Below are 57,069 nucleotides of genomic sequence, written 5' to 3' on the forward strand. Positions count from 1 at the left end.
CTGGCCCGCCCCGGCCGAAGCCGCGCTCGCAGGTGTCAGCAGCGATACCTTGCGCAAGGCATCGGTCAGCGTGTCCCCGGTCAGCACGGTCAGCGTGACCGGCGCCGTGTCCTCGCCGAACGCCATGTTGGCGCCAATGGGCAGGAACTGGGCGAGCATCGCCGAAGCGCGGCTGCCCTGGGCAGCATTGAGCTTGCCCTCGACAGTGAGCCCGATCGAGCCGCTGTTGGCCAGTTCGCGAACCAGGGGCGACCAACCCTCGGAAGGCTGAACGCCCGGCGTCAGCGTGGTGGTGGGCAACAACTGGGCCTGGGCATCCGGACCCGCCCGGCAGATGCTCTCGTTGGGAGAGGTGTCCACCAGCTCGATCAGGATGCGGTTGGCGAGGGCCTGCTGGGCCGCCGGCAGGTCGATCGGCAGCTCGATGCTCTTGGCCTTGCCGTCGATGCGACGGCTGTCGACCAGGTTGTTGTTGAGCGAGATGCGCAACACCCAGTCACGGTTGTCGGCCAACTCGCTCATCTTGATCGCCAGGTTGAGGCGGGCAGGCATCAGGCCACCCGGAAGATCGGCGAGCTTGTAGTCGATGGTCCAGCGCTTGGAGCCGCGGAAGTTCTTGACGATAGTCTCGCTGCCGAGCGTTGCTGCATCCACGGGCCAGTAGCTGGCGATCGCGGGAGCCTGACGTTCGGCCGCGCGCAGTGCGACGAGCCGTTCGACGCCCGCCTGGCCGGCAAGCTGGAAGCTGCTCTCGCCCAACCGCGCGATCGGGGTGGTGCCGGCATTGGCGACGAGCACGCGCGTACCGGCCCGCTCGGCGCCTTCAAGTTCCACCAGCGAGGCGATGCCCGAGCGGTGCAACTGCTGGTCGGCCCAGAGAGCCGCCGCCAGGTCGGCGCCCGAGAGGCCCGGCACCAGGTTCATGGGGCCGGTCGCGGCGATGAGGGCAGTCTCGGGATCCTCGACCTTGTCGTAGGTGACGAGCGTCATGGCGCTCGAGGGCAGGAGCGTTACGGCGCTGCCGGAATTGGCGGCATCTGTGGGGCAAATCTGGCCCGAATTGGTGTTGCCGCGCCCCGAAAGGGTCAACTCGACGTCTTCGCCCAGGAGGTCCGAGGCGTCGAGCGGCACCTTGACGGTCTGGGTGGCCTTGCCGCTGTTGAGCACGACCTGCGTGCGGTCCCTGCCGTTGACGGCGATCGTCATGCGGCCGTCGCCGTGCTCGGCGAGCTCGGTTTCGAAAGCCAGGTCGAGGCTGCCGCTGGTGAAGCTTACGCCCGGCGGAACGGCGAAGCGGATCTGCGTCTCGTCGGGAAAGCCGGCGAGGCCCATCCAGCTTCCCTGCAGCGGGCGCAGGACCTTGAGCTGGGTCGCCGCCACATCGGTGCTGCCGGTGACCGTGTTATCGACGCCGGTCTCGGACGCCCCCGTCATCCGGGAAAACGAGGACCGCACCTGATCGGCCATCCCGGCGATATTGGCGCCGACATCGTCGCCGCGGGAATAGACCATGGCGGTGCCGACGACGGCGAAGGCCAGAACCGCAACCAGGGCTAGCCGCAGAACGTCACGCATCACGCAGCATCCTTGCGGCTCTTGAGGGTGCCCGGGCGGGTGTTCCTGGTCCAGAGGGCCGTGGCCGGAATGGCGCGCACGTCATAGCGATCCTTGTAGCGGTCGGCGATCTCGAGCGTTTCGGCCAGAAGCGCGTCGCGCAGGAGAATCGGCTCGAGGCCAAGCGAACGGAAGGTCTGGTTGGAGACGCGCAGGGTATTCTCGGCCGCTTCCTTGCGCGGGTTGTCTACGAAGGCCACTTCGGCGCCTGTGGTTTCGGCCACGAGTTCAGCGAGATCGGAAACCCGGTGCGTCTCGGCCACCTGGTTGAGGATGTGCACGCGCTCGCCACGTGCGGGCGGGTTGGCCACGGCCAGCGACACGCAGCGCACGGTATCCTGGATGTTGATGAAGGCCCGGGTCTGGCCGCCGGTGCCATGGACGGTCAGGGGATGCCCGACCACGGCCTGCATCAGGAAGCGGTTGAGCACGGTGCCGTAGTCGCCGTCATAGTCGAAGCGATTGATGAGGGCCGGATCGAGCCGGGTTTCCTCGGTCTGTGTGCCCCAGACGATACCCTGGTGCAGATCCGTGATGCGCAGGCCGTCGTTGCGCGCGTAGAACTGGAACAGCAACTGGTCGAGCGACTTGGTCAGGTGATAAACGCTACCCGGCTGAGTGGGGTAGAGGATCGAGCGCGGATATCGCGTCCCGTTCGGCCCGGCGACCGAAACGTCGAGATAGCCCTCGGGCAGTTCGAGCCCATCCCCATCATAGCCGTAGACGCCCATGGTCCCGAGGTGGACAAGGTGGGCGTCGAGGTCGAGCTCGACCAGGGCAGCCAGCAGATTGTGGGTGCCGTTGATGTTGTTGTCGACCGTGTAGCGCTTGTGGGCGGCGTCGCGCATGGAATAGGGCGCCGCGCGCTGTTCGGCGAAGTGCACGACGGTTTGCGGGGCGAAGTCGGCCAGGTAGGCGCGCAGGCCGTCATAGTCGTGGGCGATGTCGATATTGGCGAAGGACAGCGTCCTGCCCGACACGCGCTTCCAGGCGGCGATGCGCCCGGGCATGTCGGCGATCGGGGTCAGGCTTTCGACGCCCAGCTCGGCGTCGATGCGCCGGCGCGAAAGATTGTCGATGATCGCGACCTGATGGCCTTCGGCCGAAAGCTTGAGCGCCGTCGGCCAACCGCAAAAACCATCACCACCCAGAACAACAATACGTGCCATGAAAGTCTCCAAACGCACCCGCGCCGCCGGAAACATCCGGCCGCGTTACTGGCTTCACTCGCGCTGACGAGAAGCGGGCTTGGCTCCGTCCGAACCGGACGAAACGACGCCGTATATGCACGTGGTCGGCGGTTCGACCAAGTGCGGTTAGGAATTTGGTAACATCTGGGATTAAATTCCGCCGGCCTGCCTTGAGACAGGCGGGCTGCGCGATATCATTTCAGATATTGCCCGCCTCGTAGAACAATGTGGCGTAGAATTGGCGGTCGGAAGGACAAGTGTCCTGGAATGCGACGATTTCAGGAACGGTTTCGCGCTCAACTCGCTGTGACTTTTTGTCCGAGAGGCATAGCCCGATATGCGTGAGCATAAGGCGCTATGCGTGCCGGCGGTCGTCGTCAGGTTTCGGCTCGGTTGACGACAGCTCGAACCGGAGGGGCAGGGGGCAGCAAGTCGCGGATGTCCACGAACGGAAAGGCCGGCTCGAAGCGGAAGGCTTCGGCGTAAACCGTGGCGTTCGCCTGGTTGGCCTGCTGGCCGCGAAAGCCGTTGAGCTGGCGGCACGCCTCGACGAAACGCTCCGGCGATTGCGAGTCGTGGCAGCGGATCGCGGCGAGCTTGGTCTCGAAATGCGCCGAGACGTCGATGTAGTAAGTTGGCTCGAACGCAACGCCGCGCAGATTGTCAGCATGCAGGACGGGCACGGAGAACGAGGACGCAAGCCGTGCCGCTTCGCTGAGCGCACGATGGTCGCCGTGGTAGTCGTTGGGCGCATGGGTGATGACGAGTTCCGGACGCTCGCGGGCGAACAGCGCCTTGAGCGCCATCACCAATTCGCGGTCGGGCACCAGCTCTCCGTCCGGAAAATCGAGGAATTGCGGCGTGACACCGATCAGCGCGGCGGCATCGCTCGCTTCCTGCTTGCGCAGGCGGCTCAGGGCACCCGGATCGCCCTTACCGCCCTTGCTGCCGTCAGTGGCGATGGCAAATGCCAATTCGTCCCCGCGCGCTGCATAGGCGCACAGGGTGCCGAACATGTAGATTTCGATGTCGTCAGGATGCGCGCCAAGCGCCAATACCTTCATCGCCGCCCTTGTTCCACGAACTCGATGACCATTGCCGCGGTCCAGGTGAAACGTCCACCCCCGCACGGCTCGCCCGTCAAGGGATCGTAGTATTCCGCAAAGCCGGAGCGGGCAATCAGTTCAAGACTCGATTCGACGATCCGCGCGGCGATCTCGGTCTCTCCGGCGGCTTTCAGGCCATCGGCGATCATGTAGTTCATCACCAGCCAGGCCGGACCGCGCCAGTAACGCTTGGCTTCGAACCGGGTGTCCGCCGGGTCGTGGGAGGGCACGATGTATTTCACGAGCCCGGCCTGCCGCTCAATGGTGCGCGCTATTCCGCGCGCCTGCTCGGCGGGGATGGCCGCGAACACCGCCAGCAGCCCGCCGATCGAAGCGCTGTCGATGAGCATTCCGGTGGTGCGGTCCTGGCACACATACTGGCTATGAGCAGCGCTCCAAAGGCTCCCGAGCGCCGCAAGCCCCTTTGCAGCGCGCGCCCGGTTGGCGGCAGCGATCGCTGGCTCCCCCAGGGCATCGGCGAGATCGGCCAGATCGGTACAGGACCGGATCAGGATAGCGTTGAACCCGGGATCGACGACCTGGAAGGGAGAGGCGTCATGGAGACGAGAATTATCCCACCCCAGCGCACGGAAATGCTCAACGAGCCACAGATAGCGGTCGTACTGCGCCTTGGTCGGGCGGTGGGCAGGATCGGCGTGCTGGGTATCGCGCCGGGTATAGGGCGCGACGCCCTCTGTCGGCACGCGCTCGAAGGCTTCATCCCAATCGATGGAATTGTCGCGTCCGGACTCCCATGGGTGGAGAATGGCCACCAGGCCTTCGCTCCTTGGGTCGCGGTTGGCATAGAACCATTCGTGCCACGCATCGACCTTGGCCAGGAGCCCACGGGCGCGCTCGGCCGCCGCTGCCTTGTCCTTCGCCCGATCATAGAGGCGGCGGATCGCAAAGCCGGCGACAGGCGGCTGGGTAATGCCCGATGTCGCGGTCGGCCGGTTCGTCCCCCAGACGTCCGGCCCGGGGAAATAGCCGTCCGAATAGACGTGGAAAACGATGTGCGGGACCATGCCGTCAGGCCATTGATGGGCGAAGAGCGTCTCGATCTCCGTCCAAGCCCGCCCCTCGTCGTAATGGCTCTGCCCAAGCGCGGTAAGGCACGAGTCCCAGTTCCACTGGAACGGGTAGAGGCCCTTGGTGGGCACGGTATAGGTGCCCCGATCGTTCTCCTTGAGAACTTCGAGGGCGTGGTCGTAGACCTTGGCGGGATCAAGGGAAGTCATGGCGTGCTCTGCAGGGGTCAGGGGGAAGAAAGGGGCCGGGGCTAGACGGCAAGTTCGGATTGCGGGTCGAACCAGCGGATGCGGTCAGGCTTGGGGACCAGGCTGAGTTCGTCCCCCGGCGCGACGCGCATGTCGGAATCGAGCACGGCCCTGAAGAGACCGCCGCCGACTTCGCAGGTGACAAGCGTATGTGCGCCGAGCGGCTCTACCACTCGCGCCACGGCCTTGAGACCGCCTTCGGCCACGTTCACGTCCTCCGGACGAATGGCGAATTCGAGCTTGTCCTGCTGGACAGCCGGCCCATCGAGCGTAAGGTCCGCGGCCTGCCAGCGTCCGTCGCCAAGGCGGCGCGCGGTGATGAAGTTCATCGGGGGATTGCCTATGAAGCTTCCCACGAAGCGCGCGGCCGGATTGCGGTAAACCTCGACCGGGCTCGCAGCCTGCACGATCCGCCCGCCGTTCATCACCGAAATGCGGTCGGCAAGGCTCATGGCCTCGACCTGGTCGTGGGTCACGTAGATGGTGGTGGTCTTGCTCTCGGCCAGAACGCCCTTGAGTTCGGCGCGCATTTCGAGCCGGAGCAGGGCATCGAGGTTGGAGAGCGGCTCATCCATGAGAATGACGTCCGGCTCCATCGCCAGGGCGCGTGCCACCGCCACGCGCTGCCGCTGCCCGCCCGAGAGCTGGCCCGAATAGCGCTTGAGTAACTGCTCGATATGCATGAGTTCGGCGGTGCGCTTGACGCGCTTATCGACCTCCGCCTGCGGCAGCTTCTTCATGCGCAGGCCGAAGGCGATGTTCTCGTAGACCGTCAGGTGCGGGAACACCGCATAGTTCTGGAAGACCATGGAGATGCCCCGCTCGCGTGGCGGCAGATGGTCGACACGGCGACCGCCGATCCACACCTCGCCCTGGCTCGGCGTCTCGAGCCCGGCAATGATGCGCAGCAGCGTGGTCTTGCCGCAGCCGGAAGCTCCCAGCAGGACCATGAATTCCTGGTCGGTGATGGTGAGGTCGATGGCGTGGAGCGCCTTGAAGCTTCCAAAACTCTTGGCGACGTTCTTGATGACGATTTCGGCCATTGGCAGGTCTCCTTAGCGGTTCGCGATGCCCCACATCGCAAACAGGTATTTGCGAACGGCGAAGATGAAGAGCAGCGCCGGCACGACGAGGGCGGCGCCGCCGGCGAATTTGAGGTGCAGGGGCGAGACGTTGAGGCTCTGGAGCAGGAATGCCGTCAGCGTGCGGTTCTGCACAGTGAGCACGGAGGCGGCGAAGACCTCGTTCCAGGAGATGGTGAAGGCGAAGATAGCCGAAGCCGCGATGCCCGGAAGCACCAGCGGCAGCACAACCCGCTGAAACGCCTGCGCCCGGTTGCAGCCAAGGGTCCAGGCGGCTTCCTCCAACTCCACGGGGATGCCCGAAAAGATGGAGAAGGTGATGAGCACCGCAAAGGGGATGGCGAGCGTCGTATGCACGAGCGCAAGCCCGATGGGCGTGTCGTCCAGTCCGACCTGGATGAACATGACCGCGATGGGCAGGGCCAGCAACGGCAGCGGGAATGCGCGCGTCATGAGTACGAGCAGGCGAAAGGCGCTCTTGCCGGGGAAATCGAAGCGCGACAGCGCATAACCTGCCGGCGCGCCGATGCCGATGGCGAAGACCATGGTAAGGACGGCCACCAGCACCGAGTTCCAAAGGGCCTTGGCGACGCCCGAAAAGCCGATGAAGAACTGCAGCGAGCCGAAATCGAACCCTGGCAACCCGGTCTTGGGGAAGCCTGTCACCTGGGCTGGCGAGGACAGTGCGTTGACGAGAAGCAGGTAGATCGGCACGAGCACCCAGGCACACATAAGGACCGTGCCCGCCACGAAGACGAAGCGGCCGGCGCGGCTGACTTCGGCGACCGCCTGGGGCTGGTCGTTGCTGGCGACGTCGGTCATATCGTTGCTCCTTTCGGCACCCGGAGCACCCTGAGGTAAACCAGCGTCGCTGCGATCGAGATCGCCAGGATGACGAGGGCGTAGGCCGCTGCCACGTTCGGGTCGCGCAGGTTGAACTGCCAGTTGTAGGTTTCACCCACCAGGACCGGCAGCGTGGTCCCGCCCAGGGCGACCACCACTGCGAAGACCTCAAAGGCCGCTATCGTCCTCAGGATGAGGGCGGTCTGCAGGCTTGGCCGCAGCATTGGCAGGGTCACTTTTCGGAAGCGCTGCCAGGGGCTTGCGCCGAAAACCTCAGCCGCTTCGTAATATTCCTTGGGAATGAGGCCCATGCCCGAAACGAGGATGACCATGACGATGGCGGTCGCCCGCCAGACCTCGGCGAGGACCACGGCGATGAAGATCACCCAGATGTTCTGATAGCCAAGGAAGAGGATGGGTTTGTCCACGATCCCCAGGCTCACGAGCAGCGAGTTGAGGAAGCCCGATTGCTCGAAAATGGCCAGCCAGATGATGCCCGCCGCCAGGTCGGACAGCCCGAGCGGAATAGTGAAGATGTAGAGGATGGTGTTGCGGCCGGTCTTGAGGCGCATCACCACCGAGGCCATGGCAAGCGCCATCACCAACTGGATCGGCACCACGATCGCGGCGAGGAGGATGGTGTTCCAGAACGTGGCGGGAAACTTCCAATGCCCGACCATGGTCTGGAAGTGTTCGAGCGTGAACGATTGCCCGTCCGAGAAAGCCAGGACGGCGATCTGGACGAACGGATAGAGGAAGAACACCAGCAGGAACAACGTCGCCGGCAATAGCAGCAGGTAAGGCAAGGCCCGTTGCGGCATGGATCATCCTTGCTTGGCTGTGGAGCAGAGGAGCGTCCGGCCCCCGCGATGGAGGCCGGACGCCAGCTGTGGCTTATTCGACCGGGCAGGGCCCTTCGGACGCCGCATCGGGCGTCCAGCAGGGCGCCTTGGCGTCGACCATGATCTTGCGCAGGACTTCCGCCTGCTGGTCGAGAACCTGGCGCACGTCCTGGTTGCCCAGCACGATGCGTTCGAACGTGTCGGTATAGGCCTGGTTGAACTGGCCGCCGAGGTCACCCAGGCCGACCGGCAGAAGCGCCGGCAGGGCATCCGGAGCGCTGGTCATGGTCGCGACGGCCGGCCCGAGGGCGCGGGCCGAGGCGGGCAGATCGGCAGGCAGCGGCGCGTCCGTGGTCGGGAAGAAATTGGTGGCAAGCAAGGTCGCAACCTGCGTCTCAGGCTGCATCATGTACTTGACCAGTTCCTTGGACTTGGCCGGATCGGGCGCCCATTTCGGGATGGCGAGGCCGGCAAGCACCGGCATGAACGCCCGACCCTTGGGACCGGCAGGCGCCGGGAAGGCGACGAAGTCGTCGGGCTTCTGGTTGAAGGCCTCACCCAGTCGGGCGATGTGGTCGAACGCCACCCAGACGTCGCCGGTCAGCAACGGCTCCTGCATGAAATCATAGTTCGTGGAGGCCGGGTTGGTGTACTGCCAGAGCTCCTTGAACTTGTTCCAGGCCGTTTCAGCTTCGGGCGAGCGGAATTTGGTCACTTCCGAAGCGGTAAAGGCCGGCAGCAGGAAGCCCTGGAAGAACCGGTGCTTGAGGCCTTTGGGGCCGGCCGGGAAGCCGAACTTGGGCGAGCCGGTCTGCTCGGCCATGTTCTTGGCCCAGGCGATGAGCTGGTCATAGGTGAGCGCGTTGATATCGGCGCCCTCCGGCAGATACTGCAGAGCCTGCTTGTTGGCGGCCATCACGTAGTTGGCCTGCATCCAGGGCAGGTATTTCTGCTCGCTGGTGCCGAGCTTGCCCAGTTCCATGAAGGCCGGGCTCGGCTTGACCGCGCCGAGATCGATGTCGGAGAGATCCATCCAGTCGTCCGGATAGGTCGAGAGCTCGCCATGGAGCGCGCCGACGACGCCGATTGCGCCCGACCCGGCCTTGGCCTCGGCCTCGATGCGGGTGATGAACGGGCCCGGGTCCTGCGCCTGGAAGTCGACGCCGTCAAAGCCCTTAAGGACCTGCTCGCGCATCTTCTGGGTTTCCTCGACCGGGACCGCCTGGTTCGACCAGAACAGCACCTGTGCGTTGGCGGAGCCAACCAGCGCTGTCATGGCGAGCAGGGCGCCCGCCAGGGTTTTCTTCGTATTCCTCATCACTTACCTCCCTTGATGAACGTCATTTGCGAAAGTCGTCCGGCACCGGCCCGTGGCTGGATCGTGAGATGAGCGTGGGCCGGATGAGTTTGGTCAGCGGCTCTGGCGGCCGCCTTTCAATGACCTGCACCAGCATTCCCGCGATCTCGCGGGCAGCGTTTCTGGTTCCCGTCTCGAAGGTCGTCAGCCCCGGCGGCGCATAGGCCGACGCGGCAATATTGTCGAAGCCGATGACCGACAGGTCGCGCGGGATGGAGATGCCGGCTCGCGCCGCCTCCTCCATCACGGTCAGCGCCAGTTCATCGAAGAGACCGATAATGGCGCTCGGGCGCTTTTCGGCATGGAGCAGCCTGTTGACCGCGGCAACCGTCGCGCCTCGATCGAAGCGGGGCGCGCTCACGATGTCGAGCGTCACGGACGGGTCGCCACGACGCACCATGGCCTCGCGCAGTCCGCGCTCCCGCAGGTGGCGGAAGGTCATGGCGTCCGAAATGCTGACCAGGCCGAAATGGCGGTGACCCAGGTCGTAGAGCAGGTCGAAAGCTTCCGAGAAGGCACTGATGCTGTCGGCATCGAGCCAGTTGAACTTCTTGCTTTCATCGAGAAGCCGGCCGTGGGCGACGAACGGAAAGTCGCGCGACATCAGGTAGTCGATGCGCTCGTCGGCCTCCCCGATACGGGGCACCACGATGCCGTCCGCGCGCCCGGATTCGACCACGTGCTTGAGGACGGCGAGTTCCGACTGCCCCTGTTGCACCGTGGCGATGAAGAGATCGACCCCGTGGGGGACCAGGCCCTCGCCGAGCCCGGTGACGAATTCACCGACATAGGAGTCCACGAAGTTCGGGCCGCGGACCGGCAGGATGAACCCGACGAAGCCGCTGCGTCCGGAGACGAGCTGACGCGCGGCCATGTTGGGCACATAGCCATACTTGCGCGCCGCCTCCACGACCCGCTGCCGGGTCTTGAGGGCGATGGCCTCGTGACCGGCCAATGCGCGCGAAACTGTGGTGATGGAGACGTCGAGCTCAGCGGCGAGCTCCCGCAACGTCTTCCCCTTTGTCGACATCGTTCCTCCCAAAACGATTCCATTTTGAACGTTTGCAATGAATTCGAGTTCCTTTGCAAACGTTTTAAATTCTTAGGACGTTTTTTCCTGTGCGTCAAATGCGAGGTCCGTGGGGGAAGGGAGCGGACGTGAGGACGGAGGGGCGGGTTGCGTCGCGCTCGGGCTCGTCCAATCGTCGGCGCCAAGAATTTCCTGCCTGGTCCGGATCGGGGAAAATCGCCGGAAATGTGGTAAGTTCGTGGCGAGCAAATTTATTTTTGCTTACGCGACGGCAGCGACAGTTCTTGCGGAGGCGCTATCAGTCAAATTGCGAGCGTCTCGCAGATGTAAAGACATTAATGTGACAACCCATATAGAAGGTAAATTGCATCAGTTTTGTTTAGTTGTGCGAAGTATACTCAGATTTGACATGCCTGGATTAGGTTTTTAGGGTTTACGCAGAACGAAATCCAGGAGATCGCCTTATGATATTGAAGTCCGGTGGCGTAGCCGCCGCGATTGCCGTCGCCATTGTCGCTGCTTCCAGCCACGCCACGCTCGCTCAGGACGCCGCGGGTTCGACCTGCGGGACCGATCGCACCATCGACATCGCCGAGATGACCTGGCCCTCCGCGGCCGCGCTTGCACACATCCATGCGCGCATCCTCGAGGCGGGTTATGGCTGCAAGGTCGAGGTGGTCACGGGCGATACTGTTCCTACGTCCACCTCCATGCTCACCCGTGGCACGCCTGCCGTGGCCCCCGAGCTCTGGACCAGTGCGATCCAGGAACAGTGGGAAGCCGGCCTCAAGGACGGCGAAGTCGTCGAGCTGGCCGACGCCATTACGGACGGCACTGTCGAAGGTTGGTTCATCCCCCGCTACACGCAGGAAGCGCATCCGGAGCTGACGTCCGCCGAAGCGGTGATCGCTCATCCGGAAGTGTTTCCGGACCCGGAGGACAGCAGCAAGGGTCGTCTTTACTCGTGTCCTCCGGGTTGGGCGTGCGAGCTTTCGACCTCTGCGCTCTACGAAGCCTTCGACATGCAGGACAAGTGGAACCTGTTCTCGCCCGGTTCGGGCGGTGCGCTCGATGCCTCGATCGCCCGCGCCTTCACCCGTAGCGAGCCTATCCTGTTCTACTACTGGGGCCCGACCGCGATCCTGGGCAAGTACGACGCTGTGCAGCTCGATCTGGGTGAAGCCAAGCCCGAGGTCTACGCCTGCAACACCGATCCGGACTGCGCCGACCCGGCAGGCGTGACCGCCTATCCGTCCTCTCCGGCCGTCGTCGGCGCCGCCGCCTGGATCAAGGAAGAAGCGCCCAACGTCGCCGACTACTTCTCCAAGGTCGGGCTTTCCAACGCCCAGATCAGCAAGCTGCTGGTCTATGGCGACGAGAACAAGGCGGACGCTGCCGCCACGGCAGAGAACTTCCTCAAGACCGAGCAGGACGTCTGGACCAAGTGGGTTCCGGCCGATGTCGCCGACAAGGTCAAGGCGACCCTGGGCTGATTGCGCCCACATGACTGATCGATTGGAGCGGCCGGAATTTCCGGCCGCTCTTTGTGCCAATTCAGGGGTGCGGGGGCGCTTTGGGCGCACTCGCACTGTCTCGGTCGGTTCCGACCGATCGATGAAAGCGAAGAACCTTTGTTTCCTCAGATAGTTGATACGCGCCCGCTGCGGCGGGCCGTGGACGACGGTCTCAACTGGGTCGTGCGCGAGTGGGGCGATGGCTTTGAAGCCGCCGCCTATCCGCTGCTGGCCCTCCTCAAGGCCATCGAAGACCTGCTCATCGCCACGCCGTGGTGGCTCATCATCGTGATCCTGGTGGGTATCGCCTGGCTTGCCTCGCGCCGCTGGCAACTGCCCGCGCTCGTGCTCGGTGCGCTGCTCTTCCTTGGCGTAATGGACCTCTGGAAGGACGCCATGGCGACCATGGCGCTCATGCTCGCAGCGACGCTCACCGCCATCGTGCTTTCTATCCCGACGGGCGTCTGGATGTCGCGCTCGGCCCGCGTCCGCCAGACCATCACCCCGCTGCTCGACCTCATGCAGACGCTGCCAAGCTTCGTCTACCTCATTCCCTCGGTGATGATTTTCGGCCCCGGCAAGATCCCGGCTCTCATCGCCACCATCGTCTATGCCGCGCCTCCGCTCGTGCGCCTCACCGACCTGGGCCTGCGCTCGGTCGATCCGGCGGTAATGGAAGCCAGCCGCGCCTTCGGCACCAATCCCCGCCAGCGCCTGCTCGGCGTCCAGATTCCGTTGGCGCTCCCCACCATCCTCGCCGGCATCAACCAGACCACGATGATGGCGCTTTCCATGGTCGTGATCGCCTCCATGATCGGAGCGGGCGGCCTCGGTTACCAGGTGCTCCAGGGCATTGGGCGGCTCGAGGTGAGTCGCGGCCTTTTCGCCGGCCTAGGCATCGTGGCTCTCGCCATCATCTTTGACCGCACGACCCAGGCGTTCGGCCGGCGCCTGCAGGGACGCATCGGCCTGGTGGAGACGCGCACATGACCGATACGAGCGAAAATGCCATCACCATCCGGGGCGTGACCAAGATCTTTGGCGACGACCCGCAAACTGCCCTCGCCATGCTGCGCGACGGCAAGAGCAAGGCCGAGGTACAGGCCGAGACCGGCCAGGTAGTAGGGCTCGACGCGGTGTCGCTCGACATCGCCCGGGGGCAGATCTTCGTGGTCATGGGGCTTTCGGGTTCGGGGAAGTCCACGCTGATCCGCCATGTCAACCGGCTGATCGAGCCGACTGCCGGCGACATCTTCGTGGGCGGCGAGAACGTGCTGGCCATGAGCGCCGAGGAACTTCGCGCGTTCCGCCGCAAGAGCGTGGCAATGGTGTTCCAGAAGTTCGGCCTCCTGCCGCACCGCAGCGTCATCGACAATGTCGCCTATGGGCTCGAAGTGCGCGGCGTCGGCCGTCGCGAACGGCGCGAGGCGGCGGCCAAGTGGATCGAGACTGTGGGATTGGCCGGCTACGAGGACGCGCGTCCGCGCCAGCTCTCGGGCGGGCAGCAGCAGCGCGTCGGCCTGGCTCGCGCCCTGGCGCTCGACACCGACATCGTCCTGATGGACGAGGCATTCTCCGCCCTTGACCCGTTGATCCGCTCGGGGATGCAGGACCAGTTGCTCGAGCTCCAGAAGACGCTCAACAAGACGATCCTGTTCATAACGCACGACTTCGACGAGGCGCTCAAGATCGGCAACCGCATCGCGGTGCTCAAGGACGGTTCCGTCCAGCAGGTGGGCAAGCCCGAGGACATCGTGCTGCGTCCGGCCAACGAGCACATCGAGGAGTTCGTCCGCGACGTCAACAAGGCCCGCGCCATCCACGTCCGCTCGATCATGGAGACGGGCGAAACCGAGCTATGCGAACAGGCGGTCTCGATGGACGCCCGCTGCGAGGACGTGCTGCCCTTGTTCGCCGACCACAAATGGGTCGGCGTGCTCGACCAGAGCGGCCAGCAGATCGGCCGCGTCACCGCGCGCCAGGTCATCGGCGCACTGGCTCGCCACGGGTAGGGTGGTTGCTAATTCCTACGTGTCTTCCTCGGCGGAAGCCGCGGTCCGGTTCCACCGGTCCCAGATCGGAACGGATTTCTGGACCCCGGCCTCCGCCGGGGAAGAGGGATTCGGGGTAATTTTGGGGCGCCAGAACCGGTGAGCGGGCCAACAGGTCTCCCTCCTCACACAAGAGGAGGGAGGCGACGGGGCTGCCCTGCGAGCTACATCTTGTAGCCGGGCTTCTTGTAGAGCGTCGATTCCTTGGCGAGGATGTCGGGGCGGTAGACCTCGTCGCGCCAGGCTTCGGCACTCACTTCGTCGAAGCCCACAGAGACCGATTCCTGGCCGTAGCCCAGAATGCTGGTGACGTTGTCGGTAATGGCGTCGGCGAGGCGCTGCTCTTGCTGTTCGCTCTTGCCGGGCCAGAGTTTGACTATGACGTGGGGCACGCTTCCGCTCCTTGAGCTTGTCCTGCCGGCGCGCACCGAGCACGACCATTGCTGGCGAGCAGCTTGGCGGGGGCCTCGCCGATACCGGAAGAGGCGCCGGTGATGATGACGACTTTATCTTTGATCAATTCAGTATTCCTTTGTTCGGTTAGCGGGCGCCGTATTGCTCGTCGCTAACGTGCTCCATCCAGTCGACGGCCTTGCCGTCCTTGCTTTCCTGGATGGCGATATGGCTCATCGCGGCTTCGGCCGAGGCGCCGTGCCAGTGCTTTTCGCCGGGCGGAAACCAGACGACGTCACCGGGATGGATTTCCTCGATACTGCCGCCCCAGGTCTGGACGTAGCCGCGACCGGTCGTGACGATGAGAGTCTGGCCCAATGGATGGGTGTGCCAGGCGGTACGGGCGCCGGGCTCAAAACTGACGAGGGCGCCCTGAACGCGCTCCTTGTCGAACGGATTGAACAGCGGGTCGATGCGCACCGTGCCGGTGAACCAGTCGGCGGGACCCTTGCCGGAGGGTGTGGCCCCTGCGCGGACGATTTCCATGACGTTTTCCTTCCACAAAGGTTGAGGCCGAACCGGCCTTCATTGCGATGTGGCGGAAGGTAAGCGCGCGCGGATAACAGGACTAGGTGCCGAACGGTCCATGAACTTGTGAGGAAAATTCATGAATGCCGGCAGCGCCATCTGGGACGCGGGATCGTGCCCGCGCGGCGGTCAGTGCGTACCCAGGAACATCGCGTAGGCCGGATTGGCGGTCTCGTCCCAATGGGCGTAGCCCAGATCGTCGAGGAAGGCATCGAACGCGACTCGCTCGTCGGGCGGCACCTGGATGCCGGCGAGCACGCGGCCGAAATCGGACCCGTGGTTGCGGTAGTGGAAAAGGGAGATATTCCAGTCCGAGCGCAGGCCCTCGAGGAACCGGAGCAGGGCTCCGGGCCGCTCGGGAAACTCGAAGCGGTAGAGCATTTCGCCGGAAAGGCCCTCGACGCGCCCGCCGACCATGTAGCGCACATGGAGCTTGGCCAACTCGTTGTCGGTCATGTCCACGACCGCATGGCCGCTTTCGCGCAGGAGTGTGATGATCTCCTGCTTTTCGGCTTCCCCGCGCTTGAGACGCACGCCCACAAATATCTGCGCACTGGCGCCGGGCGCGATGCGGTAGTTGAACTCGGTGATGGCCCGATCACCCAGGAGACGGATGAAACCGCGGTAAGCGCCGGGCTTTTCGGGAATGGTAACCCCCAACAGCGCTTCGGAGCGCTCGCCGATCTCGGCGCGCTCGGCGACATGGCGCAAGCGATCGAAGTTCATGTTGGCGCCCGAAGCGATGGCGATGACGGCGCCTGGTCGGTCGAGTTCACCGGCATGCTTGCGCAGGCCCGCCAGTGATACGGCACCCGCCGGCTCGGCGATGGCGCGGGTGTGGTCGAAAATGTCCTTGATCGCCGCACAGATTTCGTCCGTGCTTACCGTGACCACGCCATCGAGCAACTCGCTGCACAGGCGGAAAGTTTCGTCGCCTGCCTGCCGCACAGCCACGCCATCGGCGAAGATGCCGACCTCATTGAGCGGCACCGGACGCCCCGCCACCAGGGCGGCGCGCATCGAGGCGGCGTCCTCAGGCTCAACCCCGATGACGCGGATTTCGGGGCGGAGAAACTTCACATAGGCCGCAATCCCGGCGGCCAGTCCACCCCCGCCGATCGGCACATAGATGGCTCCTATCGGCCCGGCGTGCTGGCGCAGCAGTTCCATGCCGATCGTCCCCTGTCCGGCGATCACCTCGGGATCGTCGTACGGATGGACGAAGACCAGGTTCTGCGCTTCGCAGAGCGCCAGCGAATGCAGGCGCGCATCGTCGAACGTGTCGCCTGCGATGACGGCCTCGCCGCCCAGGCGTCGCACCGCCTCGACCTTGATCGAGGGCGTCGTGGTGGGCATGACGATGACAGCCCGGATGCCCATGCGCCGTGCCGAATAAGCGACGCCTTGCGCATGATTGCCCGCCGAAGCGCAGATGACGCCGCGCCGCCGTTCGTCTTCGGTGAGCTTGGCCAGCTTGTTGTAGGCGCCGCGCAGCTTGAAGGAAAATACCGGCTGAAGGTCTTCGCGCTTGAGCAGCACCTCGCGCCCAAGCCTGTCCGAGAGCGCGCCCAGACGCTCGAGCGGCGTTTCGATGGCGGCCTCGTAGACGGCAGAATTGAGGATGCGGCGAACGTAGTCTTGCATGCTGGTCTTCCTGAACGCTGGACCAAGGCATGTCCCCTCGGGAGCTGCCGGTCAAGACCGGCAGCTTGCCGCAGGCGGGGAAGGGGCCGTTAAAGTGGCGTCCGGTAGACGGGCGTCTCGATGCGTTCCATGCGCGCCTTGATCTGCAGCGCGACGAACTTTGAGAAGAACCGGCTGAGCGCCAGGTTGCCACCCTGGAACCACAGGTTCTCCTGGGCGACGGGCTTATACATGTTGCGCAATTCCCCATGCCAGGGACCGGGATCGTGCCGCGTGCCCGAGCCGAGCCCCCAGCAGGTGCCGATAGCATCGGCGACTTCGCGCGAGACGATGCCCGCCACGACCTCGTGCATCGACTGGAAGCCGGTGGACTGGATGATCACGTCCGCCGCCAGTTCGCTCCCATCAACGAAGCCGATGCCACCGGGCGTCAGCCGCTCGATGTCGACGCCCGGCTTGATGCCGATCTCACCATCGATGATGAGCTGGGAGGCGCCGACATCGACATAGTAACCCGAGCCGGTGCGATAGGCCTTCATCATCAGGCCGGTCTCGTCCGGGCCAAAATCGAGGAGGAACCCGGTAGCCTCGAGGCGCGCATAGAAATCAGCGTCGCGGGCTCGAATGCGGTCGTAGAGAGCCTTCTGCTTGGGTGGCTGCAGGGCGAACGGGGTGGCCGCGCTCAGCATGTCGGCGGTATCGACATCGATTCCCGCGGCGACGGCGGCCTCCGAATAGGTATCGAAGGCCATCTCCATGAGGGTTTCGGAGCGCACCACGGTGGTGGCGGAGCGCTGGATCATGGTGACGTCGGCCCCCGCCTCCCAGAGGTCCACCGAAACGTCGTGCGCCGAACTGGCGGCGCCGATGACGGCGACCTTCCTGCCCTTGAACCGGGCGCCATCCGCATACTGGCTGGAGTGGATGATCTCTCCCTCAAAGGCGTCGGCACCCGGAAGGTCGATATATTTGGGCGGACCATAGGCGCCAGTGGCGAAGACCAACTGAGCCGGACGGAGCGTCACCGGCTTGCCGTTGCGCATGAGCTCGACGGTCCAGCGCTTCGAGCCGTCATCGAATTTGGCCGAGACGCACTCGGTGCCGCCCCAGTAAGTGAGCTCCATCACCTTAACGTACATTTCGAGCCAGTCGCCCATCTTGTCCTTGGGCGTGAAGACCGGCCAGTTGGCGGGGAAGGGGATGTAGGGCAGGTGGTCGTACCAGACCGGGTCGTGCAGAACCAGCGAGCGATAGCGGTTGCGCCAGGAGTCGCCGGCCTTTGCGTTCTTCTCGACGATGACGGTAGGGACGCCCAGTTGCTTGAGACGCGCGCCGAGCATGATGCCGCCCTGTCCGCCGCCGATGATGAGGCAATAGGGTTCTTCGCTATTGCCCAAAGCGGCCTCCTGGCGCGCCCGCGCCTCAGACCAGGTCTCGCGGTTGCGGTCGGCGCCATGTCGGACGCCCTTGGGTCGGGTCGGGCCCAGACCCTCCTCGTGCCCATCAAGCGCCTGCAGGGTGGTGAGGATGGTCCGGCACTTACCGTTCTCGAGGGTGAGGATGCCTTCGCCGCGCCCGGCGCCAGTCTTAAAGGTGAACCAGGCCTCGATGGGCTCGGCATGACCGCCCTTGGCCTGCGACAACTCCCAAGCCCCCGGGACAGTCGCCTCAAGCGTCGCCTCGAGCATCGCGGCGATGGCCGGCTTGCCCTCCACGGTCTTGACGTTCCAGGTGAAGGCAAGGAGGTCGCGCCAGTAGCAGTCTTCCGCGAAGAGGGCGAGCGTCGCCGTGATGTCGCGGCGTTCGAGAGTATCGGCAAACGCGGCAAGCCAAACCGTCGCCGCCGCCACCGGTGCGGTGTCGTGCATAAAGTCCATCCCTTGTAACCACCGGCACCCCCGCCGGTCTTAGAAAATCAGTCTCCCAGCGGCTCGAGCACCTTCCCCTTGCGGTGGTTGAGCACGGTGTACTTGATGCGCCGCAGCGTCTCGCGCGAACTCGGGTCGAGCCGCGCGCCGACCGCGCTCGAAAGCAGATCGATGATGGCGAGGAAGGCGTAGCGGGACGCAGTCGGCTTCATTGGATCGGGAAACTCGGGCACGTCTACGGTCAGGGCGATATCGGTGCCCTTGGCGAGATCGGAATCGGGCGCCGTGATGCTGATGGCCTTGGCACGATAGTGGCGCGCCACCTCGACCGCTTCCACCGTCTCGCGCGTGCGGCCGGTGCTCGAAATGGCAATGACCAGGTCATTGGGCTTGAGCGTGGAGGCCATCATTTTCATGACGTAGGGATCGGAGTGCCCCGAGACGACGACGCCGTAGCGGAACAGGCGGTTCTGCGTCTCCTGGACTAGCGAGGTCGCGCTGCCGCCCATGCCGAAGATCAGCACCTGATGGGCCTTGGCGACCAGATCGGCCGCTTCGATGACCTTTCCCGGATCGAGCTGGCGTTCGACCGCGGCCAGCGCGTTGCGCGCCTCCCCGAACACCTCGTTCCAGAGGGGTGAAGCGTTGGCAGTCGGATCGGCCGGCAAGGGGCCGGGGGTCAGATAGAGCCGCCCGACGACAACGCTTTGCGCCAGCTTGAGCTTGAAGTCGCGGACCCCGTTGCAGCCGATGGCGCGACAGAAACGGGTCACCGTCGGTTCGCTCACTTCGGCACGCCTGGCAATCTCGGCATTGGAGGCATCAACCGCAAACGAGACGTCGGCCAGCACCGCGTCGGCCACGCGCCGCTCCGCGGGCCGCAACTCGTCGTAGGCATCCTTGATCTGCGAGAGAATGTCGGGGATCGGCCGCGTGTACTGCTCACCCCCGTCCTCGGATTTGCGTGTGCGCATCTGGCGACCTCTGGCAATTGCAGGAGATTGGACTTCTATCATTTCTGATCCGCCATTGTCTCTTTCGCGCCCATGCCGATGGTGCAGATCGTTGCCCTCGCGTGACATCAGAATGTAGGAAACTTACAAGCCCTTCAAGTGGCAATGTGTCTATAGATTCAGCACTAATCGGCATAGGCAAAAGTTTAGAGCTGCCCGCTTGACTCAGAAAGTAGGATAGTTTCACACTCAAATCCGTGGCGTCTGGAAGCGGTTGAGGGACCGCTGCCGGACGGCCGGACAAACGGTGCTGGGACAATGCGAGGGGCAATGTCGGCAGGGAATACACTCGAGCCCAAACTACGGGTGAGGGACGCGACCAAGGTGTACAACACCCGGTCGGGCGACCTCCTCGCGATCGACCGCTGTTCGCTCGATATCAGGACGGGCGAGATCGTTTCGATCGTCGGACCATCCGGTTGCGGCAAAACCACTTTGCTGTGGTCGATGTCAGGACTGCACGGGTTGACGTCCGGCGGCGTGCTTCTCGACGGCAAGGCCATCACCGGGCCCAATCCGGAAATCGGCATGGTGTTCCAGGAGGCCAACCTGCTGCCGTGGCGCAACCTGGACGCCAATATCCGCTTTCCCTTTGAAATCAAGGGCACCCAGCCCGATCGCCTTTGGATTGACGAACTGCTGAACCGCGTGGGCCTCGAAGGTTTTGGCGGGCGGTTCCCGCGCGAACTCTCCGGCGGCATGCAGCAGCGCGCGGCGCTGGTGCGAGCACTCTCCTTCAAGCCATCCGTACTGCTCATGGACGAGCCGTTCGGCGCCCTCGACTCGTTCACCCGCGAGGAAATGAACCGGCTGGTCGAGGAAATCTGGATGGATACGCCCACCACCATCGTCCTGATCACCCATTCCATCGAGGAAGCCATCTTCCTTTCCGACCGCATCGTGGTGATGAGCCCGCGGCCGGGCAGGGTGGCTTCCATCCACGACGTGCCCTTCCCGCGCCCGCGCTCGATGGAAATCATGTCCTCCAAGGAGGTCTTCGACCTCACCAACGTCATCAAGATGGAAATCGTGGGCGAGCAGCAGAGCCGCTACGCCAGGCCATCGGCGACTTCCATTCAGCAGCCGGCGCATTGAGGGCAAAGTGAGCGAGACAGACGCGATCCCTGAATTCAAGTCCAAATCCGGTGGAAATGGTGACGTTGGCATTTCCAATATGTCCGCCCTTACGGCCGGGCCCGGCGTCAAGTCGCTGGGCGAAGTGCTCATCATCGTCCTCGTGGCGGTCATCGTCATTGGCGGCATCGAGCTGCTGCTCAACATCTTCGCGGTGCCGCAATACGTGCTGCCCAAGCCGAGCGAGATCGCGGTGGCGCTCGTCACGGAGTTCCCGCATATCGCGCCGCATCTGGGCCACACGCTGGTCGAGCTCGTGGTCGGCTTCGCCTTCGGCGCCGGCATCGGGCTGGTGCTGGCGGCGGTCATCACGCAATTCCCGTTCGTCGAAAAGATCGTGACGCCCTACATCCTGCTGCTGGTGACGACCCCGATGCTGGCCCTCGTGCCGCTGCTGATCCTGCGCTTCGGCTTCGGGTACGAACCGCGCATCATTGCCGTCGCCCTGGCGTCGGGCCCCATGGTCATGATCAACGCCGCCACCGGCTTCCGTCGCGTCGATCGCGGCAAGATCGCGCTGGCGCGCTCTTATGGCGCCTCCACGCTCCAGATCTTCTGGAAGGTGCGCGCGCCCATGGCTCTGCCGATGATTTTCGTTGGCCTCATGGTTGGCTCGATCTTCGGCCTGCTGACGGCAGTGGGCGCCGAAATGGTCGGCGGCGGCTTCGGGCTGGGCAATCGGCTCACATCCTATTCATCAATGATCCAGATGCCGCAGTTCTTCGCTGTGGTTCTGATCCTCTCGATCCTGGGCATCCTCATCTACGTGCTCTTCTTCCTGCTCGGGAAGAAGTACGCGAGCTGGGAGGCCTGAGATGCCGCTGCCGGGGGAGACGGCAGCACCAAGGGACAAACGGGACGTTCATCAACAGGGGTAAAGAATGACCAAGTTTTCGCTCGGCGGTGGCATGAGCCGCCGCACCTTCCTGCAGGTTTCGGCCGCGGGCGTCGTGACGGCCACGGCCCTCGGCGGCGTGGGCCGCGCCAATGCGGCGCCCTATTCCAAGTTCACCTGGATTTCGCCGCGCGGCACGCTCGAAGTGCTCGACGACTATCCCTACTGGATCGGCAAGAAGATGGGCTATTTCGCCGATCTTGGCGTCGAGACCGACATGCAGCCGGGCCCGTCCGACGGCACCGCCACGGTCAAGTTCGTCGATGTCGGCCAGGCCGACATGGGCTTCCCGTCGCCGGGCGTGTTCTCGTTCGCGCTCGAAAACGGCATGAAGCTCAAGTCCGCCTTCCACATGGGCGCCAAGGACACCTTCAGCCTGGCCTTCCGCAAGGGCGAGGGCACCAACGACCTCAAGACGCTCGAGGGCAAGACCATCCTTCTCGGCTCGGCCGCCTGGCAGTCGATCGTGGACCCGATGCTGGCCGTACAGGGCGTGGATGTCACTAAGGTCAAGTATGTCGAAGCCGGCTGGCCGACCTGGTCGACCGCGCTCAAGGCTGGCCAGGGCGACGCTGCGCTGAGCTGGGAAGGCCTGCGCGCCGAATGGATCGGCACGGGCCTCGACTTCGAATACTGGCTGGGTGTGCAGCACTCGCCGCTCTTCGCCAACACTTTCGTCGTCCGCGCCGCCGACCTCGAAGACCCGGACAAGAAGGCGTTCCTGGACAAGTATCTCAGGGCCTGGGCCATGGGCATGGAATTCGCCTACAACAATCCGCGCGCGGCCGTTGAGGCGGTGTTCGAGCAGTTCCCGACCCTGGCCAGCAATATCGGGCCGGAGCTGGGCGTGACCTCGATCCTCCAGCAGATCAACGTCTTCCGCGGCGACATGGACAAGCGCGCCGGCTGGGGCGACCACGACATGGCTGCCTGGCAGACCTTCTTCGACAAGATCCACGAGCTTGGCCAGATCACCAAGCCGGTCAAGGCCGAGGACGTCTGCACCAATGCCTGCATCGCAGCGGCCAACGACTTCGACCACGACAAGGTCAAGGCCGATGCCGAGGCCTACATGCTCAGCGACGCCTTCGCCGCCATCGACGTGGAAAACGTCAGGGCGCACCTTTACGACCAGGCCGTGCCGGCCTGATTGACACGAACGGGCGGGCGGCGCATGCGTCGCCCGCACTCATACCAACAGCGGACAGGGGGAGGGCCGAATGGCTGACAAAGTGAAGGTTCTGGTAGTGGGCTTGGGCAATATGGGCGCCTCGCATGCGAGTGCCTATCACCGCAATCCCGGTTTCGAGATCGTCGGGCTGATGAGCCGCTCGATGAAGTCCAAGCCCGTACCCGAAGAGCTCAAGGGATACCCGCTGTTCGAAGATTTCGACGAAGCGCTTGCCGCGACCAAGCCGGATGCGGTCTCGATCAATTCCTGGCCGAACACCCATGCCGAATACGCCAAGAAGGCGATCAATGCCGGCGCGCACGTCTTCATGGAAAAGCCGCTGGCGACCAATATCGAGGACGCCGAGGAAGTCGTGCGTCTCGCCAAGGAGAAGAACCGCAAGCTGGTTCTCGGCTATATCCTGCGTGTCCATCCGAGCTGGATCAAGTTCATCGAGCTGGGCAAGACCCTCGGCAAGCCGCTGGTCATGCGCCTCAACCTCAACCAGCAGAGCAACGGCCCTGCCTGGATGTGGCACAAGAATCTTATCGACTCGCTGATCCCGATCGTGGATTGCGGCGTGCATTATGTGGACGTCATGTGCCAGCTGACGGGCGCCAAGCCGGTGCGCGTCCACGGCATCGGGGCGCATCTGTGGGCCGAGGCCGACAAACCGAATTACGGGCACCTGCACGTCACCTTCGATGATGGCTCGGTCGGCTGGTACGAGGCGGGCTGGGGCCCGATGATGAGTGAGGTCGCCTTCTTCGTGAAGGACGTGGTCGGCCCCAAGGGCGCCGTCTCCATCGTGCCGGGCCATTCGGACGGCAAGGATCAGCTCGAGGACGTCTCGGACTCAGCCGACATCGACCGCCACACCAAGACGGACGCCATCCAGTACCACCACGCCGAAGTCGGGCCGGACAAGAATTTCGTCAAGAAGGACGAGATCTTCAACATGACCGACGAGCCCAACCACCAGGACCTCTGCGATCGCGAGCAGGCCTTCTTCCTCAAGGCGATCCAGGAAGATCTCGACCTCACCGAGTCGATGGATGCGGCGGTCAACAGCTTGCGCATCGTGCTGGCGGCGGAACAGTCGATCAACGAAAAGCGGGTCATCGAACTCGCCTGACCTCCCTCTCGTAGGCAAACCCAATGCGGCGGGCCTGCCGGCCCGTCGCCGGTAGTCCTTACTCCACGGAGATCCCGATGACACAAGCGGCCGGGCACGGGTTCGACCTTGTCCTGAAGGGCGGGCGCATCCTCGATGAGAGAAACGGCGTCGACGGCATTCTCGATGTCGCAGTGGCGGGCGGCAAGATCGCTGCCATCGGCAAGGACCTGCCGGTAGGCGGCGCAAAGGTCGAGGATGCGCGCGGAGCCATCGTTGCACCGGGGCTCATCGACATCCACACCCACGTCTATCACAAAGCCACCTCGCTCAGCGTCGATCCAGGCTTCATCGCGCGGCGATCCGCCTGCACGACACTGGTCGATGCCGGCAGCTCCGGGGCAGGGAACTATGACGGGTTCCGCGACTACGTGATGGCCCACTCGCCCTACCGCATCTTCGCCTTCCTCAACATCTCGTTCCCCGGCATTTTCGGGTTCGACAAGGGCGTGTCGATCGGCGAGGCGACGCTGCGTGAAATGCTGCCGGTCGATCGGTGCGTCGCCAAGGTCGAGGCCAATCGCGATCGGATCATCGGGGTCAAGGTGCGCATCGGCGGACCGGTTACCGGCAAGCTGGGGCTCGGGGCGCTCGAACTGGCGCTCGAAGCCGCCGAAGCCCTGCAATTGCCGCTCATGACCCATATCGGCACTCCGCCGCCCAGCTATTCTGCGGTGGTCGACATGCTGCGCCCCGGCGACATCCTCACGCATTGCTATCGCCCTGACCCCAACTCGGCCATCGGCCCGGACGGCAAGGTGCTCGATGCCGTCTGGAAAGCGCGCGAGCGCGGCGTGCTATTCGACATCGCCCACGGTATGGGCGCCTTCGGCTACGAGACGACCGAGGCCGCGCTCAGGGACGGGTTCCCGCCCGATCTCATTTCTTCGGACGTGCACGTGATCGCGGTCGAAGGGCCGGGCTATGACCTGCTCCATACGATGAGCAAACTGCTCAACTGCGGCCTCAGCCTGCCTGACGTCATCGGCATGACGACCAGCCGTCCCGCCCTGGCGATCCGGCACCCCGAGCTCGGCCACATCGGCGTGGGCGCGCCAGCCGATATCGTGGTTCTCCGGCAGTACGACAGCACCTATGTGTTCGAGGACGTGGTGGGCACGAGGCGCCAGGGGTCGACGCTCCTGCAGCCGGTGTCGGTCTATCTGGAGGGCAAGGCCATGGAAGTGAGCCGCCGCCCGTTCGAGGAGAGCTTTCTTGTCGGCTCCCATCACGCGCACGCCCATTGACGGGTGCGGCGCGGCGGAATGATCCGTCGCACCGCAATGTGTGTCAGGCCGTCTTGAACAACCCCCAACCCAACCGCCGCGACTGGCCGAAGAGCACGAGGCCGGTTACGACGACCAGCAGGAAGTCGGCCGCCGGATAGGCTACCCAGATGCCCGTCTCGCCCATTATAGGCGGCAGGATAAAGGTCAGCGGTACGGCGAAAAGGTAGGTCCGCGCCAGGCTCAGCAAGGCAGAGCGCCGCGCGTCACCGATGCTTTGCAGATAGCTCGCGATCATCATCATGGGCCCGAGCGTGAAGTAGAGCAGCACGTAGAACGGCACGATCCGCCCGACTTCCGCGATCACCGCGGGATCCGAGACGAAGATGGCGCCGACGCTTTCGCGACCGACCATGAGCACGACCTCAACCACAGCCGAGTAGACGAGGGAATAGACCATCGTCAGCTTGAGGGCGGCATTGGAGCGGTCCCAGAGGCCGGCCCCATAGTTGTTGCCGACCACCGCCTGCATGGCGAGGCTCATGCCGAGCAGGGGCAGGTAGGCAAAGGTCATGATCCGCGTGATCACCCCATAGGCCGCCACCGTTTCGCCCTGGCCGCCATCGGCATGGAGGCGCAACGCCAGGATGGTCGCGGCCGCGCCAAGGGCGATGCCGATGAAGCTCAGGCTTCGCGGCGCCCCGAGCGCAAGCATCTCGGTCCACCCCTGACGCCAGAAGCGCAAATCGGCGAGGCCGAGGCTAAGCTGCGCCTTGCCCGCTCCCCGGTAAGCGAAGATCACGGCGAGAGCCAGCGCCTGCGCAAGCGCGCTGCCCCAGGCCGATCCGGCCACGCCCATTCCGGCCCAGGCGATGAACGCCACGTTGAAGACCATGTTGCCCAGCGTGACCACGATCCCGCCCAGCGCCATGAACCCGATGCGTCCTTCGACGCGCAAGCCGTCGGAATGAACGGCAACCAGCAGGAGCAAGGGCGAGGTGAAGACGGTGATGGCCAGGAATTGCCAGGCCATGTCGACCAGGTGAGGTTCACCCCCAGCCACTAGGTCGACGAGCGGCCGCCCCGCGAAGACGAAAAGGACCAGCACGATCACGTAGACCGCGAGCAGGAGCCCGTGTGTTCCGGCAAAACTGGCCCTGGCCTCCGCCAGATGCCCCGCGCCCAGCTGGCGGGCAAGAACGCTTGCCATGCCGGACGAGACCATCGTGGCCAGTGCCGACAACAACATGACCAGAGGGAACATGAGCGTTACGGCCGCCAGGGCGTCCGGACCGACGAAAGCGCCGAGCAAGATGGCGTCCACCACTGTCAGCAGCCCGTTGAGACTGGTCAGAAAGATGATGGGCAGGGCAGTTCGCGCGAAAACCCGCGGAATCGAACCGGCAATGAAACTATTGGCAGGTGCAGTCATGATGCAGCCTCGAAAGATCGAACCGGGAGCGACAGCGTCGCCCCGGGCAATTTCGGAAAAGTGGCGAAGGCCCCTGGTGGGGACCGCGTGGACGGCGTCTAGCGCTCGTCACCCGCTGCCGACGGAGGGCGCGGCACGACCCGGAGGGATATGAAAAGATGATGCATGGTCTTCCTCACCAATGGTGGGGCGGATCAAGTCATGGGGCTCGCATTGCCATGAACCGCCTCGGAGAGGAGCGATCTGGACCAAAGACTGACTTCACCATCGGACATCCGGCGAGCGGCAGGCGTCAGCAGCCGGGCGTGCAAATGAACCCGGGGACGGCAAATGTCAAGCGATCGCAGCGAGCGTGATCCTGAAAGCAGCCCCACGATCGCGCATCGGCAACAGTTCGAGCTTGCCATCCATGCGGGCGATGATCTGGCGCGAGATCGCCAGGCCCAGGCCAGCGCCGACGGCCACCGAGCCCTTGCCCATCTGGCCCCGGGAGAACTTTTCAAAGATGAGCTTGCGTTCGGCGCGGGCGATGCCGGGGCCATTGTCGATGACATCGACCATGTACCGTCCACGGCTGACGCTCGAGCGAACTTCGACATGCGGGGCCGGCGAGTCGTTGTACTTGATGGCGTTGGAGATCAGGTTGATGAGCACCTGGCAGAGGCGGTCGCTTTCCCCCGATACGATGGCTCCCGCCGAACGAGGGCCGATAACGAGCCGCATGTTGTGCTGGCGGGCCAGCCCACCGCAGACTTCCAACGCGCGGTCTAGCGTAGCCTCCGCATCGATGGGCGTATTCTCCCAACCCTGCTCGCCGCGTTCCATGGCGGAGAGATCGAGTATCTGATCGAGAAGCTTGGTAAGCCGCAGGCTCTCGGCGTGAATCGTACTCACGAAGCGCCGCCGCTCCTCTGCATGCAGGCTGTCTTCTTCCAGCAGGATTTCCGAGAAACTGCGGATCGAGGTCATGGGCGTGCGCACCTCATGGCTGACCTGGCTGAGGAACTCGTCCTTGCGCAGATCGAGCTCACGCAGCTTCTCGTTGGCATCCTCGAGCTTGCGCGCCGTTACCCGGAGTTCATTGGAAGTCCGTTCGAGCTCCTGGGAATACTCAATGGCCTGCTGCGTCTCGTCGGCCATCTGCATCACTTCCTCGAGCGAAACAGCCTGCCCCGAAACAACCTTGCCCAGCATCACGTGAGCGGAGGCTGCCCCGATCGAGCCGGCGAGCTCACGCTCGAGCCGGCCGATGAATTCCGGGCTCGGCACCATGTCGGCCCCCGGAATGCCTTCGAAGATCTCAGCAGCGCGTTCAGCGCCCAGGACGCGCTGGGCCACGAAGAAAAGGTCGTTGGCCGGGGCAGAGCCCCCGATGAAGCGCCGGTCGCCACGTCCCAGCGGGCGGAAGGCATCCACGAAAAGATTGGCCTGCAGGCGTTCAAGCGCCGACTGGTTGGTGAAGAGCGATACCACAACCAAGACCGTGGTGTTGAGAAGGAGGCTCCAAAAGACGGAATGGACCAGGGGATCGAGATGATCGAGCCCGAACAGAGCCTCGGGCCGCAGCCACGAGATTCCCCACGGTCCTTCGGCCATCAGCTGGGCGACGGACGGCGACGTGGTTTCGAACGAGGGCATGAACATCGACCAGGCCCAGACCACGAAGCCAACCGTGATGGCCGCCGTAGCGGCCTTGACCGTCGCGTCCTTCCAGAACAGGGCTGCCACGATGGCCGGCAGGAACTGTGCAACACCCGCGAAGGAGATCAGCCCGATCGGGGCGAGGGCGTCCGAATCTCGGGTGAAGTAGAAATAGAGAAAGCCGAGCGAAAGGATGATGCCGATCGAGAGGCGGCGCGAATTGAGCAGGAGGCGGCTGAACCCGGTGCCGTCGTCCTCGCCGATGCCACGCATCGTGCGCAGGGCGATGGGCATGACGATGTGGTTTGAAACCATGATGGAGAGCGCGATCGCCTCCACGATGATCATTGATGTGGCAGACGAAAAGCCGCCTACAAAGGCGAAGAGCGCCAACCCCTGCTGCCCGGCGGCGAGCGGGAGGGTGAGCACGAACATGTCCGGGTTGGAACCGGCCGGCATGGACGTGAGCCCGAAGAGGGCGATGGGCAGCGTGAACAGGCTCATCATCAGGAGGTAGGCCGGAAAGGCCCAGCTGGCGGTGCGCAGATGGTTCTCGTCGGAATTCTCGACCACCGTGATCTGGAACTGGCGCGGCAGGCAGAGGATCGCGGCGATGGAAAGCACGTTCATCGCTACCCAGCGATTGCCGAAAGTCTCACCCGAATAGATATCGATGCCGTGCGCCTCGGCATTGGCAAAGATCGCCTCAAACCCGCCCCCCACGTAGACGACGAAAACGCCGACGGTGAGCAGGGCCGCAAGCTTCACCACGGCCTCGAAGGCGATGGCGGCGACGACGCCGTGATGTTGTTCCTTGGCGTCCACGTTCCGGGTGCCGAAAAGGATGGTGAAGAGCGCCATCGCCGCCGCAATGCCAAGCGCCAGGCCGACGTCATCAATATTCTTGAGGCTGCCTACGCCGAACTCGGAGGCGCCTGCGATGGCCTGGATCGAGGACGTGACGGCCTTGAGCTGAAGCGCGATGTAGGGAGCGATGCCGACGAGCGCGATGATGGTGACCAGCACCGCCAGCCGGCTCGACTTGCCGAAGCGCGAGGACAACAGATCGGCGACGGAGGTGAGCCGCTGGTTGTGGCTGATGCGCACAAGCTTGCGCAGCACGAACCACCAGCCGACGAAGACCAGCGTCGGGCCGACATAGATCGCCAGGTATTCGAGCCCGTTGCGCGCCGCCGAGCCAACGGCGCCGTAGAATGTCCAACTGGTGCAATAGACCGAGATGGCGAGGGTGTAGATGAACGGCGACCGCAGGAACGAGCCGGTACCGTTGCGGGCGCGGCGATCACCGATATAGGCGATCAGGAACAGCAGCCCCACGTAGCCAACGGCGGTGGCGATGACGAAATCGGCCGAGAGCGTCATCCGGCATCCTCGGGCTTCTGCTCGCCTTCGTGCGGCAGACGGTAGGCAAAGAACGCGGTACCGAGAACCAGGCAAAGCCAGACGACGAAGAGGTAGACCACCTCGGCCGGCACGCCGAAGAGGCGCACCCTCAGGTTGAACAGCAGAACCAGCGGCGGCAGGAAGAGGAGCGTGCCGAAAATGGTGAAGAAGAGCGCCGCGCTCGTCAGCTTGCGCCGGTCCATGGCTACTGCGCCAGTTGCTCGCCGAGAAGCCGGCGCACTTCGCGCACGACGTCCATATTGGCGTAAGGCTTGGTGACGAAACTATCGGCGCCCAGTTCCTCGGCGGTGCGCCTGTCCTGGGCCTGGCCTTTTGCGGTAAGGATGAGAACGGGCAGGTCGCGGGTCACAGCGTCGGCCCGGATCTGCTTGAGCACCTCGAATCCCGTACGCTTTGGCAGCATGACGTCGAGCACCAGCACGCGCGGACGCAGGCGCCTGGCGGCGGACAAGGCAGCCTCGCCATCCGTCACGCTCTGGATCGACCAACCCGCGCGCCTGAAGATGAAATCGAGCGATTCAAGAATGCTCGGCTCATCTTCGGCGATGAGAATATCGAGCGGCAATGTTCCCCCCCCTTGCTTCCGCTCTCCCATGCGGAAACGTGCACAGAGAAGCGCAATCAGCTCGTTTGGTCAAATGCCCGCGGGACGAGCGGCGCGCGGACGGCATCCTGCCCGCTGCCGGGTGCGAATGCTTCCTCCTGCCGGGCGGCGCAATTGCGCCTTGTGCACAGCCGACAGGTCGGACCGACCGGCAGGTCACCCGAATCGTCGTCGAGGTCGAGGCCGACGCCATAAACGGTCTGATCGGCGTGGAGCGCGCTGCAGGCGAGCATCACCGAGGTGTGCAGTGCGGGATCGGAAAAGCTGGCCGGCCGGCGGCTGGTGGTACGGGCGAGAAACAGGTAGCGCGAGCCATCCGAGAACTGCACCACCTGACGCACCAGCGTCTCGGGCGTGCGAAAGGCATTGTAGATCGTCCAGAGAGGGCAGGCGTGTCCGCTGTTGGGGAGCAGGAGCCCCGGTAACGGGAAGTGCTTGGTGAGCCGTCCGGCCGGATCTGACCGCAGGAACCCGAAGGGAATGCCCTCGAGCCCGGGACGGCGCAGCGTGACGAGGCGATGGGCAACCTGTTCGAAGCTGGCCGTATAGACCTGCCGCAGCGCCTCGATGTCGTAGCGCATGGTTTCGGCATGGGCGAGGAACTGCTCGTAAGGGAATACCATGGCTCCGGCGAGGTAGGAGGACAGCGCGCGAAAGGCGAGCCGGCGCGAAGTTGGCGACGTCAGGAGCTGCGAACGAGTCTCTGCCTCGATGGCTTCGCCGGCGGCGAGCTCGGCGTAAAGCCGCGAGAGCTGGAACTGGCGGGTCGAAGCGACGGCGCTGGTCTGGAACCACATCTGGCCGGCTGCCGCATCGAACAGGTATTGGCCGGGAAACCCGTGGGCGTCGACCTGCCGCTCGGCGGTGCGGCGGACCTGGATGGAAAAGCGCCGATCAAGGGCCTCGGCAAGGGCCTGCTCACTGGTTCCGCCGACTTCCTCGCGCAAGGCATTGGCCGCGGCTTCGAGGACGGGAAAGTAGTTGTCGTTCTCAAAGATCAGGTCATCCAGCTCGCGGACGGGACTGACGCTGCGTCGCTCGGCCGTCTCTTCGAACTGGCCGATCAGGGTGCGCGCCACGTCGCTGACGTTGCGGGCCTCGCGGGTGATGGAGCCGATGAAGCGCTGCCGCTCCGCATCCTCAAGCTCGGGGACCTCCTCGAGGATCTCAGCGCCGGAGCGCATCGCGGTGATCCCGGACAGAATGCGGTGCAGCAACTGGCTGAAGAGCGGATCCGCCCGCAGCCGCTGGGCATAGTCGTCAACGCTCGCGACGGCAGATGCATAGGCTCGGTAAAGCTGAAGGATCACAGCGGCAGCGTCGGGATTGGTGGCCACCAGATCGCGGGCCGCGCCAGCATGCATCTGGGCGGAGGCCAGCACCGGATCGGCAAAGGCTTCCTCCAGTTCGGCGATGAGCCGATGTTCGCTCTCCCCGGTGAGCGCGCCGATTTCAACGTCCAGTTCGGCGGCTATGCGCAGCAGGAGCGTGCCGCCGACGTCGCGCTTGTTGGCTTCGATGAGATTGAGATAGCTCGGCGATATGCCCGATCGCCGCGCCAGTTCGGCCTGAGAGAGCCCCAGCGTCTTGCGGCGTGAACTGATCCTGAGCCCTATCGGTGCACGCATGGTCCCCTCTCGGTTCTGTAAATGAATTTACATCAACGCAGGCCACGAAGTGCAAGTATTTACAGAATATCGCTGCAACATCAATGCGTTGTTGCGGCTGTTTTCATCCAGGAAAATACTCGGGCTCGCGGTCAGGTGTCTCGGCATGAATCGAGCCCCCCGCCCAAGAGGAGGAGAGCATGACCGATTTCCGCAAGGGCATCAGCCGTCGTACCGTGCTGAAGACCGGCCTGGCCGGCATCATCGCGACCGGCATCGCGCCTACCATTTTCACTCGCAGCGCCTTCGCGCAGGAGTTCTGCAACGCGCCGACCGGCGATACCGTGACGCTCGGCTTCAACATGCCGCTCACCGGCGCTTACGCCGACGAAGGCGCCGACCAGCAGCGCGCCCTGACCCTGGCGGTCGAGCACCTCAATGGTGAGGGCGACGGCGGGCTGATCCCGACCTTTTCGTCAAAGATGCTCAAGGGCAACGGCATCCTGGGCAAGAAGGTCGCCTATGTCACCGGCGACGACCAGACCAAAGCCGACGCCGGCCGCGACTCGGCCCGCCGCATGATCGAGCGTGACGGCGCCATCATGATCTGCGGCGCATCCTCGTCAGCCGTGGCCATCGCCGAACAGGCGTTGTGCCAGGAAATGGGCGTGATCTACATGGCCGGCCTCACCCACTCGAACGACACCACCGGCAAAGACAAGAAGCGCTACGGGTTCCGTCACTTCTTCAATGCCTACCAGTCCGGTGTGGCGCTCGGGCCCGTGCTCGGCAAGGCTTATGGCAACGATCGCGTCGCCTACCACCTGACGGCCGACTACACCTGGGGCTGGACGCAGGAAGAATCCATGATCAAGGCCACCGAGGCCCTTGGCTGGAAGACGCTGCCCCCGGTCCGCACCCCTGTGGGAGCGGGCGACTTCAGCCAGTATCTTACCCCGGTGCTGAATTCGGGCGCGGACGTGCTGATCCTCAACCACTACGGCTTCGACATGGTCAACTCGCTGACCCAGGCCGTGCAGTTCGGCATGAAGGACAAGCAGGTCAACGGCAAGGACTTCCAGATCGTCGTGCCGCTGGTCTCGGACCTGATGGCCAAGGGCGCCGGCGAAGCGATGAAGGGTGTCTACGGCACCTCCAACTGGGACTGGCAGCTCGCCGACGACGCTTCCAAGGCCTTCACCAAGTCGTTTGGCGCGAAGTACGGCCAGCCGCCCAGCCAGATCGCCCACACCTCCTACGTGCAGGCGCTGCTTTATGCCGATGCCGTTGAGCGGGCAGGGACCTTCTACCCGCCTGAGGTCATCAAGGCGCTCGAGGACTTCGAGTTCGACGGCATGGGCAATGGCGCCACGCTCTATCGCGGCGCCGACCACCAGTGCTTCAAGGACGTGCTCGTCGTCCAGGGCAAGCAGGCTCCGGCCAACCCGTTCGACCTGCTCGAGGTGGTCGACACGGCCAGCCGCGAGAGTGTGACCTACGATCCGTCGATCTTCGGCGGGGAACTGGGCCCGGACACTCCGGCCATGTGCTGATCCAAACAAGGGCCCGGTGTGAGCCGGGTCCTTCGTCCGCCGGTGCGTGGAGCCTGGCTCCGCACCGACCGCTAGTATCTGGAGCATCCCGATGGACGCCATTCTCGCCCAGCTATTGAACGGCCTCGACAAGGGCGGCGCCTACGCGCTGATCGCCCTCGGCCTGACGCTGGTCTTCGGCACGCTCGGTGTCGTCAACTTCGCCCATGGCGCCCTGTTCATGCTCGGGGCCTTCTGCGCCGTCACCTTCCGTGGCCTCATCACGATGGAAACGGTTACGGTCGATCCCACCCAGACGACGGCCTGGGGCACCCCGCTCGAAATCCGCACGCCCCTGGCCCAGACCTGGTTCGGCGACTGGGGTCAGGTGCTGATCGACTACTCGGTGCCGCTATCCATCCTGTTCGCCATCCCGGTGATGCTGGTTATCGGCATCGCCATGGAGCGCGGCATCATCAAGCACTTCTACAAGCGCCCGCATGCCGAGCAGATCCTTGTGACATTCGGCCTGGCCATCGTGCTCCAGGAGATCGTCAAGGCGATCTTCGGACCCAATCCGATCTCCCAGCCGATGCCGCCCGTCCTGCGCGGCGCACTCGACATAGGGGTATGGATCGGTCTCTCGCCCGGGGCCGTGACCTATCCCGTCTGGCGCCTCATCTATTTCCTGTTCTCGATCGGTATTCTGACCGCCATCTTCGCCTTCCTGCGCTTCACCACCTTCGGCATGGTCGTGCGGGCCGGCATGGCAGACCGCGAGACTGTCGGCATTCTCGGGATCAATATCGACAGGCGCTTCACCATCATGTTCGGCCTCGCCGCGGTTGTCGCCGGGCTTGCCGGGGTGATGTACACCCCCTTGGTGCCGCCGAACTATCACCTGGGAATGGACTTCCTCGTGCTCAGTTTCGTCGTCGTGGTGGTGGGCGGCATGGGCTCGCTTCCGGGTGCCGTCGCCGCCGGTTTCCTGCTCGGCATGCTCCAGAGCTTCGCCTCGATGAACGAAATAAAGCAGATCATTCCGGGCATCGACCAGATTATCGTCTACCTGACGGCCGTGGTAATCCTGCTCGTGCGTCCGCGCGGCCTGATGGGCCGGCGGGGCGTGATGGAGGCCTGACCCATGGATCTCTTCCGCCTGCCGCGCCGGGACCTCATCACCTTCGCCATCTTCGGACTGGTGGTGATCGCCATGCCCCTCTGGCTCGCCCCGTTCGGCGCATCCTACCCGGGTCTGCTGCAGAAGTTCGCGATCTACGCGATCTTCGCAATCGGCTTCAACATCCTGTTCGGGCTCACCGGCTACCTCAGCTTCGGCCACGCGGCGTTTCTTGGCGTCGGTTCCTATACGGCAGTCTGGTCATTCAAGCTGCTGACCATGGACGCGCTGCCGGCCATCGTCTTCGCGGTGATCGTCTCGGGACTGTTCGCGCTGGCGATCGGCTTCCTCAGCCTGCGCCGCTCGGGCATCTACTTTTCGATCCTGACACTGGCGTTCGCGCAAATGTCCTACAATCTCGCCTATTCGGTGCTGACGCCCATTACCAATGGCGAGACCAGCCTGCAGCTGACACGCCAGGACCCGCGCATCATCGACAACATGCTGACCCCGGCCGGGGAGGGACTGCCAACGGCAGGCCTTTTCGGGCACAGCTTCTCGGGGTTTGAAGGCTTCTATTTCTGCGCCTTCGTGCTGCTTGTCGCCTTTTTCATCGCCCAGAAGATCTTTGCTTCGCCCTTCGGCATGATGCTGCGGGGCATCAAGTCAAACCAGACGCGTATGAACTATACCGGGTTCGACACCAAGCCCTATGCCCTCACCGCCTTCGTGATATCGGGCATGTATGCCGGCCTCGCCGGAGCGCTGCTGGCTATCACCGATCCCCTTGCTGGCGCCGAGCGCATGCAGTGGACTGCCTCGGGCGAAGTGGTACTGATGACCATCCTCGGAGGCGTCGGCACGCTCATCGGACCGGTCATCGGCGCCTGGCTGATCAAGTACTTCGAGAACATCTTCTCGGCCTTCAACGAGTCGACCCTGCACCGGTTCTTCGATTTCCTGCCCGCGCCAGTTGCCGATCCGGTGGTGGCTGTTGCCAGCAAGTTCGTCGGTGAAGGGTGGCAACTTACCCTCGGCCTCATCTTCGTGCTCGTGGTGATGTTCCTGCCCGGCGGGATCATGGAGGGGGTACGCCGCATCGGCTCTGCCTTCCGCCACCGCTCGCCCCCGTCGGCCAATGCCGCCGCCCACGCCCAGCCCGCGGAGTAAGCCATGACGCAAGCCGACAAGAACGTCGTTCTACACGTGGCCGATGTCTCCAAGAGCTTCGGCGGCCTGCAGGCGCTTTCCGATATCGACCTCGAGGTTGAAGAGGGCAAGACCCACGCGATCATCGGGCCGAACGGGGCGGGCAAGTCGACCCTGCTCAACGTCATCGTGGGCCGGCTCGCCCCCAGTCGCGGCGCTGTCGTCTTCGACGGCAAGGTGCTGACCGGCAAGAAGCCCTACCAGATCAACCAGCTTGGCGTTGCCCGGGTGTTCCAGACGCCCGAGATATTTCCCGATCTCTCCGTGCTGCAGAACGTGATGGTGCCGGCCTTCGCCAAACGGGACGGGGCTTTCCGCGTCAACATCGCTCGGGCGCTCGATTTCGAGGACGGGATCGAGGCTGAAGCCGAGGAAATCCTGCGCGACGTCGACCTCTTCGAGCGCCGCCACAGCCACGCCGGAGCGCTCTCGCGCGGCGACAAGCGGCGCATGGAACTGGCCATGTGCCTGATCCAGCATCCGCGCCTGCTGCTGCTGGACGAGCCGACGGCCGGCATGAGCCGGCACGATACCAACACGACCATCGAACTGCTCAAGAAGATCAAGGCGCGCGGCATGACTAAGGTGATCATTGAACACGACATGCATGTGGTGTTCTCTTTGGCTGACCGCATCTCGGTGCTTTCGGGCGGCCGCATCATCGCCGAGGGCACGCCCGACGAGGTGCGCGGCAGCGAGAAGGTGCAGGAAGCCTACCTCGGCGGCGCCCACCGGCTGGAGGCGGTCGAGTGATGAGTGTGATGACCATGGAAACCAGCGTAGACGTTGACGTATCCATAGCCGAACGCACGACGACCAGCGAACAGCCCTATTTCGCGGTCGAAGAGCTGCACGCCTATTACGGCGAGAGCTACATAGTCCAGGGCGTCACCTTCGATATCCGCCGGGGCGAAATCCTGGCGCTGCTCGGTCGCAACGGCGCCGGCAAGACCTCGACGCTGCGCACCATCGCGCGGCTCGACTCTCCGTCGTTGCAGGCGGGCCAGATCTGGCTCGAGGGCGCCCCGATCCACACGATGAAGAGCTTCGAGGCCTCACGGGCGGGTATTCAGCTTGTGCCGGAAGATCGGCGCATCATCCAGGGACTGACTGTCGAGGAAAACCTGACCCTGGCGCAGGTGGCGCCCGGCCGTGGCTGGGAGATCGAACGTATCTATTCCCATTTCCCCCGGCTGGCCGAACGGCGGCGGCAGGAGGGGGTGACTCTCTCGGGCGGCGAACAGCAGATGCTAGCCATCGCCAGAGCCCTGGCGCGCGACATCAAACTGCTGCTGCTCGATGAGCCCTATGAAGGCCTGGCGCCGGTGATCGTCAACGAGATCGAGAAGATCCTCAACGAGATCAAGGCGCACGGCATTACCACGATCATCGTCGAGCAAAACGCCATCGCCGCCTTGCGGTTGGCCGACCGCGCCGTGATCCTCGACACGGGCACGGTAGCCTTCGCCGGCACCGCCAAGCATGTGCTCGAGAACGCGGAACTTCGCCAGGAATACCTGGCGATCTAGCGTTCCGGCGCCAGGACGACGCCCGTCGTCACATTATCCTTTCACCGCTCCTGCCGTCATTCCGGCCACGATCTGGCGGTTGAAGAAGAGGTAGACGATCAGCGGCGGGATGGTGATGAGCAGGATGTTCATGAACAGCAGGTTGTAAGACGTGCTGAACTGGCTCTGGAAGTTGTAGAGCGTGAGCTGGACCGTGACGTTCTGGTTGCCGGGCAGGTAGTAGAGCGGGTTGGTGAAATCGTTGAAAATCGCCACCGACTGCACCACGACGATGGTGATCACGACCGGCTTGAGCAGCGGCAGGACGATCTGGAAGAACACCCGGAGCGGGCCCGCCCCATCCATGATGGCGGCTTCATCGAGCTCCCGCGGAATGGTCGCCATGAAGGCGCGGATGAGCAGGATCGTGAAGGAAAGGCCGTAGGCTACCTCGATAAGTACCAGCCCGTGCAGGGTCTTGAAGAGACCGATGCTCTGGAGCACCCAGATCGTGGGCACGACTGCCGGCGGGATGATGAGACCAGCCAGCACAAGAAAGCTGGCGACGGACGTCCAGAACGAGGGGCGCCGCTGCATGACGTAGCCGCACATCGCTCCGAAGACCACCAGCAGCGCCACGCTGGCGACGGTCAGGATCGTCGAATTGACGAAGGCCGAGATAATCATGAAATCGCGCGTCTGGATAACCTGGACCAGGTTTTCCCATGCGTGCCAGGTCGTGGGCAGCGAGAACTGGCGCAGCGAGGCTTCCTTGCGGTCCTTGAGCGCCGTCAGCACGATGAAGGCGAAGGGCACGATGAAGACGAAGATGGATACCAGGATCGACAGTCCACCGAGCCAATAGCGTTTTGCCAGGATCATTGCTCCACCTCCCTGCGGTTGAACCAGATGGAAAGCGGCACGATGATGATTGCCACCATGACGAAAAGGACGACGTTGCCGGCGGTCGAGAGACCGTAGAACCCGGCCTGGTACTGCTTGTAGATGACCGAGGCGATGACATCGGATGTGAAGCCGGGGCCGCCGCGGGTCATGGCCCAGATGAGGTCGAACGAGCGCAGCCCGCCGATCAGCGAGAGGGTCACCACGGTCACCGTCGCGGGGCGCGCCAGGGGCAGGGTGATGTTCCAGAAATTCTGCCAGCTATTGGCGCCGTCGATGGTGCTGGCCTCAAAGTATTCCTGCGGGATCGAGACGATGCCCGCGATGTAGATGACAGTCGCCAGTCCCACGCCCTTCCACACGTCCACGAAGGCAACCGAAAGCAGGGCGAGGTTGGGATCGGTAAGCCAGCCGGGCTTGGGCAGGCCGAAGAGCGCCAGGGTCTCGTTGATGACGCCCTGGGTGGGGTGCATCATCACGGTGAAGGTGATGCCCACGCCCACCGTCGAGACCAGCACCGGAAAGAAGATCACCGCCCGCAGGTAGCCCCGACCGATGATATTGCTGGTGAGAAGGACCCCAAGCAGCAGACCGATGACGACCTTGAGCCCGGAAGTGACGAAGGCGTAGATGAGCGTGTTGGTGAGCCCCTTGACCAGAAATGGCTCGCGGAAGAACTGAACGAAATTGTCCAAGCCTATGAAATTGGCTTCGAAAAGCGTCCAACGCGTCATTGAGAAGAACAGCGACGCAACGGTTGGGTAGAGGAACAGCACGCCGTAGATGACCGCCGCCGGCAGGAAGAACCAGGTGGGATAGACCGACGTCTTTCTCCGGGCGCTGCCTTGGGTCCTCGCCACAGCCGCACTTCCCATAGCCACCTCTGCCGCCATCATTCCCCTCCCTTGGAATTCCGACCCGGCCGACAAGCGGCCGGGTCGCGATTGTGCGCCGAACTTACCAGCCGGCCAAGCCAAGCTGCTGGGCCTGCTTCTTGACGTCTTCGTCATAGAGAGCGGCGCCATCGGCGGCCGAGCGGATGCCCGAACCCACTTCGACGGTGATCTGCTCGAGGGCCGGGCCCTTTACCGGCGAGAGATATTCGAGCGCCGGTGCGGTCTGGCCGCCTTCCTGGAAGTAGGGCAGGAGGTCCGAAACGGCGGGCGGAACGCTGTCGGGCAGCGCGCAGCCCTTGATCAGGTAGGGACCGGTGGCACCGTTGGCGGCACTGCGCACGTCGCAGCCCTTGGTGCTGGCGATGAAGGCCACGAACTTCTTGGCTTCCTCAGGGTGCTGGGTGGTCTTTGAGATGTAGACCGCAGCCGGCATCCAGACGGTGAGACCGTTCTTGGCGGCATCGTCGCCGGGAATGGCGAAGAAGCCGACATCCTGGAGGTTATCCGGATAGTTCTGCGCGATGCCGCCGATGGCAAAGGTCAGCATCGGATAGTGGGCACCCTCGCCGGTCGAGACCATGCGCAGGCCGTCATCGAACTTGGCGGCGGCGAAGTCTTCGTTGAGATAGCCGGCCTTGAAGACCTCTTCGCCATGCTCGAAGCCACGGAGCGCGGCAGGCGTGGTGGCAAACTTGGCCTTGTTGGCCGTGTAGTCGGCCGCGAAGGTCGGCACTGCCGCCTGGACGTTGAAGAAATCGCCGAGAACGAAGAGCTGGCTGGTCCAGGTGTCGCCGAACGTCTGGATCACGGCCGTCTTTCCGGCAGCCTTGATCTTTTCGTTGTTGGCCATGAACTCAGCCCAGGTCTTGGGCACCGAGAGGCCGAGATCGGCATAGATCTTCTTATTATAGAGGATGCCGCCGCCCATGGCCGCTTCCTCGGGAACACCGTAGACACGCCCATCCGGCGCGGTGACGACCGGCTTGAAAGAGTCGATGACGTTGGCCTGGAACGGCTCGTCGGTGAGGTCGAGCATCGTCTGGGGCGGATTGAGCGCCTGGAACAGCGAGCCGGCATTGTAGCGGAACACGTCCGACATCTCGCCCGTCGCCAGGCGGGTCTTGACCAGGTTGTCACCCTCGCCACCGCCCGGATGCGTCTCGATATCGATCTTGATGCCCGGGTTCTCCGCCTCGAACGCCGCCTTGAGCCCCTCAGCAGTGGCAACGTTGGTCGGGTTGTCGTCGACGTAGTAGCTCAGGGTCACGCCCTGCGCCAGGCTTGCGCCGGTGAGGGCGGTCATCGCCAGCAACGCGGCAGCCATGCCACCGATCAGTTTTCTCTTGGTCGTAAACACTGTCTTCTTCCTCCCAGTTTGGCCCGTTTCGGGCAATCGTTCACGCAGCCTCACGGCGTGCGTGCGTTGATGTCGAGCTTGTCGAGGCCGAGGCGAGCGGCCGGAGCCAGCTCGAACACGATCCGATGCTGGCCGGCGGAAAGCGGCTCGTCGCCACCGTTCCACGCCTGTCCATCGACCTGCGCGTTGCGCGCGCCCGCGGGCAGCCGCAGAAGTCCTCGTGACTGGTCGGGCACCTCGACGTCATAGGTGACGGTTTCGCCCTCGACGGACCATCCGGCCTTGATGGTACCGGCGATCGAGTCGTGGCTGGCGGCAACCGGCGAGAGTTCGGGGATGATAGTCGGCTCGAAGATGATGGTGGCGAAGCCCGGATCTTGCGGATCAGGGCGGAAGCCCGCCACGCCTTCGAACAGCCACTGGCACACCGCCCCGTAGGCGTAGTGATTGTAGGAGTTCATCTGCGGATTGTAGATCGAGCCGTCCGGCGCGATGGCATCCCAGCGCTCCCAGATCGTGGTCGCACCCATCTTGACCTGATAGAGCCAGCCCGGCACCTGCTCCTGCAGGAAGACATCGGCGGCGATGCCCGGCTCGCCGATCTTGACGAGCGAGGGCAGCAGGGCCGGCGTGCCGATGAACCCGGTCCCGATCCGCCCTTCCGAGCGCAGGATCGTCGACTTGAAATAATCCTTCGCCGCTTCCCGATGCTCCTCGGGCACGAGGTCATGAAGGATGGCAAGGGCGTAGGACGTCTGGTCGTCATAGGCGAGGCGCCCTGAGGCCGTCACGAATTCGCGGGCGAAGGCGCTCTTGACCTGGCTGGCCATGTCTTCCATGCGCGCGGCGATACCGGTCTCGCCGACGATGCGCGCGATACGGCCCACCAAGGAAGCGGTGATGAAGAGATAGATGGTGGCGGCCGCGTCGTCACCGATCGTCGGCAGCGGTTTTGCCGACGGACCGCTGGGCTGCAGCCAGTCGCCAAACGTGAACCCACGCCCGCCCCACTGCCGGGGCGGCGAGACGATCGGACCGTCGCTGATCGACCAGACGAAATCGACCCACTTGACCATGGCCGGCAAAGTTTCGCGCAGGATCGCGGTATCGCCGTAGTGGAGATAAACCTGCCAGGGCACCTGGGCAATGGCATCGCCCCACCCGGTCGAGCCGAAGAAGCCTGGGTAATCCTGTGGCTTGAGGCGGGTCGGATCGGGGACCACATGCGGTACGGCGCCATCTTCGCGCTGATCGGCAACGACGTCGCGAAGCCACTTGGTAAAGAAGCTCTGCGTGTCGGCCAGGTAACAGGCGGTACCGGCGAAAACCTGGGCGTCGCCGGTCCAGCCCAGGCGCTCGTCGCGCTGCGGGCAATCGGTCGGTACCTCGATGAAATTGGAACGCTGCGACCAGAGCGTGTTGAGCACCAGACGGTTCACCAGCGGGTTGGCCGAGGTGAAGCTCGCCTTGACCTCCGTCACCGAACTGATCGGCACCGAAACGATGTGCGTCAGGCGTGCATTGCCGCTGATCGTGACGCGCGCGTAGCGATAGCCCTGGAAGGTGAAGGTCGGCCGATAGTGCTCCTCGCCCTTGCCGGCAAGGGTGTATTCGAACCGTGCTGCTGCGGTGCGATAGTTGCCGTTGTAGAACTGGCCGGACTGATCGAGCACTTCGCCATGCTCCACCTCGACGCGCGCGCCGGCATCACCTTTCACCGAGAAGGCGACGTAGCCGCCGAGGTTCTGCCCGAAGTCGTAGACGGTGCGTCCCTCCGCATCCGTCCAGGAACGCACGACCTCGATCGGCACCAATTCGCGGACCGGCGTCGTCTCGTGGGCGACCAGGATCGACGAGTCGAAGGGCAGGGGCTCAACGCCCGCTGAGACGACCGGCGTCAAGCGCGCGTCGAAGGCCTCGCCGTAATAGATGCCCGACTTGCGGATCGGCAACTCGCCGCTTTGCCAGCTCGCATCGGTCACGAGGATCGGATCACGGTCCTCGGGGGCTGCGCGCAGCTCGGCGATTGCGGCAATATGCTCGCCCCAGGTGTTGAAGATGGGCGCCTTGCCCCACATCAACTGCGATCGCAGCCAGCCGTCGCCCAGCCAGATCGAGATTTCGTTCTCGCCGGGCACGAGCAGATCGGCCACGAGATAGGTCTGGAACGAAAGGCGCTTGTCGTAAGCGGTCCAGCCCGGGGTCAGCAGGTCGTGACCGACGCGCCGCCCGTTGATGAAGCAGCGGTATAGGCCCAGCGCACTGATCCGCAGCACTTCGCGGCCGCCGACGCGGTCGAGCCGGAAAGTCTTGCTCACGAAGCTCGCGGGCGTGCCGACGCCCTGATCGCTGAGCGGGCGGATCATCTCCGCGACCCATCCGGTCGCCACCGAATCCGGCGCAGCCTTCTCCATTACGTCGTGCACGCAAGACCTCCCTGGGCGCCTGTTCCGGCTTTGTGTATTGTTCTACGTATAGCGTTCTACATTTTTTTGACGATTGCAATGGGCATTCGGCAAAATCCATGAGACAAGGCGGGGAGGGGGTGCCAATGGCTCAAAACCAAAAGTCGGGTCGGGTGACCATCAAGGAGGTCGCCGAGGACGCGGGCGTGTCGGTGGCGGCGGTGTCCAAGGTGCTGCGCGAGGCCTATGGCGTGAGCGAGGCGCTCAAGACCAAAGTCCGCGCTTCCATGAAGAAACTGAACTATCGACCGCTGGCGACCGCTCGCGGCATGCGCGGTCAGACCTTCACCATCGGCGTGACGTTCCCCGACCTGCGCAACCCGTTCTTCGCCGATATTCTGGCGGGCATCAATTCGGCCCTCGAGCGCACGCAGTACCAGTTGATGCTCGGAGTCAGCCTGTCGACCCCGCTCATCGAGGAGACCCTGATCGACTCGATGATCGACCGTCAGATGGACGGATTGATTCTGGTGGGAACCACGGTCAATCCGGCGTTCCTCGAACCGACAGCGAGCCGAAAGCCGCTCGTCACCATCGGTCATCACGTCGAGGGCGAGAGCTCGTTCGATACCGTCAACAACGACGACAGGCTCGGCGCGATCCTGGTGGTGCGCCACCTGGTGGCCAACGGCTACCGCAAGATTGCCATGCTCAGCCTTAACTCGACGACATCTACGCTCATCACCGAACGCGAACACGGCTATCGCCAGGCCATGGGCGACCATGGGCTGCAGGAACATGTGCAGATCCTGCGCGTCGGCCAGACCCTGCGCGAAGTGCAGACCGCGACCCGTCGCCTGCTCCAGAGCCCGGACAAGCCGGATGCGCTCTTCTGCTGGACGGACTTCATTGCCCTCGAGGTCATCAGCATCGCAACAGAGCTCGGCCTCGCCATTCCGGACGACCTGGCGGTCGTGGGCTACGACAACACGATGTATTGCGATTTCGCACAGAACAACCTGACCAGCGTCGATCAATCCGGCGAGGTGCTGGGCCTGCAGTCAGCCCGGCTGCTGATCGAACGCATCCGCGGGCGCCAGGAGGCAGAACATTTCGTCGTGACGCCCCGCGTCGTCGCCCGAGGCAGCTCCCTGGCGGTTGGCGGCAGGGGCATGGGGCAGGGTAGCTAGCCTGAGAAAAGCAGGGGCCGGGCTAGGTGTCGACGACGGCTTCCATCACCACGAAGGTCGAGGTGTGGGCCACGTGCGGGAGGCTGGAGATGGTTTCGCCGAGGACGCGGCGATAGGTGGTGATGTCGTCGGTGCGCACCTTGAGGAGATAGTCGTAGGAGCCGGCAATCATGTGGCATTCCTCGATGCTGTTGATTGCCTTGGAGGCCTGGTTGAACTCGTCGAGCGCCCGTGACCGCGTGTCCGACAATGTGACCTGAACGAAGGCGATGTGACCTTCACCAAGCCGGCTCCAGTCGATCACGGCGCGGTAGCCGCGAATGTATCCTTCGCTTTCGAGGCGCTTGACCCGCGCTTGTACCGGGGTCTTGGAGAGCCCCACGGCCTTGGCCAGCAAGGCCATGGAGACCCTGGCGTCACGGTCGAGCACGTCGATGATCTTGCGATCAATGCGGTCCAGGTGCCTCAAGGTCTGCTCATTTTCAGGTGAAATGAACTAAACTTCGGACACGATATGGTACTTTTGGACTGAAATCCAGCCAACTTTGGACCAGCCGCCACTCCCCGGGCGTGCAACGATGTTGTGCAGGCCAAACAATGCAAGCGCACAAGCAGCTTAGAGCAGTTGGTCGATGTCGAGGAAACATCAGGATGCAAAAAGGGGAATAGTAATGCTTCGTCTCGTACGAAATATTGGGATTGGTGCTGCCCTCGTCTTGGCAGCTTCGGCACTTCCGTCGATGGCACAGGGGTTGACCGTCGGCGTGCAGGTGCCCACGACGGGGTCGGAAGCGACGTATGGCCAGGACATGGCCAATGCCATTCAGATAGCAATCGATGAGATCAATGCCGCCGGCGGCATCCTGGGCAAACAGGTGTCCGAGGTCGTCGGCGACGATGCGTGCGATCCGCAGCAGGCGACCAACGCCGCGACCAAGCTGGCCTCGAGTGGGGTGGTTGGCATCGTAGGCGGTTACTGCTCGGGCGCGACGGTTCCCACGCTCAAGATCTACGGCGATGCAAAGCTGCCGTTCATTATCACCGCGGCGAACTCGACCAAGCTGATCCCGGCCAACCCCGGCAACGCCTTCATGATCAACTCCACCGGCAATGACCAGGTGGCCAAGGCCATGGAAGTCTTCACCAAGCGCGGCCTCAAGTCCCTGGCGATCGTCAACGAAGGCGACGCCTATAGCCAGGACCTGGCCGAGCTGACACGCAAGGCCTGGACCGACGCCGGCAACACCGTCGCTGCGTTCGAAACCGTCAACAAGGGCGAGCAGGACTACTCAGCCGTGGTGACCAAGATCAAGGCCGCCAACCCCGATGGCGTCTTCTGGACCGCCTACTATGCCGACGGCGGTCTCCTCATCCGTCAGCTTCGCGAAGCCGGCTACCAGGGACTGATCGCCGTGGGCGACGGCTCGAACTCGCCAGACCTCTTCAAGCTCGCCGGCGAAGCAGCAGAAGGCGTGATCGGCTTCTCCAACCCGACAGCCGAATTCCTTCCTGGCGCCAAGGCCTTCGCCGACGCCTACATGGCCAAGTTCGGCAACGCTCCGGGCCCCTACGCGCCCCTCAGCTACGACGGCATGAAGCTTCTGGCCTGGGCCATCGACAAGGCTGGCACCACTGACAGCGCGGCTGTCATCGAGGCCCTCAAGGGCGCCGACTTCAAGGACGGCCTGGCCGGTCCGATTTCGTTCAACAAGGACAACACCCTTGCCCGCTCCAACTTCATCGTTCTCGAAGGCAAGAACGGGACCTGGGCGCTAGCCGAGTAACCGTACTCACCTTGCCGGGCGCTCTCCGGCGCCCGGCGACGCCACGGGAACTGGAGCAAGTGACTTGTTTGACATTCTCGCTCAGCAGCTCATCAATGGGCTGGTACTAGGGTCGTTCTACGCCCTGGTAGCGTTGGGCTACACCATGGTTTTCGGCGTGGTGAAGCTGCTCAACTTCGCACACGGCGACCTCTACATGGTGGGCGCCTTCGTCGGATTGATGGCCTTTTCCTTCCTTGCCCCCATCATCGGGCCCGGCTGGTTCGGGGTAGGGGTCTCAATCCTTCTTTCCATGGTCGCCATAGGATTCCTCGGCGTGGTGATCGAGCGCGTGGCCTATACGCCCATGCTCAAGGCGCCGCGCCTCTCGATCCTGATCACGGCCCTGGCCGTGTCGCTGGTGCTTCAGAACGCGGTGCTGACCCTTACCAACGGCCAGATCCTTGCGTTTTCGCCCAAGCTCGGGTTCGGCGGAGTGAACCTGGGTTCGATCTTCATCAGCTTCAAGCAACTGGTCCTCGTCGGAACCGCCGCAGTGCTGATGATCGCCCTCGAACTCTTCGTGTCTCGAACCCAATATGGCCGCGCCATGCGCGCCGTGTCCGTGGACAAGGACATGTGCGAGTTGATGGGCATCGACGTCAATCGCGTGGTGGCGGTGACCTTCTTCGTCGGATCGGCCCTTGCCGGCGCGGCGGGGACCATGGCCGGAGCCTATTACGGCTCGGTCTGGTACTTCATGGGTTTCCTGATTGGCCTCAAGGCCTTCACTGCAGCCGTCATCGGCGGCATCGGCTCGATACCGGGAGCCATGCTCGGCGGCCTGATCCTGGGACTGCTCGAAGCCTTCGGCACGCAGATTCCGGGCATCGGCAGCGAGTGGAAGGACGTCTTCTCCTTCTCGGTCCTGATCCTGGTCCTGGTGTTCAAACCCACCGGCCTTCTGGGCAAATCCGAACAGGAGCGCATGTAAATGGCAGAGGACGAAGCAAGATCCCGCGTCTGGAGCGGATTGGATCGCTGGTTCGATACCCCGGCCAAGAAGGGCGCGATCCTAGCAGTACTGGCTGCGGCCATGATTGCCGCGCCGCTGATCTTTGGCCCCTATGCCACGGTCATTCTCACCAACGCGCTGCTCTACGCCATCCTGGCGTTGGGACTGAATATCGTGGTCGGCTATGCCGGTCTTCTCGACCTCGGCTACGCCGCCTTCTTTGCAGTGGGGGCCTATAGCGTGGGCATCCTCACGGTACAGTTCGGCTGGAATTTCTGGCTGACACTCCCGGTAGCGGTCGCGGCCGCGGCACTCGCGGGCATCATCATCGGCGGGCCGACCCTGCGTCTGCGCTCGGACTACCTCGCCATCGTCACCCTGGGCTTCGGCGAAATCGTCCGCATCGCCGCCCGCAACCTGCAGATCACGGGCGCCGCAAGCGGCATCTCCGGAATCGAGCAGCCATGGCTCTTCGGCTGGCATATCGCCGGCCCCCTGGACTTCTACTATGTCTTCCTGGTCCTGGCCGTCATCGCAGTCATCGTCTCGGTGCGGCTGGCGGAATCCCGCCTGGGACGGGCCTGGCTCTACGTGCGGCACGATGAGGACGCGGCGGAGGCGATGGGCATCGATCGCGTTCGGGTCAAGCTTGCCGCCTACATCATCGGCGCCATCTACGGCTCGCTGGGCGGCGTGTTCTTCGCCGTCAACCTGACGGCGATTTCTCCAGAAAGCTTCTCGTTCCGGCAATCGACGCTGTTCCTCATGGCCGTCATTCTCGGTGGCATGGGCAAGATCCCCGGCGTTATCCTGGGGGCGTTCATCGTTGTGCTCGCGCCCGAACTGTTGCGCGATCTCGGCAGCTTCCGCCTGCTCATCTTCGCGGTCGGCCTGCTGCTGATCATGCTCTTCCGCCCGAGCGGCATTTGGCCCACGAGGAGCCGGTCATGAGCGAACAACTTCTTCAATTGTCCGGGGTGACCTTGGGCTTTGCCGGCAATACGGTACTTCAGGGCGTCGATTTCACCGTCGAGGCCGGCAGGATCGCGAGCCTGATCGGCCCGAACGGTGCAGGGAAAACCTCGCTTTTCAACTGCATTACGGGCTTCTACAAGCCCCAGCAGGGCGCCATCACCTTCGATGGCCGGGCCATGCTGCCGCTCAAGCCCTTTCAGGTAACCCAGGCCGGCATCGCCCGCACCTTCCAGAACCTGCGGCTCTTCCGCGGCATGTCGGTGCTGGAAAACGTCATGTCCGGGCAGCACTGCCGCACGAAAGCGGGCGCCATCGCTGCGATCTTCCGACCCGCGTCCCAGCGACGCGAGGAAGCCAAGATAGAGCAGGTGGCCTCCGAATGCCTGCGGTTCGTTGGCGTGGACGCCGCCGACTGGCATCGCGAGGCGACAACCCTGGCCTATGGCCACCAGCGCCGGGTGGAAATTGCCCGTGCCCTCGCGACTGAACCCCAGCTGCTGCTGCTCGATGAACCGGCCGCCGGCCTCACCAAGAGCGAAAAAGAGGAGCTGACAGCGCTCATCACCAGCATTCGCGATGAACGCGGCGTCGCCGTGCTCCTCATCGAGCACGACACGGGGCTGGTCATGAGCATCTCCGAAAAAGTCAGCGTGCTCGACCACGGCGTGCTCATCGCCGAGGGGACGCCGGTGGAAATTCAGAACAATCCTAAGGTGATCGAGGCCTATCTCGGTTCCGAAGACGCGGAGGACGCCCTTGCGCTCTGAAACCGGGGACGTCGTCCTGTCACTCAAAGGAGTCTCGGCCGGGTATGGCCGCATCACCGCGCTGCACGGCATCGACCTTGAAGTTCGCCGTGGAGAAATCGTCACTCTTCTCGGCGCCAACGGCGCCGGGAAGACCACTACGCTCAAGACCATCTCGGGGCTCGTGCGCGCGCAGGCCGGCTCGATCACCTTCGAGGGCGAGGAACTGGTCGGCCGCAAGGCCAGCGCGATCGCCCGGATGGGCGTGGTCCATGTTCCGGAGGGGCGGCACGTTCTGCGCGGCCTCTCGGTGAGAGAAAACCTCGAACTCGGCGGCTTCACAGTCCATGACAGCAAACTACGCGGCGAGCGCCTGGAGGAGGTTTTCGGCCTCTTTCCAATCCTCCAGCAGCGCCAGCATCAGGATGGCTCGCTCCTATCGGGTGGCGAGCAGCAGATGCTGGCCATCGGCCGGGCCATGATGCATGGCCCACGGGTGCTGCTGCTCGACGAACCATCAATGGGGCTGGCGCCCAAGCTGGTGCTGGAGACCATGCGCATCGTCAAACAGCTCAACGAGCGCGGCGCGACGATCCTGCTTGTCGAGCAGAACGCACGGCTGGCCCTCAAGCTTGCCAAATATGGCTACGTGCTCGAGACCGGCAACATCCGGATGGAGGGCGAGGCTAGCGACCTGGCGAAGGATACTGCCATCGTGCGCGCCTATCTGGGCGGCTAGCCGAGCTTGTTCCAGGAAAGGGTGCCAACATCATGGAGAGCCTTGGCGAGAGTGTCATACCAGCCGCTTTGCATGAGCTGGCCGCGCACGAACTCGTTGAGGCCACCCTTGGTCTGATGCTCGGGCACAAGCCTGGCGAGCTGATCGTGCGGCGTCCTGCTTGCGGTGTCCGCAAGCATGGAGAGCAGCGAAATCACATAGGTGCGTGCGTCTTCGGCCGGGGCGCCTGCAGCAACAGCCGCGTCGATGAGACGGGCCTGCATCTCGAAGTAGCTCGACATGAAGGCGCTCAGGCCGCCCATGTGGAGGGCGTCCTGACTCTGCGCGACGACGAGGTCGCCGAGCGGCGTGAGCAACGCCTCGATCTGCGGATCGCGCGGGTAGAGCGTGATCGGACCGACGCGATGTTCGATGCCGGGCAGGGGGACGACGCGCACGGCCCTGGCGCTACCTGCAAAATTCTGGATCTCGGCCATGGAGAGGCCGGCCACGAGGCTCACCACCACCTGCTCGCGGCGAAAGCCGATGCCCGCCAGGGCGTCCGTCAGTTGCGCCGGTCGCATGCCGAGCACCACGATATCGGACTGTCCAACCACCTCCTGGTTGGAGGCGGCGCGCGTCACGTTGGGCAGGCTCTGCGCGAGCGCCATCGATACGCTTTCCGACCTGGGCGAAACCACGATTCGGAGGCCAGGATCGGCCGAAGCCAGCCCCCTAACTATGGCGGCGGAAATCGTCCCCGTTCCAACAAAACCAATCGTCGTCATTCACTGTCTCCGCGACATCGTTCGCCTTGGCAGACAAACACATAGGGTAGTGGGGCCGCGCCCGGCAAGGCGTCAGGTAGCCGCCCCGAGCTGAGAAACGGATGGCAGGACCAAAGATGCAGATCACTTCCATAAAGGCCTACAAGGTAGACCTGCCGTTGCGCGAAGGGCGCTATAGCTGGTCCGGCGGAAACTACGTGGAAGTCTTCGATTCCACCGTGGTGGCGGTCGAAACCGATGCCGGGATTACCGGGTACGCCGAATGCTGCCCGCTCGGTTCGGCCTATCTTCCGGCATATGCAGCCGGCGTACGTGCAGGCATCGCCGAAATCGCGCCCAAGCTGATCGGCATGGATCCCACCGACCTCTGGCCTCTCAACCACCACATGGATGCGGTACTGCGCGGACATGCTTACGTGAAGGCGCCCATCGACATCGCCTGCTGGGATATCCTGGGGAAGATGGCGGGGCTTCCAGTCTACAAGCTCCTGGGCGGCGCCGAGCAGGAGGACATCATCCTCTATCGCGCCATCAGCCAGCAGGACTCGAGTGTGATGGCCCAGAAGATCGCCGGCTATCGCGCCGAGGGCTATACGCGCTTCCAGCTCAAGGTCGGCGGTCGGCCAGAGGATGACATTGCCCGCATCCGGGCCTGCCGGGCAGTGCTCGAACCCACCGACATTCTGGTAGCCGACGCCAACACCGGCTGGACCATGGCAGATGCCGCACGCGTCGTGAATGCCGTCCGCGACGTCGACGTCTATATCGAACAACCCTGCATGACCTACGAAGAAAGTGTCTCGATCCGCCGACGCACGTCACTGCCATTCGTGCTCGACGAATGCATCAACGACGTCGCCACGCTCGTGCGCGGCCTTTCCGAGGATGCGTTCGACGCGATCAACCTGAAGATCTCAAAGGTCGGAGGCCTGACCAAGGCCCGGCTGATGCGCGACCTTTGCGTTTCGAGCAACATCCCGATGACCATCGAGGACACCTGGGGCGGCGACATCGTCACGGCCACGATCGCGCACCTGGCGCGTTCGACCCCAGCGCGCTTCTGCTTCACGGCAACCGATTTCAATTCCTACGGTACGGTGCAGATTGCCGATGGAGCGCCGCGCCGAGTCAACGGCCGCATGACGGCACCCGATGCACCGGGCCTTGGCATCACGCCGCTTATGGACGTCCTGGGTGATCCCGTGCTGGTGGTGCGGTGAGTGGGGGCGCTTGTACACGATTCGCATAATATATATTATGGAACTTATTCTATCACGGCCACGCCGAATATGAGCCGTCCAGCGCCCCTTTACTGGCGATTGCCTGCTTGCGGAACCGCCCTGGCGACATGCCCTTTCGACGAGCGAAAAACCGATTGAAATAACCGGCGTCCTTGAAGCCGAGCGTCTCCGCTATCTCCGCCACCTGGAGGTTGGAGTGCTCCAGCAGCGCGTCGGCATCGTCCATCAGCCGTTGATGGACAAGCTCGAGCGGCGACAAACCAGTGGCACGGCGTATCGCGGTGGTCAGGCGGTCAGCGGTAATTCCAAGCGCGCGGGCATAGGCAGCGATCGTCCAGTGTGCGCGCGCGTGAAGTTCGACCAGTTGCAGAAACCCCTGGACCAGAACGCGAGGCGATGCCTGCGGCAGCTTTGTGCCCGAACTCGCCAGGCGCCAGAACGCAATGAGGATCAGCGAAAGCCGGCTCATGATCGCTTCGCGTCGCCCGGGCAGATCGCCATCGGCCTCGCGCTGGATATCCTCGATGTCCTTTATCAACCCCCGCGCCAAGCCCACGTCTACGCGGACACCAAGCAGCGGACGGTCCATCGCGGCACGCAAGGCGCCAGCAACCGACGTCGAAGGGATAACGCGGTTGAGCGCCACGTCGATGACGGCAAGGCTCATGCCCCTGGCGCCGGCCTGTAGCCTGACCTTTCCGCCATGTCCGGCCGGCAGCCACAACACGCATGGCGCATCGAGCGTAAAGTCCGCTTCATCAATGAGATAGGTGCCGGAACCTGAGACGAGCACGAAGGCGTGGGCCAGCCCCGACTGACGCGGAGCATGCAGGTCCCATTCACTCATTGAAAGCGCGCTGGCGATGGCCTGCACTTCAATCTCGATGCCCGTGTGGCGCCCGCGGTTCACATAACGCTCCCTGTTGATCGTAAAAGTACATTTCTCTCTTCGAAATGTCCATTTCGTCACGCAAGGGCTGCCGATACGGTCTCTAGCAGAGGCACAGATGCGTCCGGATAGCCGAAAAGGCAGCAGCGACGCGTCGGCCGAGGAGCGCGCCGGAAAACATCCGGCCGGTACATGGAGGAGGACCTAATGACCAATTATGGACGCAGGACGATTCTGCGCGGCATCGGCGCCAGCGCCATCGCGGCAACCGCCCTGCGGTCCCTGCCCGTCTTCGCGCAGGACCGCAAGACCGTTCGGATCGGCTACGCCATTTCCAAGACCGGCGCCAACGCCGCTGGCGCCGGCATCACTACCACGCCCAACTACGTGCTCTGGGTCAAGGACGTGAACGATGCAGGCGGCATCAAGCTCTCCAAGCTGGGCGTCCAGCTTCCCATCGAGGTCATCGAATACGACGACCGGTCCTCGGCCGAAGAAACCGTTCGGGCCATCGAGCGCCTGGCGACCCAGGACCAGGTCGATTTCATCCTGCCTACCTGGGGCACCGGCCCGAACCTGGCCTCCGGCCCATCCTTCGACAAGTTCGGCTATCCGCAGCTCGCCGCCACCGCAGTGACCGACATGGCTCCGCAGGTCGCGCAGCGCTGGAAGAAGAGCTTCTGGATGCTGGGCGGCGGCCACGACTATGCCAATGCCCTCGTGCAACTGCTGGTCAAGCAGCGAGACGCCGGAAAGATCAACAACAAGGTCGCCATCATCAGCGTCGCCGACGGTTTCGGCATCGACCTGTCCAAAGCCGCAACGCCAGCCTTCCAGGCCGCCGGCTTCGAACTCGTCTACGACAAGTCCTACCCACTCGGCACGTCCGACTTCGCTCCGCTGCTCAACGAAATCGCGGGCCTGGGCGCCGACACCTTTGCGGCCTTCTCCTATCCGCCCGATACCTTCGCCATTACCCAGCAGGCAGTCGTGGCCAGTTTCAACCCCAAGGTGTTCTACCTGGGCGTCGGCACGGCCTTCCCGGTCTATCCCAAGGTGGCGGGCCCGAACCACAACAACGTCATGGGTATCGGGGGCATCGATCCGGACAGTCCCGAGATCGAAGCCTACTTCAAGCGACACACCGAACTCATTGGCGAAGCTCCCGATTCCTGGGCCAGCGCCGTGACCTATTCGAGCCTGCAGATCCTGCATCAGGCCATCGAGCGAGTCGGCGACCTCGACCGCGATGCGGTCTCCAGCGAGATTGCGACGGGCGAATTCGATACGATCCTGGGCAAACTCAAGCTCAAGGACAACCAGCTTCGCTCGCTCTGGACCGTGGGCCAGTGGCAGGACGGCAAGTTCGTCGGGCTGGCCCATACCGAGCGCGAAGGAACCCGCGAGCCGGTAGTGCCCAAACCGGCCTGGACCGCGGCCTGACCGCTGCCATTTCCGGGAGGCGGCAAATCCGCCTCCCCAACTCTACTCGACGCGACATGAGGCTCTCATGGTACTCAGCGCCCTGCTGACCGGGCTCGTGCTCGGCGGCACCTATGCGCTCATCGCGATGGGCCTGACGCTGCAATATGGCGTCGCCCGGATCATGAACCTCGCCTACGGCGACGTGATCATCGCTGCCGCCTTCGGCGCATTCGTGCTGTTCAATTCCCTTGGCATCAACCCTCTGCTGGGCCTGCTGATCGTGGCGCCCGTCGGCTTCCTCGCCAGCTATCTCATCTATGCGGTGATGCTTCAGCCGCTGGCGCGCCGATCGGGCGATCGCGGGCGCCTCGAGGTGGATTCGATCCTGGCAACCTTCGGCCTGCTCTTCATCATCCAGGGCGTGGCGCTTGTCGTCTTCGGTTCCGGCTTCATGAGCTACTCGTTCCTGGCGGTACCCGTGAACATCCTGGGCACCTCGCTGGCAGCCAACCGCGTTCTGGCGTTCGTTCTGGCCATCGTCATCGGCGGCGGGCTCTACCAGCTGCTGACCCGGACGCGCTGGGGTACCGCGATCCGCGCGGTGGCCGTGGCGCCGGGTTCAGCGCCACTCGTCGGCATCGATGTCGACCGGGTAGCCCGCTTCGCCTTTGCCCTGGGCGGCGCACTGGCAGCGTGCGGCGGCGTCATCGTCTCGATGTATCTCACTTTCAACGCCACGGCCGGCGTGGTCTTCACCATGAAGGCGCTCGTCGTGGTCATCATGGGCGGCGTGGGCAACATCCCCGGCGCCCTGGCGGCCGGCCTCATTCTCGGTGTCGTAGAGACGCTGGTGGCGACGTTCGTCGATCCTGGCCTCACGCTCGCGGCGACCTACCTCATCTTCCTTGCCGTGCTGGTGCTGCGTCCCTCCGGCCTCTTCGGCAGGAGCGCCTCATGAATGCCCGCACGCTTTCCCTGACGATCGGCGCCATCGCCATCCTGGCGATCCTCGCGGCCGCTCCGGCCTATGCCGGCCCCTACCCGCTTGGCCTCATGATCGGCATCCTCAGCTACGGCGTCCTGGCCACCGCCTGGTCGATGTTCTCGGGACCAACGCGCTATGTGTCGTTGGCGACGGTCGCCTTCTTCGGCATCGGGGCCTATACAGTTGCCGTGCTCGGCGACGTGATGCCCTATCCCCTCATCCTGCTCGTGGCAGCCCTCATCGGGGCCGTGCTCGCCATTCTGGTCGGCATGGCAACGCTAAGACTGGCAGGGGTTTACTTCGTGGTCTTCACGTTCGGCCTGACCGAACTGGTGCGCCAGCTCGTGACCTATTACGAGGTCAACGTCACCAAGACCCTCGGCCGCTACGTGTTCCTGCCACTCGGGCCCGAGCACATCTATTGGCAGCTCCTGGCCCTGGGCACCGTTACCCTGGCACTGGCCTGGTGGGTGCGGCGAGCCCGTATCGGGCTGGCGCTGCGCGTCATCGGCGACGACCCCGTTGCCGCCAGCCACCTCGGCATCGACATCACGCGCACCAAGCTCACGCTCTTTGCGGCAAGCGCGGTCATCATGACGCTGGCCGGCGCCATCCAGGCACCCCGCTGGACCTATATCGAGCCCTCGATCGTCTTCAACCCGACCGTCTCCTTCCTTACGGTGATCATGGCCCTGCTCGGCGGACCCAATCGCCTGTTCGGCCCCCTGCTCGGCGCCATCCCGCTCTTCCTCCTGTTCGAATGGCTCTCGGCCAACTTCCCCAATCACTACTCGATCATCCTGGGACTGCTGTTCGTGGCGATCGTCTTCCTCCTCCCCAATGGCGTCCTGGCCTTCGCCGAGGGCCTCATCAACCGGGTGCGTCCCGTCGCCGGCTCCCGTGAGGCGGCGCGATGACCGCCCTGCTCGAATTGCGCAACGTGACCAAGCGCTTCGGCGGGCTGGTCGCCGTCAACGGCCTCAGCTTCTCGCTGGCCCGAGGAGAAATCGCGGGCCTGCTTGGACCCAACGGGTCGGGCAAGACCACGGCGCTCAACATGATCTCCGGACTCCTCCTGCCCAATGGCGGGGAGATCGACCTGGCCGGCCAGGCCATCGGCGGCCTGCCCGCCGACCGGATCGCCCATCGCGGTGTGGCGCGGACTTTCCAGCTCGTGCGGGCCCTGCCCTCGCTGAGCGTGGGGGAGAACGTGCTAGCTGCACTAGCCTTCCGCCGGCATCCGCTCTGGGGGCCGGCGGCCGAACCGGAGATCGAGCGTCTGCTGGCCTCGGTCGGCCTAGGCGGGCGCGCCCGGCAATCGGCCGCAAGCCTTACCTATATCGACCTCAAGCGGATGGAACTCGCCCGCGCGCTGGCGGCGGACCCCACCCTGCTGCTGCTCGACGAGTGGCTGGCAGGGCTCAACCCGACCGAACTGCGCGACGGCATCGACCTTATCCTGTCGCTGCGCGATCGCGGCATGACGGTGCTGCTGGTGGAACACGTGATGGACGCGGTGCGCGCACTCTGCGACAGGTGCGTGGTGATGAACACCGGCAGCCTCATCGCCGAAGGCCCCACCGAAGACGTCCTGCGGCACCCCGAAGTGGTGCGCGCCTACCTGGGAGACCTCCATGCTTGAGGCCGGCCCCCTCTCGATCTACTACGGCAAGCACCTCGCGCTCGACGGCGCCCGTCTCGCCGTGGCCTCGGGCGAGACCGTCGTGGTGCTCGGCGCCAATGGGGCGGGCAAATCCTCGCTGCTCAAGGCGCTGGCCGGGCTCGTCAAGCCAGCGCCCGGAGCCTCGGTCCGGCTTGGCGGCACCGAAATTCTCGGTCGCCGCGCCCACCAGTTCCTCGAGGCCGGCATCGCGCTGGTACCGGAAGGACGCGGCATCTTCGGGGACCTGACGGTGGCGGAGAATCTGGAGCTGGGAGCCTATGCCCGGCGCGCCCGCGCCTTCGAGCGGGACACGCGCGAACTCGTGCTGACATTGTTCCCGCGCCTCAAGGAACGCCTCGGCCAGATCGCCCGCACCATGTCGGGCGGCGAGCAGCAGATGGTCGCCATCGGCCGGGCGCTGATGAGCAAGCCCAGCCTGCTCATGCTCGACGAGCCCAGCCTGGGCCTGGCTCCCATCGTGACGGGGGAGCTTTTCGCAGCGCTTGGCGAAGTCAAGAAGACCGGCGTCAGCCTTCTCATCGTCGAGCAGAACGTCAAGGCGAGCCTCGCCGTCGCCGACCGCGGCTACCTGGTGGAAGCCGGCCGCATTGTCGGCGAGGACAGCGCCGCCAACCTCATGAACGACCCCGCCGTGCAAAGGGCCTTCCTCGGCCAGTCCGGCGCAACCAGTACCCAGCATGGAGAACCGCAATGACCGACTTGGGCTTGCTGATCAACAACACCGAGATGCCGGCGACCGGTGACGCCGTGTTCGAGCGGCACAACCCCATCTCGGGCGAAGTCGCCACCCGCGCCGCGGCCGCCACGGTCGAAGACGCCCTCAAGGCCGCCGATGCCGCAGCTGCAGCGTTTCCTGGCTGGTCCCACACCGCGCCCGGCGAGCGCCGGAAGATCCTCTGGGCCGCCGGCGATGCGCTCGAAGCCAAGATCGACCAGTTCATCGAGGCCATGGGCGCCGAGACCGGCGCGACGGCGGGCTGGGCGCATTTCAACGTTCAC

At 64.0% G+C, this 57,069-nt stretch carries 52 protein-coding genes and 1 pseudogene (2 of these 53 cut by a window edge); 26 read left to right on the forward strand and 27 right to left on the reverse strand.

Features of this window, described 5'->3' with window-relative positions:
- From FNA67_RS10370 to FNA67_RS10410, 9 genes are all read right to left on the reverse strand, one after another.
- Nucleotides 1-1,575, reverse strand: partial view of a cellulose biosynthesis cyclic di-GMP-binding regulatory protein BcsB gene (locus FNA67_RS10370; RefSeq protein ID WP_147655986.1) — the 5' portion only. It extends 132 nt beyond the left edge of the window; 1,575 of the gene's 1,707 nt are visible here — the first part of the coding sequence; the start codon lies at nt 1,573-1,575; its stop codon lies off the left edge, out of view.
- A complete protein-coding gene (locus FNA67_RS10375) occupies nt 1,575-2,783 on the reverse strand; it encodes an NAD-dependent epimerase/dehydratase family protein (protein WP_147655987.1) in 1,209 nt (402 codons plus the stop codon). The genes FNA67_RS10370 and FNA67_RS10375 overlap by 1 nt, the downstream gene beginning before the upstream one ends.
- 398 nt (nt 2,784-3,181) lie before the next feature.
- On the reverse strand, nt 3,182-3,868 hold the full coding sequence (locus tag FNA67_RS10380; protein ID WP_147655988.1) for a PIG-L deacetylase family protein: 687 nt from the start codon (nt 3,866-3,868) through the stop codon (nt 3,182-3,184).
- On the reverse strand, nt 3,865-5,148 hold the full coding sequence (locus FNA67_RS10385) for an MGH1-like glycoside hydrolase domain-containing protein (protein WP_147655989.1): 1,284 nt from the start codon (nt 5,146-5,148) through the stop codon (nt 3,865-3,867). The genes FNA67_RS10380 and FNA67_RS10385 overlap by 4 nt, the downstream gene beginning before the upstream one ends.
- A gap of 41 nt (nt 5,149-5,189) precedes the next feature.
- On the reverse strand, nt 5,190-6,230 hold the full coding sequence (locus tag FNA67_RS10390; RefSeq protein WP_147655990.1) for an ABC transporter ATP-binding protein: 1,041 nt from the start codon (nt 6,228-6,230) through the stop codon (nt 5,190-5,192).
- Between the two features lie 12 nt (nt 6,231-6,242).
- Nucleotides 6,243-7,091 carry a carbohydrate ABC transporter permease gene (locus tag FNA67_RS10395; RefSeq protein ID WP_049705050.1) on the reverse strand — a complete coding sequence of 283 codons (849 nt, stop codon included), beginning with the start codon at nt 7,089-7,091 and terminating at the stop codon, nt 6,243-6,245.
- Nucleotides 7,088-7,933, reverse strand: coding sequence for a carbohydrate ABC transporter permease (locus FNA67_RS10400; RefSeq protein WP_049705051.1), 846 nt, complete (start codon nt 7,931-7,933; stop codon nt 7,088-7,090). The genes FNA67_RS10395 and FNA67_RS10400 overlap by 4 nt, the downstream gene beginning before the upstream one ends.
- Nucleotides 7,934-8,006: 73 nt before the next feature.
- Nucleotides 8,007-9,272 (reverse strand): ABC transporter substrate-binding protein, encoded by a 1,266-nt coding sequence (locus tag FNA67_RS10405; protein WP_147655991.1) that lies wholly within the window; start codon nt 9,270-9,272, stop codon nt 8,007-8,009.
- Between the two features lie 22 nt (nt 9,273-9,294).
- Entirely contained in the window at nt 9,295-10,341 is a 1,047-nt protein-coding gene (locus FNA67_RS10410; RefSeq protein ID WP_049705052.1) for a LacI family DNA-binding transcriptional regulator, read from the reverse strand.
- A 464-nt stretch (nt 10,342-10,805) separates the two neighbouring features.
- On the opposite strand from FNA67_RS10410, the gene FNA67_RS10415 reads away from it, so the two are divergent.
- From FNA67_RS10415 to FNA67_RS10425, 3 genes are all read left to right on the forward strand, one after another.
- Entirely contained in the window at nt 10,806-11,834 is a 1,029-nt protein-coding gene (locus FNA67_RS10415; protein ID WP_147655992.1) for an ABC transporter substrate-binding protein, read from the forward strand.
- A 180-nt stretch (nt 11,835-12,014) separates the two neighbouring features.
- The gene (locus tag FNA67_RS10420) at nt 12,015-12,845 is read left to right on the forward strand and encodes an ABC transporter permease (protein WP_244616601.1); all 831 of its coding nucleotides are present in this window, start codon (nt 12,015-12,017) and stop codon (nt 12,843-12,845) included.
- On the forward strand, nt 12,842-13,867 hold the full coding sequence (locus FNA67_RS10425) for a quaternary amine ABC transporter ATP-binding protein (RefSeq protein WP_147655993.1): 1,026 nt from the start codon (nt 12,842-12,844) through the stop codon (nt 13,865-13,867). Before FNA67_RS10420 ends, FNA67_RS10425 begins: the two co-directional genes overlap by 4 nt.
- A gap of 203 nt (nt 13,868-14,070) precedes the next feature.
- Here the strand turns inward: FNA67_RS10425 and FNA67_RS10430 are convergent, their stop codons facing one another.
- The 6 genes and pseudogenes from FNA67_RS10430 to FNA67_RS10455 all read right to left on the reverse strand — a co-directional run bounded on the left by FNA67_RS10430 (nt 14,071) and on the right by FNA67_RS10455 (nt 19,373).
- Nucleotides 14,071-14,298, reverse strand: coding sequence for a tautomerase family protein (locus tag FNA67_RS10430; RefSeq protein WP_147655994.1), 228 nt, complete (start codon nt 14,296-14,298; stop codon nt 14,071-14,073).
- Nucleotides 14,299-14,308: 10 nt separating this feature from the next.
- Nucleotides 14,309-14,426 (reverse strand): annotated as a pseudogene (locus FNA67_RS22290) (oxidoreductase); the annotation flags it as partial.
- Nucleotides 14,427-14,446: 20 nt separating this feature from the next.
- Nucleotides 14,447-14,845 (reverse strand): (R)-mandelonitrile lyase, encoded by a 399-nt coding sequence (locus FNA67_RS10440; RefSeq protein WP_147655995.1) that lies wholly within the window; start codon nt 14,843-14,845, stop codon nt 14,447-14,449.
- A 171-nt stretch (nt 14,846-15,016) separates the two neighbouring features.
- Nucleotides 15,017-16,531 (reverse strand): threonine ammonia-lyase, biosynthetic, encoded by a 1,515-nt coding sequence (ilvA, locus tag FNA67_RS10445; RefSeq protein ID WP_049705058.1) that lies wholly within the window; start codon nt 16,529-16,531, stop codon nt 15,017-15,019.
- A gap of 89 nt (nt 16,532-16,620) precedes the next feature.
- The gene (locus FNA67_RS10450; protein WP_147655996.1) at nt 16,621-18,399 is read right to left on the reverse strand and encodes an NAD(P)/FAD-dependent oxidoreductase; all 1,779 of its coding nucleotides are present in this window, start codon (nt 18,397-18,399) and stop codon (nt 16,621-16,623) included.
- A gap of 47 nt (nt 18,400-18,446) precedes the next feature.
- On the reverse strand, nt 18,447-19,373 hold the full coding sequence (locus FNA67_RS10455; RefSeq protein WP_147655997.1) for a MurR/RpiR family transcriptional regulator: 927 nt from the start codon (nt 19,371-19,373) through the stop codon (nt 18,447-18,449).
- A gap of 363 nt (nt 19,374-19,736) precedes the next feature.
- Between FNA67_RS10455 and FNA67_RS10460 the strand changes: the two genes are divergently transcribed.
- From FNA67_RS10460 to FNA67_RS10480, 5 genes are all read left to right on the forward strand, one after another.
- The gene (locus FNA67_RS10460; protein ID WP_244616602.1) at nt 19,737-20,507 is read left to right on the forward strand and encodes an ABC transporter ATP-binding protein; all 771 of its coding nucleotides are present in this window, start codon (nt 19,737-19,739) and stop codon (nt 20,505-20,507) included.
- 7 nt (nt 20,508-20,514) lie between these two features.
- Nucleotides 20,515-21,360: an ABC transporter permease gene (locus FNA67_RS10465; protein WP_049705062.1), complete on the forward strand. Its 846-nt coding sequence runs from the start codon at nt 20,515-20,517 to the stop codon at nt 21,358-21,360.
- A gap of 67 nt (nt 21,361-21,427) precedes the next feature.
- Nucleotides 21,428-22,591, forward strand: a complete 1,164-nt coding sequence (locus FNA67_RS10470; RefSeq protein ID WP_147655999.1) for an ABC transporter substrate-binding protein — start codon at nt 21,428-21,430, stop codon at nt 22,589-22,591.
- 70 nt (nt 22,592-22,661) lie between these two features.
- Nucleotides 22,662-23,747, forward strand: coding sequence for a Gfo/Idh/MocA family protein (locus FNA67_RS10475; protein WP_049705064.1), 1,086 nt, complete (start codon nt 22,662-22,664; stop codon nt 23,745-23,747).
- A 77-nt stretch (nt 23,748-23,824) separates the two neighbouring features.
- On the forward strand, nt 23,825-25,033 hold the full coding sequence (locus tag FNA67_RS10480; protein ID WP_147656000.1) for an amidohydrolase/deacetylase family metallohydrolase: 1,209 nt from the start codon (nt 23,825-23,827) through the stop codon (nt 25,031-25,033).
- Nucleotides 25,034-25,076: 43 nt separating this feature from the next.
- Here FNA67_RS10480 and FNA67_RS10485 read toward each other — a convergent pair whose 3' ends face one another.
- The 5 genes from FNA67_RS10485 to FNA67_RS10505 form a co-directional block, all read right to left on the reverse strand.
- The gene (locus FNA67_RS10485; protein ID WP_147656001.1) at nt 25,077-26,444 is read right to left on the reverse strand and encodes an MATE family efflux transporter; all 1,368 of its coding nucleotides are present in this window, start codon (nt 26,442-26,444) and stop codon (nt 25,077-25,079) included.
- Between the two features lie 333 nt (nt 26,445-26,777).
- Nucleotides 26,778-29,468 carry a sensor histidine kinase gene (locus tag FNA67_RS10490; protein WP_147656002.1) on the reverse strand — a complete coding sequence of 897 codons (2,691 nt, stop codon included), beginning with the start codon at nt 29,466-29,468 and terminating at the stop codon, nt 26,778-26,780.
- On the reverse strand, nt 29,465-29,692 hold the full coding sequence (locus FNA67_RS10495; protein WP_049705068.1) for a hypothetical protein: 228 nt from the start codon (nt 29,690-29,692) through the stop codon (nt 29,465-29,467). The genes FNA67_RS10490 and FNA67_RS10495 overlap by 4 nt, the downstream gene beginning before the upstream one ends.
- 2 nt (nt 29,693-29,694) lie before the next feature.
- On the reverse strand, nt 29,695-30,075 hold the full coding sequence (locus FNA67_RS10500) for a response regulator transcription factor (RefSeq protein ID WP_049705069.1): 381 nt from the start codon (nt 30,073-30,075) through the stop codon (nt 29,695-29,697).
- A gap of 56 nt (nt 30,076-30,131) precedes the next feature.
- A complete protein-coding gene (locus FNA67_RS10505; protein WP_147656003.1) occupies nt 30,132-31,742 on the reverse strand; it encodes a helix-turn-helix domain-containing protein in 1,611 nt (536 codons plus the stop codon).
- Between the two features lie 179 nt (nt 31,743-31,921).
- Here FNA67_RS10505 and FNA67_RS10510 point away from each other — a divergent pair, with 179 nt between their 5' ends.
- The 5 genes from FNA67_RS10510 to FNA67_RS10530 all read left to right on the forward strand — a co-directional run bounded on the left by FNA67_RS10510 (nt 31,922) and on the right by FNA67_RS10530 (nt 37,111).
- Nucleotides 31,922-33,274: a substrate-binding protein gene (locus FNA67_RS10510; protein WP_049705071.1), complete on the forward strand. Its 1,353-nt coding sequence runs from the start codon at nt 31,922-31,924 to the stop codon at nt 33,272-33,274.
- A 91-nt stretch (nt 33,275-33,365) separates the two neighbouring features.
- Nucleotides 33,366-34,394 carry a branched-chain amino acid ABC transporter permease gene (locus FNA67_RS10515; RefSeq protein ID WP_049705072.1) on the forward strand — a complete coding sequence of 343 codons (1,029 nt, stop codon included), beginning with the start codon at nt 33,366-33,368 and terminating at the stop codon, nt 34,392-34,394.
- 3 nt (nt 34,395-34,397) lie between these two features.
- Nucleotides 34,398-35,543 carry a branched-chain amino acid ABC transporter permease gene (locus FNA67_RS10520; RefSeq protein WP_147656004.1) on the forward strand — a complete coding sequence of 382 codons (1,146 nt, stop codon included), beginning with the start codon at nt 34,398-34,400 and terminating at the stop codon, nt 35,541-35,543.
- Between the two features lie 3 nt (nt 35,544-35,546).
- Nucleotides 35,547-36,335 carry an ABC transporter ATP-binding protein gene (locus FNA67_RS10525; protein ID WP_049705074.1) on the forward strand — a complete coding sequence of 263 codons (789 nt, stop codon included), beginning with the start codon at nt 35,547-35,549 and terminating at the stop codon, nt 36,333-36,335.
- The gene (locus FNA67_RS10530; protein ID WP_174851676.1) at nt 36,335-37,111 is read left to right on the forward strand and encodes an ABC transporter ATP-binding protein; all 777 of its coding nucleotides are present in this window, start codon (nt 36,335-36,337) and stop codon (nt 37,109-37,111) included. Before FNA67_RS10525 ends, FNA67_RS10530 begins: the two co-directional genes overlap by 1 nt.
- Before the next feature lie 33 nt (nt 37,112-37,144).
- Here FNA67_RS10530 and FNA67_RS10535 read toward each other — a convergent pair whose 3' ends face one another.
- From FNA67_RS10535 to FNA67_RS10550, 4 genes are all read right to left on the reverse strand, one after another.
- Nucleotides 37,145-37,972 (reverse strand): carbohydrate ABC transporter permease, encoded by an 828-nt coding sequence (locus FNA67_RS10535; protein ID WP_174851677.1) that lies wholly within the window; start codon nt 37,970-37,972, stop codon nt 37,145-37,147.
- A complete protein-coding gene (locus tag FNA67_RS10540) occupies nt 37,969-38,853 on the reverse strand; it encodes a carbohydrate ABC transporter permease (protein ID WP_210246453.1) in 885 nt (294 codons plus the stop codon). Before FNA67_RS10540 ends, FNA67_RS10535 begins: the two co-directional genes overlap by 4 nt.
- Before the next feature lie 97 nt (nt 38,854-38,950).
- On the reverse strand, nt 38,951-40,213 hold the full coding sequence (locus FNA67_RS10545; RefSeq protein ID WP_147658183.1) for an ABC transporter substrate-binding protein: 1,263 nt from the start codon (nt 40,211-40,213) through the stop codon (nt 38,951-38,953).
- Between the two features lie 83 nt (nt 40,214-40,296).
- Entirely contained in the window at nt 40,297-42,660 is a 2,364-nt protein-coding gene (locus tag FNA67_RS10550; RefSeq protein WP_147658184.1) for an alpha-L-rhamnosidase, read from the reverse strand.
- A 137-nt stretch (nt 42,661-42,797) separates the two neighbouring features.
- On the opposite strand from FNA67_RS10550, the gene FNA67_RS10555 reads away from it, so the two are divergent.
- The gene (locus tag FNA67_RS10555) at nt 42,798-43,841 is read left to right on the forward strand and encodes a LacI family DNA-binding transcriptional regulator (RefSeq protein WP_147656006.1); all 1,044 of its coding nucleotides are present in this window, start codon (nt 42,798-42,800) and stop codon (nt 43,839-43,841) included.
- 22 nt (nt 43,842-43,863) lie between these two features.
- Here the strand turns inward: FNA67_RS10555 and FNA67_RS10560 are convergent, their stop codons facing one another.
- Nucleotides 43,864-44,301, reverse strand: coding sequence for an Lrp/AsnC ligand binding domain-containing protein (locus tag FNA67_RS10560; RefSeq protein WP_049707968.1), 438 nt, complete (start codon nt 44,299-44,301; stop codon nt 43,864-43,866).
- Between the two features lie 280 nt (nt 44,302-44,581).
- Between FNA67_RS10560 and FNA67_RS10565 the strand changes: the two genes are divergently transcribed.
- The 5 genes from FNA67_RS10565 (at nt 44,582) to FNA67_RS10585 (ending at nt 49,079) form a co-directional block, all read left to right on the forward strand.
- Nucleotides 44,582-45,625 (forward strand): branched-chain amino acid ABC transporter substrate-binding protein, encoded by a 1,044-nt coding sequence (locus FNA67_RS10565; protein ID WP_210246454.1) that lies wholly within the window; start codon nt 44,582-44,584, stop codon nt 45,623-45,625.
- 64 nt (nt 45,626-45,689) lie between these two features.
- A complete protein-coding gene (locus FNA67_RS10570; protein ID WP_049705079.1) occupies nt 45,690-46,598 on the forward strand; it encodes a branched-chain amino acid ABC transporter permease in 909 nt (302 codons plus the stop codon).
- Nucleotides 46,599-47,570 (forward strand): branched-chain amino acid ABC transporter permease, encoded by a 972-nt coding sequence (locus FNA67_RS10575; protein ID WP_147656007.1) that lies wholly within the window; start codon nt 46,599-46,601, stop codon nt 47,568-47,570.
- The gene (locus FNA67_RS10580) at nt 47,567-48,361 is read left to right on the forward strand and encodes an ABC transporter ATP-binding protein (RefSeq protein WP_147656008.1); all 795 of its coding nucleotides are present in this window, start codon (nt 47,567-47,569) and stop codon (nt 48,359-48,361) included. The genes FNA67_RS10575 and FNA67_RS10580 overlap by 4 nt, the downstream gene beginning before the upstream one ends.
- Entirely contained in the window at nt 48,351-49,079 is a 729-nt protein-coding gene (locus tag FNA67_RS10585) for an ABC transporter ATP-binding protein (protein WP_049705081.1), read from the forward strand. The genes FNA67_RS10580 and FNA67_RS10585 overlap by 11 nt, the downstream gene beginning before the upstream one ends.
- On the opposite strand, the gene FNA67_RS10590 is transcribed toward FNA67_RS10585, so the two are convergent.
- Nucleotides 49,076-49,846 carry an NAD(P)-binding domain-containing protein gene (locus FNA67_RS10590; RefSeq protein WP_147656009.1) on the reverse strand — a complete coding sequence of 257 codons (771 nt, stop codon included), beginning with the start codon at nt 49,844-49,846 and terminating at the stop codon, nt 49,076-49,078. The genes FNA67_RS10585 and FNA67_RS10590 overlap by 4 nt on opposite strands.
- Before the next feature lie 116 nt (nt 49,847-49,962).
- On the opposite strand from FNA67_RS10590, the gene FNA67_RS10595 reads away from it, so the two are divergent.
- Complete coding sequence (locus tag FNA67_RS10595; protein WP_147656010.1) at nt 49,963-51,066, forward strand: cis-3-hydroxy-L-proline dehydratase; 1,104 nt, start codon at nt 49,963-49,965, stop codon at nt 51,064-51,066.
- Between the two features lie 52 nt (nt 51,067-51,118).
- Here FNA67_RS10595 and FNA67_RS10600 read toward each other — a convergent pair whose 3' ends face one another.
- The gene (locus tag FNA67_RS10600; protein ID WP_147656011.1) at nt 51,119-52,057 is read right to left on the reverse strand and encodes a helix-turn-helix transcriptional regulator; all 939 of its coding nucleotides are present in this window, start codon (nt 52,055-52,057) and stop codon (nt 51,119-51,121) included.
- A 126-nt stretch (nt 52,058-52,183) separates the two neighbouring features.
- On the opposite strand from FNA67_RS10600, the gene FNA67_RS10605 reads away from it, so the two are divergent.
- The 6 genes from FNA67_RS10605 to FNA67_RS10630 all read left to right on the forward strand — a co-directional run.
- On the forward strand, nt 52,184-53,419 hold the full coding sequence (locus tag FNA67_RS10605) for an amino acid ABC transporter substrate-binding protein (protein ID WP_049705085.1): 1,236 nt from the start codon (nt 52,184-52,186) through the stop codon (nt 53,417-53,419).
- A gap of 67 nt (nt 53,420-53,486) precedes the next feature.
- On the forward strand, nt 53,487-54,359 hold the full coding sequence (locus tag FNA67_RS10610) for a branched-chain amino acid ABC transporter permease (RefSeq protein ID WP_147656012.1): 873 nt from the start codon (nt 53,487-53,489) through the stop codon (nt 54,357-54,359).
- Nucleotides 54,356-55,303: a branched-chain amino acid ABC transporter permease gene (locus FNA67_RS10615; RefSeq protein WP_147656013.1), complete on the forward strand. Its 948-nt coding sequence runs from the start codon at nt 54,356-54,358 to the stop codon at nt 55,301-55,303. The genes FNA67_RS10610 and FNA67_RS10615 overlap by 4 nt, the downstream gene beginning before the upstream one ends.
- Entirely contained in the window at nt 55,300-56,028 is a 729-nt protein-coding gene (locus tag FNA67_RS10620; RefSeq protein WP_147656014.1) for an ABC transporter ATP-binding protein, read from the forward strand. The genes FNA67_RS10615 and FNA67_RS10620 overlap by 4 nt, the downstream gene beginning before the upstream one ends.
- Entirely contained in the window at nt 56,021-56,764 is a 744-nt protein-coding gene (locus FNA67_RS10625) for an ABC transporter ATP-binding protein (protein WP_147656015.1), read from the forward strand. The genes FNA67_RS10620 and FNA67_RS10625 overlap by 8 nt, the downstream gene beginning before the upstream one ends.
- Nucleotides 56,761-57,069, forward strand: the beginning of a protein-coding gene (locus FNA67_RS10630; protein WP_147656016.1) for an aldehyde dehydrogenase. It continues 1,143 nt past the right edge of the window; only the first 309 of its 1,452 coding nucleotides appear in the window; its start codon is at nt 56,761-56,763; its stop codon lies beyond the right edge, outside the window. The genes FNA67_RS10625 and FNA67_RS10630 overlap by 4 nt, the downstream gene beginning before the upstream one ends.

This window comes from Youhaiella tibetensis (genome assembly GCF_008000755.1).
Classification (GTDB): Bacteria; Pseudomonadota; Alphaproteobacteria; order Rhizobiales; family Devosiaceae; genus Paradevosia; species Paradevosia tibetensis.

Excerpts from the sequence above, each read along its gene's own strand:
- FNA67_RS10375 (WP_147655987.1), bottom strand. The coding sequence starts at position 2,783 with ATGGCACGTATTGTTGTTCTGGGTGGTGATGGTTTTTGCGGTTGGCCG.
- FNA67_RS10380 (WP_147655988.1), bottom strand. The coding sequence starts at position 3,868 with ATGAAGGTATTGGCGCTTGGCGCGCATCCTGACGACATCGAAATCTAC.
- FNA67_RS10385 (WP_147655989.1), bottom strand. The coding sequence starts at position 5,148 with ATGACTTCCCTTGATCCCGCCAAGGTCTACGACCACGCCCTCGAAGTT.
- FNA67_RS10390 (WP_147655990.1), bottom strand. The coding sequence starts at position 6,230 with ATGGCCGAAATCGTCATCAAGAACGTCGCCAAGAGTTTTGGAAGCTTC.
- FNA67_RS10395 (WP_049705050.1), bottom strand. The coding sequence starts at position 7,091 with ATGACCGACGTCGCCAGCAACGACCAGCCCCAGGCGGTCGCCGAAGTC.
- FNA67_RS10400 (WP_049705051.1), bottom strand. The coding sequence starts at position 7,933 with ATGCCGCAACGGGCCTTGCCTTACCTGCTGCTATTGCCGGCGACGTTG.
- FNA67_RS10405 (WP_147655991.1), bottom strand. The coding sequence starts at position 9,272 with ATGAGGAATACGAAGAAAACCCTGGCGGGCGCCCTGCTCGCCATGACA.
- FNA67_RS10410 (WP_049705052.1), bottom strand. The coding sequence starts at position 10,341 with ATGTCGACAAAGGGGAAGACGTTGCGGGAGCTCGCCGCTGAGCTCGAC.
- FNA67_RS10415 (WP_147655992.1), top strand. The coding sequence starts at position 10,806 with ATGATATTGAAGTCCGGTGGCGTAGCCGCCGCGATTGCCGTCGCCATT.
- FNA67_RS10425 (WP_147655993.1), top strand. The coding sequence starts at position 12,842 with ATGACCGATACGAGCGAAAATGCCATCACCATCCGGGGCGTGACCAAG.
- FNA67_RS10440 (WP_147655995.1), bottom strand. The coding sequence starts at position 14,845 with ATGGAAATCGTCCGCGCAGGGGCCACACCCTCCGGCAAGGGTCCCGCC.
- ilvA (WP_049705058.1), bottom strand. The coding sequence starts at position 16,531 with ATGCAAGACTACGTTCGCCGCATCCTCAATTCTGCCGTCTACGAGGCC.
- FNA67_RS10450 (WP_147655996.1), bottom strand. The coding sequence starts at position 18,399 with ATGCACGACACCGCACCGGTGGCGGCGGCGACGGTTTGGCTTGCCGCG.
- FNA67_RS10455 (WP_147655997.1), bottom strand. The coding sequence starts at position 19,373 with ATGCGCACACGCAAATCCGAGGACGGGGGTGAGCAGTACACGCGGCCG.
- FNA67_RS10470 (WP_147655999.1), top strand. The coding sequence starts at position 21,428 with ATGACCAAGTTTTCGCTCGGCGGTGGCATGAGCCGCCGCACCTTCCTG.
- FNA67_RS10475 (WP_049705064.1), top strand. The coding sequence starts at position 22,662 with ATGGCTGACAAAGTGAAGGTTCTGGTAGTGGGCTTGGGCAATATGGGC.
- FNA67_RS10480 (WP_147656000.1), top strand. The coding sequence starts at position 23,825 with ATGACACAAGCGGCCGGGCACGGGTTCGACCTTGTCCTGAAGGGCGGG.
- FNA67_RS10485 (WP_147656001.1), bottom strand. The coding sequence starts at position 26,444 with ATGACTGCACCTGCCAATAGTTTCATTGCCGGTTCGATTCCGCGGGTT.
- FNA67_RS10490 (WP_147656002.1), bottom strand. The coding sequence starts at position 29,468 with ATGACGCTCTCGGCCGATTTCGTCATCGCCACCGCCGTTGGCTACGTG.
- FNA67_RS10495 (WP_049705068.1), bottom strand. The coding sequence starts at position 29,692 with ATGGACCGGCGCAAGCTGACGAGCGCGGCGCTCTTCTTCACCATTTTC.
- FNA67_RS10505 (WP_147656003.1), bottom strand. The coding sequence starts at position 31,742 with ATGCGTGCACCGATAGGGCTCAGGATCAGTTCACGCCGCAAGACGCTG.
- FNA67_RS10510 (WP_049705071.1), top strand. The coding sequence starts at position 31,922 with ATGACCGATTTCCGCAAGGGCATCAGCCGTCGTACCGTGCTGAAGACC.
- FNA67_RS10515 (WP_049705072.1), top strand. The coding sequence starts at position 33,366 with ATGGACGCCATTCTCGCCCAGCTATTGAACGGCCTCGACAAGGGCGGC.
- FNA67_RS10520 (WP_147656004.1), top strand. The coding sequence starts at position 34,398 with ATGGATCTCTTCCGCCTGCCGCGCCGGGACCTCATCACCTTCGCCATC.
- FNA67_RS10525 (WP_049705074.1), top strand. The coding sequence starts at position 35,547 with ATGACGCAAGCCGACAAGAACGTCGTTCTACACGTGGCCGATGTCTCC.
- FNA67_RS10530 (WP_174851676.1), top strand. The coding sequence starts at position 36,335 with ATGAGTGTGATGACCATGGAAACCAGCGTAGACGTTGACGTATCCATA.
- FNA67_RS10535 (WP_174851677.1), bottom strand. The coding sequence starts at position 37,972 with ATGATCCTGGCAAAACGCTATTGGCTCGGTGGACTGTCGATCCTGGTA.
- FNA67_RS10545 (WP_147658183.1), bottom strand. The coding sequence starts at position 40,213 with ATGGCTGCCGCGTTGCTGGCGATGACCGCCCTCACCGGCGCAAGCCTG.
- FNA67_RS10550 (WP_147658184.1), bottom strand. The coding sequence starts at position 42,660 with ATGGAGAAGGCTGCGCCGGATTCGGTGGCGACCGGATGGGTCGCGGAG.
- FNA67_RS10555 (WP_147656006.1), top strand. The coding sequence starts at position 42,798 with ATGGCTCAAAACCAAAAGTCGGGTCGGGTGACCATCAAGGAGGTCGCC.
- FNA67_RS10565 (WP_210246454.1), top strand. The coding sequence starts at position 44,582 with ATGGCACAGGGGTTGACCGTCGGCGTGCAGGTGCCCACGACGGGGTCG.
- FNA67_RS10575 (WP_147656007.1), top strand. The coding sequence starts at position 46,599 with ATGGCAGAGGACGAAGCAAGATCCCGCGTCTGGAGCGGATTGGATCGC.
- FNA67_RS10580 (WP_147656008.1), top strand. The coding sequence starts at position 47,567 with ATGAGCGAACAACTTCTTCAATTGTCCGGGGTGACCTTGGGCTTTGCC.
- FNA67_RS10590 (WP_147656009.1), bottom strand. The coding sequence starts at position 49,846 with ATGACGACGATTGGTTTTGTTGGAACGGGGACGATTTCCGCCGCCATA.
- FNA67_RS10595 (WP_147656010.1), top strand. The coding sequence starts at position 49,963 with ATGCAGATCACTTCCATAAAGGCCTACAAGGTAGACCTGCCGTTGCGC.
- FNA67_RS10605 (WP_049705085.1), top strand. The coding sequence starts at position 52,184 with ATGACCAATTATGGACGCAGGACGATTCTGCGCGGCATCGGCGCCAGC.
- FNA67_RS10610 (WP_147656012.1), top strand. The coding sequence starts at position 53,487 with ATGGTACTCAGCGCCCTGCTGACCGGGCTCGTGCTCGGCGGCACCTAT.
- FNA67_RS10615 (WP_147656013.1), top strand. The coding sequence starts at position 54,356 with ATGAATGCCCGCACGCTTTCCCTGACGATCGGCGCCATCGCCATCCTG.
- FNA67_RS10620 (WP_147656014.1), top strand. The coding sequence starts at position 55,300 with ATGACCGCCCTGCTCGAATTGCGCAACGTGACCAAGCGCTTCGGCGGG.
- FNA67_RS10625 (WP_147656015.1), top strand. The coding sequence starts at position 56,021 with ATGCTTGAGGCCGGCCCCCTCTCGATCTACTACGGCAAGCACCTCGCG.